Below are 57,671 nucleotides of genomic sequence, written 5' to 3'. Positions count from 1 at the left end.
GTACCGTCGGCTTAAAGGATTTTTGTTTGACTGAACCAGCCGATGATGGCGGTGGCATTAAGAAGAAAACTGCAAAATTGATTTTGCACATTCCTAATCAAGGAGACCAGACGTTAACGGACTTTGCTTATGGTCAGCACTATACCCCGGGTAATTTCAAACTCACGGGAACGAGTTTTCCTGCCGGAACGAGTTTTGAGGTTGATACACCGTTGACGTATAAAAAGTCCAAAGCTGATACGCAATTAACTCTACATGGTTCAACTTTACAAACAACAGATCCGGAAGCACCTGACCAGCAATTGAACTTAGGTGCTTCGGGTTCACTGACTTACAACAATCTATATGATGTGACTTTGAATGTTCCAAGAAATATTGATTATGGTCGGCATACACGTAATTCGGTTAAAACGACAGATCAGTATTGTCCAGTGGATACGAGTAATAAGCAGAACGCTTACCAGTTGACATATGAGCAACCTGCCAATTCCAACTTCCATTACACAGTGGATGTGCGTTGTAATTCCAATAATGCTTTGTTCAATTTGATTTATCAAGATGGTACTACTGATTCAGTGGCTAAGGTTATTAACAGTGACGTGCCCGTCTTTCAGACAGGTACCGGTCCTAGTGCGACGGCATCATTTGCCGAAGATTGGTGGCTTAAGACCGGAGCTAAGAAAGGAATTTATCTCCAACCAACGCAAGATAAACCTGCAGCGAAAAAATATCAATCAATGCTAACGTGGACGGTTAATAATGCTTTGAATAATTAAGTTTAGTAATGAAAAAAGTGATATGAACCCAAAATGTAAAACAGTTTTTAAATTAGGACTAATTTCCGATATTCGATCGGTGTTGGTCCTTTTTATTTGGTCTTGATGCTTTGGTGATTAGTAATGAATATATTTTTAATTCGGTCTCGATATGCATTTTCAGGTTTGATTGCTCTAGACTTTGGCTTCTTTGTTGAAGCAGCTTGACTTGTTGAGTTTAATCTTTCGTTAGTCGGTCTTTCTCTCCTGTTATTAAGAGATACACACTTGCTTGTTTTGAGAGCTTTAATACCGCGTCGATCAATTAAAGCCACTAAATATATAAATAGTAGATTGCTAAATTAATAACTTTTCAGATAGTTTTTTGAATTATAAATATCAATTTTGTCTTATTGAGATAGCAATGAAAAATGCTTCCAAAAATTATTATCCTAATTTTTGGGAGGCATATTAATATTATAGTAGAATCATCTTTTGAAACCGGCATTTTCTTCAATCTTTGGTTCTTAGTAAAATGACATTTAATGATAAAAGTAGTTTAGACTTGCTAAAACTAAACTGCTTTTTTAGTATGTTGAGCTTTTGTAAGCTTAACATCTAATTAAAATTAATTAAAAATTATTTTTTTCACAATGATTGGGATTAATGTTTAAAATTAAATTAATTAAGGTGGTATCCACAGCTAAAAAAAATAACTTTAAATGTAAAAATATCTTTTTGAAACAGCTATTATCCTTGATTTAACTTAATTTTTTGCCTAAAAAAATAAATAATGTAAAAAATATGGTTTAAAAGCATTCATAATGATGATATTATCATATAATGATTGTTTTATTAGTGTAATTAAAACTAAATTATAAATGAGATGCCTATTTTTGGGGATCATTATTTATTTTTGTTAAATTAGCAAAATAATTTTAATTATATTACATAATCAAGAATATTAGGGGATAATATGAAAAAAATTCGGTTGATTTTTAGTCTGATGTTGTTTTCTTTGACAGTTATTTGTGGTGAACAGGGGAATCTGGTTCAGGGGGCTGCTAATGCGGATAGCTTTCAGCAAGACTTGGCGCAACTAAATAGTGGTTTGCTAGCGACTGGTGGTACGCCGGCTCGGTTCAATTCTAGAATTACTAGTGCTACGAGTTCGTTATTAGAAACAGATAAAAATGTTTCCAAAACTGGTTTTGGCGATGCTGATAAACTCGAAGAGTTAGGCTATTCGAAAATTGATCCCTCCAAAATTAACTGGCCTAGTGATGGGATGTACGCTGATGCCACGAAAGATGTTCAACCAGGGGCGATTACTGGTGGTGATGGTACCGGAACCCAGAGTATTGATTCTGATGAAGATGGAAAAACCGTTTATGTACGTAATGTTTTGCAATTTTTACTAGCGGTTTACGGTACTAAAAACACGGGACCAGCCAATATTGTTGATGTTAATGAAGGTACTGGTAGCGATAAGTTTACTAGTTATAGTGATGTGAAGCGAATTATTATTGTTAATGACTTGGATTTTGTTTCGTCAGATGTGTTTAAGGATAATCCATTATTAAATAAGTATAATTTTGTTAATAGTTATTTAAGTGGGGTAACTGATGTTCTTGGAGATGGTTCCGGTGGAGGTACTGGCAATTTTACCGTTTTAGCAGATCGTCCTGGTGATTCATCCGATAATCATAATTTGACGATTGTTGGTAATCATGGTCCGGATCAGAGTACGCCGAAAATTAATGCAGGTAACTATAGTTTACGTTTTGCCCGAAATACTTCAACACAAACCGATAATGTAACATTAGACAATTTAAAGTTATATGGCTCCACTTATTATGGATTTGTACGATTAGGAATTGGAGCTGCAAGTGTTTCTAACGAGTTTTATCGCGACGTTACGTATTATGGTTCACAATTTTTGTGGACAGCTAGTGGAACATCTAATGTTTATATTTCGGGGCACACGACGGCTTATTCTTTATATTATTATAAAAGTCCAGTGGATCAACGAGTTTATACGTGTCAAGGTTGGGGTAGTCAACAAGTTATGCAGGTGTCGAATGTTACCTTTGAACCAGACGCGGTATTTAATGGCTCGACTTATGATGGTAATGTGTTGGAATTGACGAAAAATGCCACGCTATTGAGTGATGCTGATAAGAAACAAGGTGCAGAGGTTAATCTCTATCCGCGCGGCAGTGGGGAAGATGCCCCCAACGGTTCCTCCGGACTTTATTTAATGAATACAGGTGTTTTAACATTAAATCCCGGGACCCATTTAAACATTGATGTCAAAAATGATTCGATGAAAGATTCCATGGCACAGTTAAGCGGTGATACGAGTGCTTATGATACGACCGCTACTTATAGCGATCCGTATTCCACAACTACGACGTCCAATGCGCTTTATATGGGCGGTACTGGTTCAAAAATTATTTATAACACAGGCGGTTATCAACAAGGTTCGGATGACGAAGCTATTAATGTGGAAAGTGATGGGGCTGATACTAAACCATTAGTTCAATTTGCTGGTGGTGAAGCTGATTTAGATCGTGGGGACTTTAATATTACGGCAAATAATCTGGGCTCTGCCAGCAATTCAGGGTTATTTACGTTAGGAGCTTCGACGGTCAATGTGCGTAAAGGTGGAAACTTTAATATAAAGATTGCGGATACGCCTGAGCAACCAAGTTCTGGTAATGTGCAGTTATTGAATGTCACAGGGACTACTGACATCAGCTTGTATAAACCCCAAGGTGTTGATTTGAATTTGGGGAATAACACGGGGACTTCATCAAGTATGGTTTCGCCGAGTGCGGCGACGGATATCAAAGCTTACGATATCAAAATGGCTGCCAGTGGGACGAATTCTAAATCTCAATCAGTATCGTTTGGCTTTCAGGATTCTCCAACCAATGACCAAAAGCCCGTACCAATGCAACACCTCAGTATTCCGTTCGCCAATAGTTGGGGAACCACTGGTATTGATTTGACGAAATTTGTCCTAGCGACGACACCCGAAGACTTAACTGGCAGTCAGGCAGAGATTGGCCGATTATTAACTTATTTGAATCAAATGCAAACAACGTCTAATCCAGGTATTTCTAAAGAATTCCGCCATATTCATTTTTCAGAAATTGATGGGCCGGTGGAACACGTGAAGACTTCGGTCATCGATCCGCGTTCCCGCACAGTTAGTGGGTCATTGAATGCTTCTAACGATGATTTTCATCCGGATCCGCCAATGCTGAAAGTGGTAGTTAATGATGGAGCTAAAGATTACGATTTGGGAACTGTTCCAAATGAAGATGCGAGTGCTTCAGATCCTAATAAGCAGGATACACAAGGCTATATTGCCAGCAGTTTTACTCCTTCTGGTGGGAGTTATATTCCTAGTTTTAGTCCGTCAACGCCGGATATTTTAAATGATGACGATGATATTGCTTATAGTACAGATCCCATCACTAAAAAAACCACTTGGGATCTTGGTAATAAAGTTACAGCGGCGCCGTTATATTTAGCCAATGGTCAAGTTGTTACTTGGCCAACGGGGACAAGTGACTTCTCCTTTGATATTGACCAAGCAGTGAAGAATTATAACGATAAGAATAGTGGTCAAACTGGTTTTACACCTTTAACCTTAAAACCCAATGATACAGTTAAGGTTAGTGCTGTTGCTAATAACCAAGAATCCGCTGCTAAAAATGTAGATATTAATAGCTTGTATTTAGGCTTTAACCAAAAAGCTGCTGCCAAGTCCAATGTCTATCAGGGACCGAAAGTATTGTTGGGTGATAAAGTTTCCGTGCCGTTAGAATATCAAGATGATATTAGCGACAAGAATATTATTCATTTAAAAGGTTACGATGCAGGCGACACTGGTAGTCTGAACACCACCACAGCCACGCCACAAACTGCGGATGTTACACCAGCTTCGACGGCCTTAGCCCAACATACTTGGGACGTTGGGCAAGTGACGCAAACACCAGGTGATCACACTTTGTATATTCAGGGCAGTGATGACCAACAAGGCCTCAGTCCCTACGTCAAGCCCGATGCTGCTGGCAAGTTAGCCACATCAGATTTATTACAATATAACTATCATGTCGAAAATGTGCCCGGCTTTAACGGTTCTAAAGAATTGTATCAACAAAATGATTCTACCAAGTTACTAGATTCTACGACTAGCGCTGATCACAAAACCTATATGGCTAGTGGACACTATCTGGAAAAAGATTTGTATCAACCAAAGATTAGTACCGTCGGTTTAAAGGATTTTCGTTTAACTCAACCCGCCGATGATGGCAGTGGTATTCAGAAGGGAACAGCAAAAGTGATTTTGCATATCCCAAATCAAAAAGACCAGACGTTAACGAATTTTGCTTACGAAAAGACCTATACTCCCAAAGACTTTAATTTGTCCCAAACGAGTTTTCCTGCCGGAACGAGTTTTGAAGTGGATACGCCGGTGACTTATCAGAAGTCCAAAGCTGATACGCAATTAACTTTGCATGGTTCAACCTTACAAACAACGGATCCAGAAGCCCCCGCTACAGCTCCAACGCAGCAATTGAACTTAGGTGCTTCGGGTTCATTGACGTACAATAACCTATATGATGTGACTTTGACGGTTCCGACCAACATTGATTATGGTCGCCATACACGTAATTCGGTGAAAACGACAGACCAGTATCGTCCAGCCAATACGAGTAATAAGCAGACCGCTTACCAGTTGAAATATGAAGCACCTGCCAATGCCACCTTCCACTACACGGTGGGTGTGCGTTGTGATTCCAGTAATGCTTTGTTTAATTTGATTTATCAAGATGGTACTGCTGGTTCGGTGGCCAAAGTTATTAATAGTGGGGATGTGCCTGTCTTTCAAACAGGTACCAGCACGAGTTCACCAGCGAAGTTTGCCACGAATTGGTGGCCTTTGACTGGAGCAAAGAAAGGGATTTATCTCCAACCGACGCAAGATCAACCTGCGGCGAAAAAATACCAATCCACGCTTACTTGGACAGTTAATAATACTTTGAATTAATTTGAAATTTAGCTTAGTAAAGAAAATGCTGCGTAATGATTCATTCGCACATTTTCTTTTTCTTAGCGTTAATTTACTTTCTTGTGAAAGCTCGTTACAATTAAGGCAAGCAAATGGAGGTTTAAGTCAATGAAATATATTCACGCAGCCAAGTTTTTTTTGAAAAATACGACTGAAAATGGTGGTTATTTAGCGATTAATGCTGACGGCACCTTTGGTCAGTACTTGCCAGAAGACCAACGTCCAGAAGGCGAGATTCTTGATTACGACCAGCAGTGGATTGCGCCGGGATTAATTGATACGCATATTCATGGACTGGCGGGTCACGATGTGATGGACAATGATCCGGTCGGTTTAGAAGCCATGGCGCAAGCTTTGTTAAAGTGTGGGGTTACTTCGTGGTTACCTACAACAATTACCGGTTCTAAAGCGGAATTAACGGCTATTTGTCAAACCATCGCGCAAAATTATCAACAAATTTCGGGTGCTAAAATTGCGGGCATTAATTTTGAAGGCCCGTTCTTTACGCCGGAACATAAAGGTGCTCAAAACCCGAAATACTTTGGCGATCCGGATGTTGATACGTTTAACGATTGGCAAGATGCCGCTCAAGGTTTGTTGCGCCAAATTACCATCGCTCCGGAACGCCAAGGCGCGGTCGAATTCACGCGTACTGTGAGTCAAACGGGAGTAGTCGTGGCATTAGGGCACTCATCTGCCACTTTTGAGCAAGCCAAAGCTTGCGTGGAAGCGGGAGCCACAACATTTACTCATACGTATAACGGCATGAGTGGCTTGAATCATCGTCAACCGGGCATGGTTGGAGCAGCCATGAGTTTAAACAACGTTAATGCTGAATTAATTTGTGATGGTCACCATGTTCATCCTAATGCGGCTGCAATTTTAATTAAACAAAAATCGCCCGAACACGTAGTGTTGGTTACGGATTGTATGTCAGCCGGTTTAATGCCCGATGGGGATTACATGTTGGGAGAATTACCCGTTGTTGTGGCTGATGGTACGGCGCGGTTGAAAGATGAAACGCATAATTTGGCTGGTAGCATTTTGAAATTGAATGATGCAATTAAAAATTTGGTAGATTGGAACACGGTAACGCCGCAAGCGGCCATTCAAATGGCAGCTGCTACACCGGCCAAAAGTGTGCACATTGACCAAACTGCCGGGGCTATTTTGCCAGGACGCGCGGCTGACTTCATCGTGTTAACACCAAAGATGAAATTGCAAGCTACCTATTTAGATGGCCAACTAGCTTATCAAGCAGAGGTTTAATTCTTTATGTAACAATTGTTGGTGGCAGTTTTTCTGTTAGCTGAAATTCTTGGTTAAATCTGGTATTGTTTAAATTGAAAAAGAGCAGCGCCGGCGTTTGATATGATATTTGTGTTAAAATGCATATGGATATTTTGAAACATTAGTTTTACGCAACTTAATAATAAAAAAGACACCTAGTTTCCTTGGACAGTAACTAGATGCCTTTTTATTTCGCGTCAATTAATGTTTGTTGATCCACCATTTAAAAGCGGCAATAACAATAATTGGTGCTAGGATATTTTGAAACAATAGTTTCGCCCCCTACTGTTGCTGTGTCGGGGACGCAACCTACATATAATATCATGGGAAAATGCGCCCACATTGGTCAAGTTCAATCTCTTGAAATGGATAACTGTCTGTCAAACGACCAATGAGAGCACATTTTAAAAGTTATTTGCTTAGTAAATCTTTCCGTTCTGCTATAAGTTGTTCCAATTCTTGAATATCTTCAAGTGTTGCCCACTTTCTAACAAAGCTCCTAGCAGTTGATCGATTTCTTAAATATTTAGTATGATCGCGATTTTTTTCTTGCCATCGCTTATTGGCTTCGGTCTGTTTATTTTTGGCGTTTTCCATTATTAGTCTCCTTTGTATTATGAATGATTGACAGGATTGCTAAATCCTTAAGGGTACAAAAACTAAATTCGGTGATTATTAAATTAGCACTTAATTCATTAATTCCAGGAATACTACATAAAATCTCAAATTCAGGTAATGCTTGCGCTAATTGACTCATCTTCTGGATAATTTCAGCTTTTTTGTGCTTTGTTTGATCATCCAAACGAAACTTTCTACGTCAATAATCGTATTGATTATTTGGCAAAGATCGTGGACATTCAAATGAAACAAATTGCTATTCCTTTCTTTAGGATCTGGGTTTACAGTTTTTACACACCATAGCACCACTCCCTTTGTAGGAATAGTCACCGCCTTAGTATTGACTTTACTGAATATATTTTATCATAGACAAATTCAATAATTTGGCATCAGTGCAAGACAACTAACTCTGTGTTATTATTTAGGTATAAAAAGAGTCAGCGCAACGAACACTGACTCTTTGGTAAAGTTGCCAAGACGGCGACTATTAAATTTAATTATCTAAATAAAATAATCGTTAGCCCTGCATGGCTAAGGCGATTATTTTTTTGTGCTTTGTTTGACCATCCAAACGAAACTTGCCACGTCAATAATCGTATTGATTATTTGGCAAAGATCGTGGACGTTCAAATGAAACAACTTGCTATTCCTTTCTTTAGGATCTGGGTTTACAGTTTTTACACCATAAGCACCACTCCCTTTCGGAATAGCCACTGCCTTAGCTTAACTTTACAAGTTTTAGTTTAACATAATTAAAAGTGGCAAAATTCCGAGATTATTCGAAACTTTGCCACTTGTTAATTGCATTACTTTTTCACGGCTTTGAAACTCAGTAGATAAATAACGATGAACCAACCAATGGTCGCGATGGTGGTCCAAGTCGTTTCGGGAGTGAATAGTAAAATACCAAAAATAATTAACATAAAAATAATGGTTAAATAATCAGTAATTGGAGCACCCGGCATTAAAAAGTGCTGCTCGCTAGTTTGAAAGTTTTGAGAGTGGCGGTACTTGGCGTGGGTGCCCATCAAGAACATATAAATAACTAAAAAGCCGGCTGAAGCAATGGAAGTGATTAATTTAAACGCACCTTGAGGAAAAATATAATTAACAATCACGACCGCTGCTACTAATAAGGTCGAAAAAGAAATGGCCCGCATAGGTGTTTGATTCTTGTTGAGTTTAGCAAAATAACTAGTCGGTTTACATAAGGAATATAACATTCGTCCTGTAGTAAACAGGGAGCTGTTTAACGACGAAGCGGCGGCCGTTAAGACGACGAAATTGATAATGCCGGCCGCGGCCTTAATCCCAATCCCACCAAAGACTTGGACAAAAGGTGAGTGCCCCGCGCTATAGTCAGTCCAGGGCTGAATGATCATGATGGCTGCTAACGCGCCAATATAAAAAATCAAAATTCGCATAATGACAGAATTAATCGCATGCGGAATATTCGCCTGTGGATCCTTAGTTTCGGCGGCAGATACACCGACAAATTCGACACCCAAGAAAGAGAAAAATGCCATTTGAAAGGCGGAAATAATTTCTTTCAGATTGCCAGAAGTGGCACCAAAGCGCCACAAATTACTAAATTCGACGTAACCGTGATTGGTTTTGGTATGGAATAAGACCATGATCACAGCCACGGCAATAATCGCTAAGATGGCTACGATTTTAATTAACGCAAACCAAAACTCGGTTTCGCCGAAAGCTTTGACCGCCGTGATATTAATAAGATATAAAGCACCTAAAAAGATTAATTCCCAAATCCAAGCCGGCACATGGGGAAACCAGAACTGCATATAATTACCCACGGCAGTCAATTCGGACATGGCAATCACTAACCAGCCTAGCCAATAGGTCCAGCCCATGATAAAGCCCCAGCGATCACCGAGATATTCTTTAATAAAATCAATAAAAATGATTTTATGTGTATCGGATAAGAGCAATTCGCCGAGCGCGCGCATCATTAAAAAAACAAACGCGCCTGTTAAAAGATAAATTACCAAAATTAATGGTCCAGCTTTATGAATGGATTCGCCTGAACCTAAAAATAAACCGGTACCAATGGTTCCGCCTAAGGCAATCATACTGACATGCCGTGCTGATAGGCTGCGCGAGAGCGCCTTTTTTTCTGTCATGAGAAATCCTCCTATTAGGTCTATGACAATCGAATTGTTTAAGCCTATATCATAGCACAAACTAGATCATAAGTGAAAAGAGTATGAGAACTTTATTGACTTATTCATACAAAATTAATTTAAATGAGTACTGAACAATCAAACCAGCTAGGTTAATCTATCTAAGATAGTGATAATTGCAACTAGCGTGGCACAGTAATATAATAATTTTGATTATTAAAGAGGGTTATTATATGAAAATGACAATTCAGCAATTTCAAGATAAAATTGCGAACGCAGAATATCAAACTTTTCAGCAAACGATTAAATTAACGAAGCGTTTAGCCGCCAGTAAAGTAACGCTAGCGCTTCAGCAATTAACCCAGCAACTGGAAGAAGCAGTAAATGGTGGTTATTTAGCGCAAGGGGAGTTAACCATTGAAGGACTAGGCTTTCCGATGGTTTGTAATTTACAGCTCAGTCCTTTAAACTTGCCGTGGCAAGACGCTGCCAAAGTGAGTCATTTTTTTGATCGGGACGAACAAGTAGAATTAGCGTTTTACTTAGTAACGAGCTGTGAATTTATTAATGCTTCCCACTTACGGATTGATCAAGTGGCCACAGATGCTGCGGACTTACAGCAACAACAAGCTGCCATTGTGCAACTAATTATTGATCAATGTCGACAGGCGATTACTAATCAAACTCAAACAAAAGAGGCTGCAAAGAAATCATGATTACGACAAGTAATTTATTAATAATGTTGATTACTGGTTTATTAGCGGGAACTTTAGGCTCAATTTTAGGTATTGGTGGTGGCATGATTGTCACACCAATTTTGACGATCGCGATGGGCTTAGATATTAAGTACGCGATTGGGGCCAGTATTATCGTCGTCATTGCTACCAGTTCCGGAGCGACCATTTCGTTTTTAAAGGATGAAATGTTGAACTTACGGGTTGCCATGTTCTTAGAAATTGCAACGACAGTCGGTGCGGTAACTGGTGCGGCTTTAAATGGGATTATCCCCAAAGCAGTTTTATATGTCTTATTTAGCTTTTTGTTATTCCAATCTTGCTACAACATGATTAAAAAGCTCATGAATAAAAAGTCTGCTAAAAGTGACCAAGAGGTACAACCGGATTATTTATCGCAAAAATTACGACTAAATGGTAGCTACTATGATAAGGCTTTACAAAAGCCAGTGGACTATCAAGTCAAAAATGTTCCGGGTGGTTTCTTGATGATGTTAGCTGCCGGCATTGCCAGTGGCTTATTAGGCATCGGGAGTGGTGCTTTTAAAGTGATTGCGATGGATAACATTATGAAGATGCCACTCAAGCCGTCTAGTGCCACCAGTAATTTAATGATGGGTGTGACTGCGGCGGCCAGTGCAACAGTGTACTTCTTTAACGGAACGATTTTACCAAATATTGCGGTACCATTAGCCTTAGGAGTGGTCTTTGGCGCGATGATTGGTAGTCGCATTATGCAGCATTTACATCCGAAAGTAATCCGGATTATCTTTATTCCAATTTTATTGTACTTAGGTTTACAAATGTTCTTAAAAGGATTTGGGGTGAACATTTAAATGAAAAAAGATGAGATGCAGGATATTGAATTAATCATTGGTAAAATTTTGCGTGTTGGGGTAATTATTTCCGTCATTGTGATGGCTTTAGGGATTGTGATGATGTTAATTCAAGGTAATAGTGGTTATCCAGGGCAGAGTCATCCAACCACCTTTAGTGCGATTTATCAGGGCATCATTCAATTCAAACCTTTTGCCGTGATGATGTTAGGTGTCTTTTTATTGATTTTGACCCCCGTGTTACGTGTGGTCGTTTCCATTTATGCTTTCTTTAAGGAACATGATTATTTATATGTAGCTATTACTACTTTAGTTTTAGTAATTTTAGCTTTTGCGATGATTGGCGGTTATCTAGCTAATCGGTAGGTGAACTTAACTGAACTATAAAAATAACCTTAAGTTGTTTTGACTTAAGGTTATTTTTGTGAATTAATTTTCTTTTGGAAAACGAACTTTTTTAATAGTTTTAAGATACCAAATAAATACTAAAGCATAAACTACTATTGCTACTAAAGAAATCACTATCAATTTGGGATCCCAACTTTTGAAAGTTTTACCAAAAAGAATTGCTAAAAATTTTTCAATGGGATCAGAATCAATGGAACTAAACATTTGTCCTTTGGATAAGCCTTTAGGAAAGTTACCCATGGCAATCGAAGTGGAAGTAATAAACTTGGAAATTGCAGTTGCTCCCCAAAGGTAAAGTGGTACTAAAACCGTACCGATAATTGTCATTCTAATGACACGACCTTGAGTTACCAGTAATAATGCAGGAGTTAAGACCGTCAAAATGATACCACCTAATGGTAAAACTTTATTACCTGGCAAGACCATGGCAATAACTAGCATGATAGGAGCTAAAATATTAGCCACTGCCCAAATTTCAGCTCGTGAAGCTAAAATGGGCCAATCGATCGCCACAAATAATTTTCGACCACGTAGTTTAGAACTCATAAATTTTTGGATACCACCAGACAAAGGTTCAATTGCAGGTCCAAACCAATCGCCGACGTAACCAAATAATTCTAAAGCAACACCAGCAGTAAAGGCTAGGGAACAAATATGAGCGGCACTTTGGTGACCTAATAGACCAATAAAGATTCCTAAATAAGCACCAATAGCAAATTTGCTTCCCCAAAAGCCAATTTTTTCATTAAGTGTGTCAGCGTTAAAATCAAATTTATCTACAAAAGGAATTAATAAATCAATGAGTTTATTAATTACCATGGCTAAAGGCATAATTAATAACGATGGATGCGCCGTTGTAGTGATGTTAGTTTCGTCATATTTTAATAGATAGTTAATGGTCGGTTTAATGGCATCTGCGTTAAACAACATCAACATCACAATGATGACAACAAAGAGTGAAGTTATAAAAATGTTATTACCAGAGTAGTGATGAATTAATAAACCAAGAATTGACACGTTCCAAATGTTAAATAAATCGACGTTTAAAGTATTGGTACATTTTAAAAAGAGCATTACGAGATTAGTTAAGATCTCTAAAAAAGCAAAATATAGTGTATAAATAGATCCCCAGGTAATGACAGCTAGCGGGGCCCAACCTAAATCTGTAATTGTTAGATTGACGCCGGTTGATTTAACAAAAGCATTTAAGGCTGGACCAAATGAAGTAGTCAATAATGAAATGACGGCACTCATTCCAGTTAAAGCGGTGGCCATTCTTAGGCCGCCTTCAATTGCCTTAGAAAATTTAACACCAAAGCAGAGGGCAAGGATAGTAATGATAAAAAACATCATGGCTGATCCGCCTAAACCAATAAAAAAGTTAAAACCAGCACGAATTGTATTAATCATAATGTTACTCCAATTCTATGAAATTGTGAGTAACCGGTTACGTAAATTGAGATTAAACAAAATATACCGCTTTCGAAACCAAAATGCAAATTTAAATAACACTTGACAAATTTTGTTGTAAACGCTATTCTAGTTTCCGTAATCGGTTACGGAATAAATTGAGGCTTAAAAATGACAACTTTAAAAGATATTGCACGCTTGGCTGGTGTTTCTACAGCAACAGTTTCAAGAGTAATGAACGGGAAAGGGGAAGCTAGTCCCCAAACGGTGAAAAAAATTGAAAATTTAATCAAAGATTTAAATTATCGCCCTAATCGTACTGCTAAAGCTTTATCTAGTCGCCGTTCTAACTTAATTGCGTTATTAATTCCTAATTTAAAAAATCCTTTTTTTAGTGAATTAGTGCAGCAAATTGAAGTGGCAGCTAATAGTCGAGGCTATCAAATTTATTTGTGCAATAGTGAAGACGATCGAGATAAAGTTAAGTATTATTTAGAAACAATGCAAGATAACTACGTAGCAGGAGCTATTATCAACTCTTTATATGTACAGCGTAGTGATTTAGATCAGTTAGAACAAAGTGGCATTCCCACAATTACAATTGATCGGACAAATTTGGAACATCCTTATGCTTCAATTGGAATTGATCATGTTCAAGGTGAATATTTAGCAACTAAAGCAGTTTTAAATAATAATCCACAGGCGCAGTTGCTCTTTTTATCTGGTCCAGCTGGTGAACAAAGTTCCAAGGATCGCTACCAGGGCTATTTGCGGGCTATTAATGAAAGTCAGGGTCGCTCTCTAGCCGTATTGTATGGCGACTTTACTTTTCAAGGTGGTTATCAGCAAATTGATCAATTTTTGCAGCACAATTTTCATTGTACGGGAATTGTTTGTTCTAATGATGCTATGGCTGTCGGTGCACTACGGGCATGTCAAGATCATAACCTAGTGGTACCGCAAGATTTACAAATAGTAGGTTATGATAATACCGATTTAGGTAAGTATACGAATCCGCGATTAAGCTCCGTGCAACAGTTTCAACCAGATTATTTTAATTTAATGATTCAAGAATTATTGCAATCAGCTGAGTCACACCAATATCTTTTAACACCAAAATATATTTCAAGAGAATCAACTCCCAAGGAGATCAATAATGAATAAAAAAATTGCACCATCTTTAATGTGTACCAATTTAGGTAATGTAGCGCGTGATGTACAAGAATTGGATACTGCTGGTGTTGATTATTATCATATCGACATTATGGACGGTAGTTTTGTACCCAACTTTACTTTGGGTCCGGACTTTGTACAAGCAGTGCGGCAGCTAACAACTAAACCATTAGATATTCACACAATGGTCCAACAACCGGAGCGTTTTGTCACTTTATTTCAACAAGCTGGCGCTGATATGATGTCCATCCATGCTGAAGCAACTAATAACTTGCAGGGAACTTTGGTAGCTATCAAAAATGCTGGTATGAAAGCCGGAGTGGCGATTAATCCCGCGACCCCTTTGAATGTGTTAGATTATGTTTTGCCAGTAGTTGACTATGTAGTCTTAATGACTGTGAATCCCGGTTTTGCTGGTCAAAAATTTATTCCTGAAATGTATTCTAAGATTGAACAATTAAAATCGAAAATCCAAGCTGCCAAATTAAATGTTGCCATTGAAGTAGATGGCAATTTAGGCCAACAAACAATACCACGCTGCGTAGCTTCGGGAGCTGATTGGTTTGTTGGCGGAACCAGTTCTATTTACCATGCCGGAAGCTCTTTAACACAAAACGTAGACAAAACTCGTGAATGGTTACAGGAGGATTAAAGAATGCAATACGATGTTGCGGTTTTAGGTAGTATTAATGTTGATATTAAGGCAAGGATCGAAAAATACCCTGCTTATGGTGCGACAATGACTGCTAAAAGTGTAGAAACTTTACCTGGAGGTAAAGGAGCTAATCAAGCCATCGGGGTAGCACGTTTAGGTGGTAAATTAGCTTTTATGGGCGCTGTTGGTCAAGATGGTAGTGGTCAACAGATGATTCAAAATTTGAAAGATTTTGATATTGACCCCCAGTATATTAAACAAAGTGCTGATACAGGTACCGGTAGTTTTATTGTTTGGTTGGATGACCAAGGTGAAAATACCATGGTTGGGACTTTAGGAGCTAACGCAACATTAACTACAGCTGATATTGATAAGGCAATGGCAGAAATTGATGCTCCAGTACTTCTCTTACAGATGGAGACTAGTCCTGAGTCTATTATGTCAGCGCTAAAAAGTGCTAAAAAGAAAGGCATGTTTGTGATTTTGGATCCCGCTCCGGCAGATAACTTTTTTAAAGAAGCTTTACCTTATGCAGATTGTGTTACTCCAAATATTCAAGAAACAGAAAAAATTACTGGTATCAAAGTTGTTGACCAAGCAACTGCACTCCAAGCAGCTAAAATAATTGCTGCTCAAGGGGTAGAAAATGTCATTATTAAGATGGGTAGTCAGGGTAATTTGGTGTATCATGCAGGGCAAATTGATTTTATTGCTGCTCATCGAGTTAAAGCAGTTGATACTTTGGGTGCAGGGGATACTTTTGCCGCTGGGTTGGCAGTTCACTATGCGCAACATAAAGATTTATTAGCTGCAATTGAATATGGTAACAAGGCAGCAGCAATTAAAGTTAGTCGAACGGGCGGTCAAAAGTCTATGCCCACAGCGCATGAAATGTTATAAGGATTGAAAGGGCTAATATAAAAGCTACTTAGCAGCTTAGCGATAACTATTTTCAATCTAAACTTTTGATCTCTGTATTGCCTAAAAGAAAAAATGTTCGTATCAATGATAGATTTCTAAAAAATTCTTGGATTTTAGAGATCACGTCATAATACGAGCATTTTTGTTTTGGCTGCTTTGCCTAAAGATTACTTTAAATATTACATAAGTAGCTATAGATAATAGTATCAATTAAATGAGGAAATTTTTGTTCTAATTCAGATTTGCGCAAACTAATGAAGCGTTGTCGACCGTCGATGCGCACGTGAATTAAACCATTTTCACGGAGGACTTTTAAATGATGTGAGAGATTATTTTTTTTACCTAAATAGTCGAACTCACAGCAAGGGGTTTCACCATTTTGCTTTAATGATGCAATAATTTGTAAACGTAGGGGTTCGCATAAAGCATTGAGAATTTGTTCTACTTTGATGGTTTGAATAGCTGGATGAGTAATTAAAGTCATTTTGTTAACCTCCTTGTTAGCAAACTCATTATAACTAAAGCGCTATCATAGTTCAATGTTCAATCGTTTATGAATTATTGTACCTTTTTAAAAAGCAGTCAAAATTATCAAAATAATTTTGACAAATAATTAATTACGCAATAATTGATTATTTTATATTTGGTTTTATTTCTTGTATGTTGAAAATTTGTTCAGTTACGGGGTGGAAATTTTTTAAATTAATCATCTTTTGCTCTGCGATATGGTGGAAAGCAGAAATAAAAAAATGGTCGTATTAATACGACCATTTTCTCTTTATATGCGTCAAAAGTATAAGTCGGTAGTTTCTTATGACAATTTTAATTGCGTCCGATCTCGTAATCAGAATCTTTCATTGCGGCGACTTTGCCTAAAAGATAGCCATTGCCGACTTGGGAAAAGAAGTCGTGATTATTAGTTCCGGTAGAAATCCCATTCATTACAATTGGGTTTACATTTTCTGCATTACCGTCCGCAAACAAGGGGTTTTGGCCAAGGTTCATTAAAGCTTTGTTGGCATTATAGCGTAAGAAACAGTTAACTTCCTGGGTCCAGCCAATTTCATCATAGAGTTGAGCAGTATACTTTTCTTCATTATCGTACAGTTGATACAGTAAATCATACATCCAATCTTGGAACTTACTTTGCTCTGCTTCGGATAATTCTTGAAAGCCTAGCTGGAACTTGTAGCCGATATAAGTACCATGCACAGATTCATCGCGGATAATCAGTTTAATAATTTCGGCCACATTGGTTAACTTATTATTACCTAGATAATAAAGCGGTGTATAAAAGCCAGAGTAGAAGAGAAAAGTTTCTAAAAAGACGGATGCGACTTTCTTTTGCAGAGGATCACCATTTTGGTACAAATTATTAATGATGTAGGCCTTTTTTTGCAAAAATTCATTATGATTCGTCCAATCAAAAATTTCTTCAATTTCTTCGGCAGTATTTAACGTACTAAAGATTGATGAGTAACTTTTAGCATGAACTGATTCCATAAACTGAATATTGTTGAAAACAGCAATTTCTTCGGGAGTGCGCGCATCTTGTCGTAAAACGGCAGCTCCATCTTGTGACTGTAAGGTATCCAGTAAAGTTAAGCCGCCAAAAACATGACCGACGACAGTATGTTCTACAGCACTTAATTCACGCCAGTCATCACGATCATTGGATAGCGGAATGCGCGTATCCAACCAAAATTGTTCGGTTAATTTTTCCCAAGTGGCCTTATCAACTTGGTCTTCAATTTGGTTCCAATTAATTGCTTGATAATATGTTTTCGCCATAATAAATCCCTTCTTAGAATAATAGTTCCAGAGAATCTCAGCATAGTACTTAATTTGGCAGATTATCCGCAGCTGCTAAGCGTTTCTTGTCACAACTTGTTTAAATCGTGTTCCAAAGAGCAAAAGACTCTATCTAACTACATCCACTAAAAAAGTCAAATGCAGACTTTTTAGTGGTTTAGGTTAGCTTTTCGTCTTTTAAACGCTCTTTGTCACAACTTGTTAATTGTGTTCGCAAAACTAAAAGCCTATGTCTAACTACAATTAAACTTTCAAGTTCAAACCAAAACTTAAAAGTTTAATCTAGGTTAGCCTACGTCTTTTATCCAGTTTTGCTCACAACTTGGTTAAATTTTGTTCCCAGAAGCAGCAGTTTGCGTCTAGCTACGATAAAGTTCTCAAGTTTAAAAACCAAAACTTAAGTCCTTTATCTAGGCTATACTCAACTGTTAAACGCTTCTTGTCACAACTTGTTAGATTGAACAGCTTTCACATTCATTTACGCCAATTTCTGAGTTATCATCGGTAAAGGTACGCACGTAATAAAGTGATTTAATCCCTTTGTAATAGGCATAATTACGCAAAATAGTTAAATCTCTGGTGGTTTGTTTATTCTCCTCAGCGGGCGTTTTCCATTCGTACATACCTTCCGGAATGCTGGAACGAATAAACAAAGTGAGACTTAAGCCTTGATCGACATGCTCTTGCGCAGCGGCGTAGGTGTCGATGACTTTGCGCATATCGGTATCATAGGCAGAACGATAGTAAGGAATAGTATCGTTAGTCAGATGTGGTGCTGGGAAATATAATTTGCCGTTCTTTTTTTCTTGGCGTTCTTCCACTAACCAGGTAATTGGTTGCAAACTGGCACTAGTATCATCAATATAAGAAATTGAACCCGTAGGAGCCACGGCTAAGCGGTAGGCATTGTACAAACCAGTCGCTTGGACTTTATGTTGTAATAATTGCCAGTCTTTTTGAGTAGGAATAAAAATATCTTTAAATAAAGCTTGCACCTGGGGATCTTGCGGCGCAAAGGAGCGCTGCGTATATTTCGCAAAATAAGAACCGTCAGCGTACTTGGATTTGGCAAAATCGTGAAACATACTGTGTCGTTCACGGGCAATCTGATTGCTTTCGACCAAAGTCCAATAATTTAAGAGCATAAAATAAACGCTGGTAAATTCGAGGGCTTGTGGTGAGCCATACTCAATCTGGTGAGTTGCTAAGAAAGTATGCAACCCCATCGCCCCTAAGCCGATGGCGTGGTTCAGCTCGTTACCGTGTTTAATCGACGGTACGGCGTCAATTTGTGAATGATCGGAGACAAAAGTCAAAGCACGGGTCATGACGCGCACGGATTGACCAAAGTCTGGACTAGTCATTAATTGGGGAATATTCGTCGAACCAAGATTACAACTGACATCTTGTCCCAATTGCACGTAGTCTTGTTTGTCATTTAATAAAGATGGTGTTTGGACTTGTTGAATTTCGGAGCACAGGTTACTCATAATAATTTTGCCCGCCACTGGATTGTGGCGATTGGCGGTATCAATATTTAGAATGTAAGGATAGCCAGATTCTTGTTGTAATTTACTAATTTCTAGCTCTAAATCACGTGCCTGAATCTGATATTTTTTGATTTTGGGATTAGCCACTAACTTGTCATACTCTTGAGTAATGTCGACGTAAGAAAAGGGCTGGTGGTATTCGCGTTCCACACTGTAAGGACTGAATAAATACATTGGCGCGTCTTGGCGCACTAATTCATAAAATTTATCAGGGACAATAATGCCTAAGGAGAGGGTTTTGACACGGATTTTTTCGTCCGCATTTTCTTTTTTAGCAGACAAAAAGTCTAAAATATCGGGATGAAAAACGTTGAGATAAACAGCTCCTGCTCCTTGACGCTGCCCTAATTGATTACTGTAACTAAAACTATCTTCCAATAATTTCATCACGGGTAAAACACCGCTCGAAACACCTTCGACCCCTTTGATAGGGGCGCCAGCTTCTCGCAAATTAGACAAGGTAATACCCACACCGCCGCCAATGCGCGACAATTGTAATGCACTGTTGATGTTACGACCGATGGAATTCATGTCGTCAGTTATTTGGATTAAAAAGCACGAAACAAACTCGCCACGGCGCTTTTTACCCGCATTTAAAAACGAAGGCGTGGCGGGCTGATAACGTTGATGAATCATTTCATCAGCTAATTGGTGTGCGAGTTGCTCATCACCGTCTGCAAAATATAAAGCATTATTTAACACCCGGAGCTCATAATTTTCTAGATAGTAGGCACCATCGTTGGTTTTTAACGCATACTGATTGTAAAATTTGTAAGCAGCCATAAAGGATTTAAACTGAAAATGTTGTTGCAGTAAATATTGGTAAAGTTCTTTAATAAAAGCTGGCGAGTATTGCTTTAAAAAAGCTGCTTCTAAATAATCAGCTTGCACTAACTTTTGTAACTGGCTTAATATATCTGGTTCCATTTTCAGATTAGGTTGAACATTTTCTTGCCAGAAAGCCTGGAGTGCGGCTTGGTCACGATCTAAAGGGATCTGTCCGTTAACCGGAATATTTAATTCGTTATTTAGTTTAAAGTAATTAACTTTAGCGATATCAATGTTGTTTAGACTCAAGTTGCTCCACTACTTTCCTGAAATTTTTAACATCGGCCGCGGTGCCGTTAAATTCATAATCGAAAACAACGGGGACACCTAAGCCAGCAGCGATATCTTTGGCAGTATGAATGTAGAGTTCATTGAAGTTGCGATTACCACTGCCGACGACACCGACTAATTGTTGGGCATTATTTTGAAAACCTAAAAAGTCAATGACCGCATCCATCATATTGTCATCATAAGCGGGCACAGCTAACAAGTACGGACCGTTCATGACGTGATAAGGATTAGCATCATTAATCTCGTAAGCAGGTAGCTTAACTTTTTGAATAAAACGGCGGGTTTGACCAGTAATTGTATAGTAAGCAATTTGCATTATTGCACCAGTGCTTTCAATTCGCTCGGGCAAAAACCAATGATCGGGGGCTGACTATCCGTGACCACGACGGGGACGCTTTGAAATCCTTGCTGTTTGAGGTAAGTTAAGGCCTGAGGTTGTTGATTAATGTTATGTTCTTCAAATTGAATTTGGTGATCATTCAAAAAACGTTTGGTCATTTTACATTGTATACAGCCATCTTTGGTAAAAATCTTTACTGATTGATTCATGAAAAAACCTCCTTAATGATGAAAAAATCACGGTAGTGCGCACCGATCAATTTTCGATTAAAAGTTTCACAGTTGAGTTGTACTGGCATTAGTTAACCAGTTGTTGCTGCGGAACTTTTGATCGGAATAACTGAGCCCAATTATAAAACCCTACTAGTCAAAATACAATATATTGTGTTTGATTCGAAATCGAACCACATGATAGTGTGGTTGCCAGGCTTGGATTTTGGGTAAGAAAAAAATAAAAAACATTTGTTCGCTGCATAAGTCAAGTGATTTTTTTATTAAGTTTTTTTCAATTACGCTGATGACAGTTACGTAGGTCGGAAGGTTTTCACTAGACTTGGACAGTGCAGTCAGTGTGAAAGTGAGCTATAATAAATCTAATTAAATTTATCTGGAGTTTGGAGAAAGCAGGATGCAATTAAACTGGAATTTATTAGGGGTTGGCGCGTGGTTAATTGTTTTTTGTTTGGTAGCGGTGATTATCTTTGATATTCGACGCCGTCATTTAAAAATGATTGTCGTGCACCGCAAGCACCACTCATTAGGCAATGTCTGCTGGGATTTTTGTGAGTTTATTGGCGCTTTTGTGTTAGTGGGCTTTATGTTTTATATGACTTTTTTAGATAAAGTTGATGTGAAAGATGCACAGCGCGTTCAATTGAGCTATACGGTTAAACCTCTAGTGATGCAGACCAAGAATGGTCAAGGTTATTATGTAGAAGTTAAGTCAGCAGACAATAAAAAAACGGTTAAGTATTATAATTATTGGGTCCAAGGAGCTAAGTACAGTATTCCGGGCAATAATGCCTCAGTTTTAGATGGTAATCAATCAGCTAGTTTAAACGCGAAGAACTATCCGTGGCCAAATACGAAACGCTATGATCAAAAATATCAGCAAGCATATGTGATGATGATGGTAGCTCATTATAAGAATAACTGGCGCAACGGCTTAGGCGTTCATGCCGGTAATGTCGCGACGGATTATGCATTGATTCGTATTCCTGGAACCACTTTTGTTAAAACATTGGATTAAAAAAGTTCCTCAATGACTATTGAATGAGTCAAATTGAGGAACTTTTCTTATGGTTATTTATTTAGCTGCTTTTTTGGGCAGCTTTTTCAAATTTTGAGCATTAATCACAATTTTATGGTTCAGTTCAACGACGTTATCACTATCTTGTGGATCAAAGTCTTCAATATCTAATAAAACGGCATTGGTATAGATCTTTTCAACCGTGCCAACGAAGGGCTTTTCTAAATCTTCTTCGACTGAACCTTGTAATTTGTCGCCGACTTTAATATTGGCAATTTTCATGTGTAGTTCCTCCTAGACTAATTAAACGTGGAGTTGGTTTTGAGTTTAAACGGGGACCATTGATAGTGCACCATGCTTGGTGTTTTCCCATTTTGGTAAAATTCTTGGAAAGACTGTACGCCAAATGTTGAGCACTATCAAGCAACAGTAGCTTAAAAAGATAGAGCTACCAGAATTCCTGGTCGGTAGAATTCTTAAGTACTATCTTACCACAGATAGTTGCCAAAGAAGGATTATCCGGTCGTTAATTGGAAGTTGAAACGATAAAAATAAGGCTTACTTTGGGCCTGGGTTCTTTAATTGAACAATTGAAAAGGAGTAAATTAATGAAAAAGATTATTGTTATTACCGGTGCGAGCGGTGTAGGTAAGACGACCGTCAGTCATTATTTGACGCAAGCATACCAAATTCCGAGTGTTGTAACGCATACGACGCGTCCGCAACGCGTTAACGAGCAAAATGGTGTGGATTACTATTTTGAGACGCCCCAGAGTTTTCTCTTAAATGATTATCTAGAACAAGTTACATATGCTCACCATCAATATGGCTCTTCGCGCCAGGGCTTACAGCGGGCTTTTGCGAAAGCTGAGATAGTTAGTATCGTTTTAGACACTAAAGGTGCTTTAACGTATTTAAAAGCTTATCCCCAGCAAGTAGTCATTTGGTTTATAACTGCTGATCGGCAAGTTTTACAGCAACGGCTGTTGCAGCGTGGAGATCAAACGGCAGCGATTCACCAGCGGTTAACCAGTCAAGAATTTGCGCGTGACTTGCAACTGCCGAAGGCTTTAAAAGGTACAGCGCTGGTTTTGACTAATGATGCTTGGCCCCAATTAAAGCAGACCATTGATCAATTGATTACAAAGATGTCATAAAATTCGGGATTTGTAACGGTTTGTTTGTTTGTTTGTAACATGATTGCAATGTAAGAAGTGTACTATTTTGATTGTTAAGTTATTTCCAAATTAAATTCAAATCAATTCTCGTAAAAATAACTTGTTACTTATTCTCGGAGGCGAACAATTTTCATGATTTCTAAAAAACATTTTCTTAGTTTAATTGCTGCAGGTGTTATTGGTATTTCTACTTCTACATTTTTAAGTCATAATCAAGACGCACAAGCTGCTAATGTTGGTGATGGTGTGACTGTTACTAGCAACAATCAAGTCGGTTTGCGGAGCCAACCAAATAATGCTGGCACTTTAACTGGACAATATGTTTCGAACGGATCTTCTTGGGCTGTGACACAAATTAGTGCTGATGGTCAATGGTATAACTTAGGTCAAAATGATTGGATTCCAGCTAATGATGTTACAGACATGACAGAAGCCCGGAATGCGAAAGTTCAAAAAGTAATTAACATGGCACAAATTCAAGGCGGTAAGCCTTACGTTTGGGGCGCTAAAGGACCAAATTCCTTTGATTGCTCCGGTTTAATGTATTACGTCTTTAAACAAGCTTTAGGTGTCGATATTGGTGGTTACACAGTAGCGCAAGAAAGTGCTGGTCCGAAGGTTTCTGTAAATGATTTACAACCTGGTGACTTAGTTTTCTGGGGTTCACAAGGTAATTCTTATCATGTTGGTTTATACATTGGTAATAATCAATACATTCATGCTCCACAACCTGGTCAAGGTGTTCAAGTTTCCACAATTTCTGGTTACTTCTATCCATCATTTGGTGTGCGGGCAATTAACTAAAACCAATTCAATAAATAATTAAGTTAACCAGCGGCAATTGTAGCTGGTTTTTTTATTGTGTAAAAATATTTGGTCGTTAAGCGATATGAAGTGCAGTGTGTTTATTAGTTCTTAGCTTTTGTCGTAATATTGATCCAGCGCTCCAAAGGCAAGAAACTTGTGCCTAACTACGCCTAAGAACTAAAGCCTAAACCAACTTTAGTCTTAGTCTAGGTTAGTGCTCAGTTTCTGAACAGCCTTTGTCGCAGTGTTTTTATTAGCGCTCCCAGCAGCAGAAGTCTGCGTTTAGCTACGAATAAGTCTTCAAGTTTACAAAGCAAAACTTAAGTCCTTTATCTAGGCGATACTCAACTTCTAAGCGCTGCTGGTCGCAGTATTGATCTAGCGCTCCAAGTGTCAAAAGCCTGTGTCTAACTACGAATAAATAATCAAGTTAAAAACCGCAACTTAATTGTTTATTCTAGGTTAGTCCGCGGCTTTTAAGCGACACTTGTCGCAGTGTGTTTATTAGCGCTCCAAAAACCAAAAGTTTGCGTTTAACTACACCTAAAAACTCAAGTCAAAGACCGACTTAAGCTTTTAGGTTAGGTTAATCCTCAACTTTTAACCGGTTTTTGTCGCAGTATTGTATGATAGAAAAGAGAAGCAATCCATGACACAATTAAAAGTATATACAACAGTTTTACCGCCTGAAATTCAACGTTCCCAAATTTTGCAGTGGTTGGCGCAGCAGACCCAAATTTTTTTGTGGGAAAATCCGCCGCGCACGCAACAATTATTTACGGCTGGTAGCGTTTTGCAGGCTAAGAGTTCCCAACCAATTACTATGGGTGCAGCACAAAATTTATTACAAGAAGCTCACACGACGTTACAGTTAACACCTTCTAGTAGTTGGGAAGATGTTAAATTAGTTGGTAGTTTTTTGTTTGATCCGAAAGATCCCCGGAACTCAACTTGGGGCGCTTTACAAAACGGAATTGCCTTCATCCCAGCAGTCAGTTTTTTTCAAACAGCTCAACAATGGCAGTTAACAGTAATTGCCACGGATGAAACCAAGTTAAACGAAATTATTAACACTATTTTGCAGTTACCGAACTTGGCACCCCAGGCGGTACAATTAGTTAATTATCGAGAGCAGGCAGTGGATCAATGGTCAACTGCCGTAGCAACAGCAGTAGCACAAATTAAGCAAACACAATTACAAAAGGTAGTTTTAGCACGACAGGCTACGGCTCAATGTGCGGCTACCAACTGGGTAGCAGTTTGGCTTTATTTGAGTCAAAAGCAACCAGGATATCATATTTTATTAAGTGTGCCAGGAGCCAGTTTTATTAGTATTACGCCGGAGCGGTTAGCTAGTTTCCAAGCGCAGATGGTACAAACCGGTGCAGTGGCTGGTACGATTGCCAATGATGTTGATCAACAAAAGGCAACACAATTGGCCCACGAATTATTACATGATGCCAAAAACCGCCAAGAGCATGATATAGTAGTTCAAGGGATTAAACGAGTTTTACAGCAAGCGCAACTGACGGTGCAAGCACCAGCGACGCCAGAAATCTTAACTACTGCTAATTTGCAACATTTGTACACCCCGATTACAGGTCGCGGCCTAGTTCAACCGTGGTCGATTATTGCACAATTGCATCCAACGCCCGCCTTAGGCGGGATGCCCCAACAATTAGCGGTAGAATTAATCAGGCAGTTGGAACCCCATGCTCGTGGTTTATTTGGGGCCCCCATTGGTTATTTATCCGCTCAACAAACCGGCGAATTTGCGGTTGGTATTCGGAGCGCTTTAATCAAAGATCAGCAATTGGCTTTCTTTGCTGGAGCGGGGATTGTAGCCGATTCCCAGGCTGTTTCAGAGCAAAAAGAGACGGGGCTGAAATTACAATCACTATATCAAGCTTTACAAAAGTAAACGCGGATTAATTCGTAAAATTATCGAAGGAAGTAATCACAATGACCATTGGTGAAAATTATTTAACACAACAATTAACACCATTTTTAGAAACTTTTTTGTCCAACGGGATTACCGAAGTTGTTTTATCACCGGGTTCACGTTCGACGCCGGTGGCGATTTTATTAGGTAAACTCGCAGATTTAAAACGGTTAACGTTACACGTAGATGTTGATGAACGTTCGGCGGCTTTTCTGGCGTTGGGCATTGCTAAAACTAAAAAACAGGCGGTGTTATTAGTCTGTACTTCAGGCACGGCTGCGGCTAATTATTATCCAGCAATTTGTGAAGCCCAGGCCAGCAATATTCCCTTATTAATTCTGACGACCGATCGTCCTCCAGAATTGCAACAAGTTGGTGCGCCACAGACGTTGACCCAAGAACGCCTTTACGGTCAACAAGTCAAGGCCTTTTACCAACTACCAACGCCTCAAGCAACTTTACCTGCCCAGGCTCAAAAATATTTTAGTTATATTGCCCAAAAAGCTGTGCAATCAGCTTTACAAACACCCCAAGGGCCTGTACACCTTAACTTACCGTTGCGCAAGCCCTTGTTGCCCGCGACCGCACAAGAATTACCAACTGCCCAGCTGTCAGTAGCTCAACAATGGCAGGGCCAAGTAGCCAGTCCACAATTAATTCAGCAAGTTCAGGATTTGTTACGCAATAAAAAAGGCCTCATTCTTGCGGGCCCTCAGGTGGGGACGCAACAAGCTACTGCTAGTGTCCTGGAATTTGCGCAAACGATGAATTGGCCGATTATTGCGGATCCTTTGAGTTGCTTGCGAGGACAGGAAGCGGTCTTAACTACTGGCGATTGGTTGTTTCAACAAGCGAATTCTTGGCCTGCTGACCTGCAGCCAGAGGTAATTATTCGCTTGGGAGCAACACCAGTGTCTGCCGCCTTAAGTGACTGGCTGGCAAAAACGACCATTCCGGTAGTTTATTTAGATGCTAATCGCGCTCAATTAGACCATACGTTAAATACGACCATCGCAATCGCCTTAGCGCCACAGCAATTATTGCCTGCTTTACAATTACCATCCAGTCCAAGTGCTTGGTTGGCTCAATGGCAACAACTTGATCGCCGACTGCGTCAAGTTATAACGCAAGCCGTTACTTCGTCGACGACATTAACGGAACCGCAAATTGCTTGGACCTTAGGGCAGAATCTCCCAGCTGATTCCGCTTTATTTGTCAGCAATTCCATGCCAATTCGGGAAATTGATGATTATTTTGCTCCTACCAAGCCGCAGTTAGTGTTAGCTAATCGAGGTGCGAACGGAATTGATGGAATCAATTCGACCGCGTTAGGGATGGCTAGTCAGCGGGCAAAAAATTCATACTTATACATTGGTGATTTGGCCTTTTTCCATGACCTAACCGGCTTAATGATGGCGCGCCAAGAAAAACTACAACTAACAATCATTGTGCAAAATAATCAGGGGGGCGGCATTTTTTCCTTTTTGCCACAAGCGCAAGAGCCCACACAATTTGAAAAAGTTTTTGGCACTCCTTTAAATTATCAAATTGCCGATGTAGCGCAGTTATTTGGTGGTCAATATTATCGCGCACACAAGCAAAGCGAATTGGCACAATTGCTGGCACAAGAGCAGACGGGTTTGACCATTATTGAAGTTACGACTAAGCGTCCGTTATTGACACAAATTGATGGTCAAATTAAAGCGGCCGTGGCTACTTTTTGGGAGCAAGACTTTCATGAAAATTAAAATAGCACAGCAAACTTTTTATGTTACTAAAACGGGGCAAGCAACGCCTCATTGGGTATTTTTGCACGGTTTTATGGGAAGTGGTGCCGATTTTGCGCGTATTGGAGCACAATTGCCGGGGACGAGTTGGTATATTGATTTATTAGGTCATGGGCAAACTTCCAAAGTTTACACTGCCTCCACTTATGCCATGGAACAACAAGTGCAAGTTTTAGAGCAGTTATTGCAGCAATTACTGGGTTACCAACCAATTAATCTTGTAGGTTATTCAATGGGTGGCCGCTTGGCGTTGGGGTATGCTTTTGCTTATCCTAAACGGTTGTTAAATTTGATTTTAGAAAGTAGTACCGCAGGACTAAAAACTGTTGATCAACAAACAGATCGGCGGGCGCATGATGCCCTGCTAGCGCATCAACTACAAACGCGACCGTTAGTCGAATTTGTTAATCAGTGGGAGCAACTACCATTGTTTGCTTCCCAACGGCAGTTGCCAGCCCAATTACAAGCTCAGATTCGGCAACAGCGTTTAACTCAAGATCCCAAAGCTTTAGCAGCCAGTTTATTAGGGATGGGAACGGGGTCAATGCCGAATTTTTGGCCCCAATTGGTTCAATTATCCTTACCAGTAACGTTGATTACTGGAGCGCAAGATGCAAAGTTTCGGAAAATAACGCAACAAATAGCGCAACAACTACCACGAGTTCAACGTTACGTAGTGGCACAGGCCGGCCATAATGTGCATTTAGAGCAGCCTAAGATTTACCGAATGATTTTACGGAGTTTAGCCGATGCAACTTAAACAGTTAAAATTATTACCATTAACTTTAACATTAAAGAAACCGTTTGTTTCCGCACATGAAACCATGCAAAAACGCCCCGTCACCTTAGTGGCATTAGCTGATGAACAAGGCAATTGGGGTTATGGGGAAATTGAGGCTTTTCAAACCCCGTTTTATACCGCACAAACCCAAGCTATGGCCGTAAGTGTTTTACAGCAATTTTTATGGCCGTTGATTAAAGACCAAGAATTTAGTGATCCTAAGCAAATGTGGCATAAGTTACAAGCTGTCAAAGCTAATAACTTTGCGAAAGCCGCTCTAGATATGGCAATGTGGGACTTATTTGCACAAAGACGGCACCAAAGTTTGGCCGCAGTCTTGGCGGATATTAGTGGCTTACCATATAAAAAACAAGTACCGGTAGGCATTAGTGTCGGCTTGCAGGATTTAGCGGCAACGCGCACTGCTGTGAATAAGGCACTCCAAGCTGGTTATACCCGAATTAAAATCAAGGTCAATGGTAATCAAGATTTACAGCGTATTCAACAATTACGCCAAAGCATGCCCGATTTTAATTTAACGTTGGACGCTAATGGCAGTTTGCGGTGGACAAAAAACTTAGCGCATGAAATCGATCAATTAAAATTAACCTTTATTGAAGATCCGTTTGCACCCAGTGAATTCCAACAAAGTGCTGACCTACAACAACAAATGCAAACACCGCTGTGTTTTGATGAACCGATTGAGGATGTTCGCAGTGCTTTGACCTCCGTGGCACTGCAACAATGTCAAATCATTAGCGTGAAATTAGCAGTGATGGGGGGCATTACCCCAGTTTTGCAGTTAATTCCAGCGCAAACGCAACGAAAATTTCCAATGTGGTGTGGCGGTATGTTAGAAGGTGGGATTGGTCGGGCCGCTAATTTAGCACTCGCTAGCTTAGCCAATTTTAATTTTCCGGGTGATTTATCGGCCAACAGTCGCTATTATGAGCATGATTATACGACGAGTTTATTGTTTAATCAGGGCCAGTTACAGGTGCCACAGCAAATTGGTTTGGGAGTACAATTATTACCGGAATATCAACAGTTATTACAGCAACAACCAACTTTATAAATAGGAGTAAGTTATGAAACGAACGCAAACCATTGATTTAAAGTGGCTATTATTGGGGACGCTAATCACGAGTATCGCCATGAGTTTTATTTGGCCTTTGAACACTATTTATATGCATGAAACTTTACATCAAAGTTTGGTTACAGCTGCGGTGGTCTTATGTATTAACCAAGTTGCCACGATGGCAGGTAATGTGTTAGGAGGCCATTTATTTGATCATTGGGATCCATACTATACGATTTTGTTAGGTGTCAGTCTCAATATTGTGGCTTTAGGATGTTTGGTTCTTTGGCATGGTTGGCCCAGTTACGCAATTTTAATTACACTGTCTGGTTTTGCGAATGGAATTTCCGCCACTTGTGAAAATTCCTTGGCGACGCATGTCACCAAGCGGGCGTCTAGTTACGTATTTAATGCCACTTATTTCATGTTAAATCTTGGCATTGTGATTGGTACGGCCATTGTGGGCTATATCTTACCATTGGGTATTGCGACAGTTTTTTTGACCGCAGTTTTGATTCAGATTATCTTTTTAATAGTGGTTTTTTGTTTTTATCGGATTCAAATTACTCCTGCTACACAAACTGCTGGTACTAAAGTCGTACAACAATGTCAGCAAGGCTACTTCGGTAAAATTGTGGGCGCGTTAATTACGGTTTTGTGTGCATGGCTAGTCTATACACAATGGCAAAGTAATCTATCCACTTTTATGGTTGGTCAAGGTTATCAAGTCAAAGATTATAGTTTACTCTGGACTTTTAACGCAATTGTGATTGTGATCTGCCAACCATTTATTACGCATTTTGACAAGTTTTTGATGCAGCATTTAAGGGCGCGATTAAATGTTGGCTTAGTGCTTTTTATTGGTTCATTTGTTTTCTTATTGAGTAATCGCCAGTATGTGGGCTATTTTATTGCGATGGGGATTTTAACTTTAGGCGAAATTCTGTTATATCCCGGTATCTCAAGTTGGGTAGCTGCCAAAACGCCTACGGCCATGAGTGGCTATTTTCAAGGGCGCGTGCAAATGTTTACAGCCGCCGGTAAAGCATTGGGTCCCATTTTTGGTGCGGTCATTATTGGCCAGTTAAGTTACCACTGGCTGTTTGCTTTATGTATTGTTGTTTTAATCATCGCTTGCTGTTGCTTCAATCTGCTGTCGCCAAAACATTGATGGTTGTTATTCCATCAAAATAAGCCATGAACTAATTGAGTTCATGGCTTATTTGCTGTGGTAGCAGCTTTTATGCTTGTTGTTGTGCAGCTAATTGTTGATAGTGAGTAATTTCTTCTTCAGTACAAAAAACAGAATGTCCAGGAGTGATCTCGCGTAATTTACGTTGGTGATCCGGATTACTATCTTCAATGGAAGCATCATAAGCAATTCGGGTGCGCTGCCGCTCTAATTCGGGATCTGGCGTAGGCACCGCGGACAGTAAGCTCTTAGTATAAGGGTGCAATGGGTGATTATAAACTTCTTCAGCATCACCCATTTCCATTAACTTGCCTTGATGCATTACGGCAATGCGGTCACTAATATATTTAACCATTGATAAATCGTGGGCAATGAAGAGGTAAGTTAAATTACTGCGATTTTGAATGTCTTTCATTAGGTTAACTACCTGTGCTTGAATGGAAACATCCAACGCAGAAATTGGTTCGTCAGCAATAATAAACTGAGGATCAACAGCCAAAGCGCGCGCAATGCCGATCCGCTGGCGTTGCCCACCCGAGAATTCATGCGGGTAACGAGTTGCATGATCAGGATTTAAACCTACGATTTTGAGCAAATCGTTAACACGTTGATCACGTTCTTGGTCATTTTTAACGAGGTGGTGAATGTCTAAACCTTCAGCAATAATATCTTTAACCTTCATCCGCGGGTCTAAGGAAGCATATGGATCTTGGAAAATCATTTGCATTTCCCGCCGAAAATTTAACATTTCAGCACTATGATTTTTGATTTGACTTACATCTTGACCGTCAAACAAAATTTTGCCGGCAGTTGGATTGTACAAGCGGATAATACTGCGACCGGTAGTACTTTTACCCGAACCAGATTCACCGACTAAGCCGAAGGTTTCACCTTCATAAATGTCAAAACTAATATCGTCAACCGCCCGGACTTCATTAGGTTTACCAGGACTAAAATACTGTTTTAAATGTTGAACTTGAACGATCTTTTTCTTGTCACTCATTAATTGGTTCCTCCCTCAATGGGATCAGTTATTTGACCATTGTGGAGTAAATGATCATATTCCTGTGCGCGTTTGACAATAGCAGCAGGGGGCTCAACTTTCGGTGCATCGGGGTGCAATAACCACGTAGCCGCATAATGTGTATCGCTGACTTTAAAGAATGGTGGTTGAGCTTCCACATCAATTTTCATAGCATACGGATTCCGGGGGGCAAAAGCGTCGCCTTTGGGTGGATCCAATAAGTCCGGTGGCGTGCCCGGAATAGATGATAATTTAGTGCCTTTAGTATCTAACGTAGGCATTGAACTTAATAGCCCCCAAGTATAAGGGTGTTTTGGTTGATAAAAGATTTCATCAACTGTGCCATATTCAATAATTTTGCCAGCATACATCACAGCCACGCGATCGGCAATACCGGCCACCACACCTAAGTCATGCGTAATAAAAATAATTGAAGTTTCAAGTTTTTCTTGTAGTTCGCGCATTAAATCAATAATCTGGGCTTGCACGGTAACATCTAAGGCCGTGGTCGGTTCGTCAGCAATTAAGATTTCGGGATAATTGACAATGGCAATAGCAATCACAATTCTTTGCCGTTGGCCACCAGAAAATTGGTGGGGATAATCTTTCATCCGTTCTTTCGCATTCGGAATACCGACTAATTCAAGAACTTCTTGGGCACGTTTGAGCGCCTTTTCTTTGGAAATTTTGCCGTGAATTCGCAGTGGTTCTGCTACTTGTTTACCAATCGGCATTGTTGGATCTAACGAAGTCATCGGATCTTGGAAAATCATTGAAATGTCATTTCCGCGATGATGATCCATTTGTTTTTCTGATTCTTTGAGTAAATCGTTACCTTTATATAAAATTTCCCCATTGGTAATTTGGGCGTTAGAAGCTAACAAACCCATGATACTTCTGGTAGTAACGGACTTACCGGAACCGGATTCACCAACGATGGCGAGCGTTTCACCCTTGCGTAAAGTAAAGCTGACATCTCGAATAGCCTTCACAGTACCGGCAAAAGTTTTAAAATCAATTTGTAAATGTTTAACTTCTAGAATATTATTCGCCATTATGTCAACCTCCTTATTCTGATTTTGGATCAAACGCGTCGCGTAAGCCATCAGCAAATAAATTAAAGGCAATCATTAAAATACAAAGGACTAAAGCCGGGTACCACATTTGATATGGTAAGAACCGGAAAGCTTTTTGACCATCAGATAATAAGGTACCTAATGAAGCGTTTGGAGCGGGAATCCCAATTCCGATGAAACTGAGGAAGGCTTCAAAGAAGATGGCATTGGGAATGGAAAACATCGTTTGAATAATGATTGTTGAGGATAAATTAGGAATCAAATGCTTCATCGCAATTTTAAAGGGTGATTCACCCAAAGTTAACGAAGCCAAAATATATTCTTCTTCTTTTAACTGTAAAGTTTGCGCTCGAATGAGTCGCGCCATCGTGACCCAACTACTAAAGGCAATCGCGATGATAATCGAAGAAAGTCCCGGTTTTAAGACTAATAACAGCAAGATAACAATGATTAAGTTAGGCACGGAAGAAATAATTTCGATAATGCGTTGCAGAACTAAGTCCACCGTCCCACCTTTCCAACCGGAAATAATCCCGTAAGGTAGACCAATTAATAAGTCGACCAAGGTGGCAACTACCGCAATAATTAGTGATAAACGCGTTCCATAAAGGATTCGTGAGAATAAATCACGTCCAAGATAATCAGTCCCTAGAATGTAAGTCCGATTCTTCGGCACATTATTGGTTTCATAAGGATTAGTTTTAATGCCAGCAGCATTCTTAATTTCTCCACGAAAACCTGGAATATTGGTATTGGCAATACGGGGAGGTAAATTGGCGTAATCGGGATTTTGCGCGTTCGGGTCTCTGGGTGAAAGAATCGGGGCACAAAAAGCTACGACCGCAATTAAGACTAAAACAATAAACGAAACGACCGCGACTTTATCCTTTCTTAAACGCCGCACGGCATCTTGGAAAAAAGTTAATGAAGGTGCGCTAATTTTTTCCTGATTTTGAGTTTGGTCACTACTGAGTTTTTCAAAACTATCAGCTGTGATTTTGAGATCAGCCATTAGTTAGCCCCCTTACTATTAGTTAAGCGAATACGTGGATCGATAATACTATATAAAATATCAGTAATTAATAACATTACCATGAACATGATGGAGTAAAAAATTGTTAAGCCCATGATCGTGGGATAATCGTTGGTCATGATTGACTTGACGAATTGTTCCCCAATACCAGGAATGGAGAAGATGTTTTCAACCACCAAAGAACCAGTTAAGATATTAGCAGTTAACGGTCCTAAAATTGTGATAACTGGAATTAAGGAGTTCCGTAGAGTATGTTTAACTACGGTTTGCCAGCGGGTATTTCCCTTAGCTTTGGATAATTCAATATAATCACTATTTAAGACATCGACCATTTCTGTCCGCATAAAGCGCGCGGTTTGGGCCAACGGCGAAACGGCTAACGCTAGAGACGGTAAGATACTAGACTGCCAACCGTTCCACAACGCGATGGGCAATAGATGCCATTTAAAGGCAATGAAGAACTGTAACAAAACACCTAAGACGAAACTTGGAATCGAAATGCCCACAATGGAAACAAAAGTAGCTAAACTATCAATCCAGTTATTTTTGTTAATCGCAGCAATGGCTCCCAATAAAATACCAAGGAGTGAACCAATAATCATGGCTTGTGCCCCAATCAACATGGAAGGCTTTAAGCGGGTCATGATTAAAGAGAGTACGGGTTGATTATTAAATTGGAACGAGGTTCCAAAATCACCGTGTAATAAGTTAACAATATAAATTACATATTGTTGCCAAATTGGTTTATTTAAACCGTATTGTTCGTTCATGATTTTTAATTGTGCTGCCGAGAGTTTATCCTGATTCGAAAAGGGCGTCCCAGGCATCAATTTCATCATGAAGAAGGTCACACTAGCAACAATAAATAGTGTTAAAAGCATGTAACCAAGACGCTTGAGTATATATTTGGTCAATGTCACCAACTCCTTTGATATAAAACAAAAACAGAGTTCCAGCGTTACCTGTAACTCCGTTTTCATGAATTAATAATTGCTATTTTTTATGAACACGAAGTGAAGCTGTATCGTAGCTACCTGATGGACCATAATTCAAGTTTTGTACATTTGAGCGGGTCATATGGGCTTCACCAGTTTGATATAGTGGGATAATTCCTTGTTCTTTATTCAGAATATCCTGAGCTTGCTTCATGTCATTCCACCGTGCAGTGGCATTATTGGCATCGTCAGTTAAGCTCTTATTAACTAAGTTATCGTACTGACTATTACTCCAATTGCCATCGTTGTTACTTGCGCCAGTGTTAAAGAGGGTTAAGAAGTTCGATGGATCAGGATAATCGGCATTCCAAGCAGTTACGACTAAATCAAAGTCACCATTCGTAGAACGGGTTAAACGGCTCTTAAACGGCACGTTATTCAGGGTAACTTTAACACCAGGTAGTTTTTCAAAAGCATTCTGTAAGAATTCACCTTGTTTTTTGGCAGAATCAGTATCATCACCTAATAAAGTTAAGTTGAACTTCTTACCAGTATTGCCAGTTTCGGCTAAACCTTGCTTCCAGAGCTGTTTAGCTTTGGTAGGATTGTATTCAGCAATTTTGGCACTTTGTTTGGTTTCACTGACAAAGTCTTGGGATTTATTAGCGGGATCATAAGACATATCCGAAGGAGTAGTGGATAATAGTGGCACACTACCGTCGCCTAAAATCTTGTTAGTTAATTGCTGACGGTCAATCGACATTGCTAAAGCTTGCCGAATTTTTTGGTTCTTAAAGACGGGATCTTTCTTTTGGTTCATCTGCATGTAGAAAGTAGCATTCATTTTCTTAACATTAAAGCCCTTAGAATTCTTCATTTGCTTAGCAGTATCGCCAGTTAAGGTCACATCGTCAAGTTTATTCGATTGGTATAAGTTTAAAGCGGTGGAAGGATCTTTAACTACTTGGTATTGCAGCTTTTTAACCTTAACACGTTTAGCATCCCAATAGTTCGGATTCTTAACTTCATTCCAAGTATTGTCTGGACCATTCCATTTCTTCAAAGTATAAGGTCCGTTAAAGACTAGCGTTTTAGAACTAGTACCGTATTTCTTACCCCATTTATTAACAACCTTTTTATCCTGTGGGAAGAAAGTTGGTGAAGTCATTAATTCATTAAAATAAGGAATTGGTTTTTCTAAATTAACTTGCAAGGTATGCTTGTCTAAAGCTTTAATGCCCAAGGAATTAACCGGCTTTTTGCCATCAGTAATAGCTTTGGCGTTGGCAATACCTTCATAGATATAAGCATATTGCGACTTAGTCTTAGGGTTAACTGTTCTTTGCCAAGCATAGACAAAATCGTTGGCAGTTACAGGATCACCATTGGACCATTTAACATTTTTACGTAATGGGAAAGTATAGGTTAGACCATTGTTAGTTGGCTTAACTACCTTAGTAGCAATCGCTGGTTTCACATCTTTACCATGGTAGCGATATAAACCATCCATTGTATCAGTTAGTGCTTGGGCACCAATGACGTCAGTATTCATGGAAGAATCCATGGTGGCGATCACATCTTTACGCATAATTCGTACAGTATCAGAAGGTGCAGCTGATTTGGAAGAGCCACAACCAGCTAAAACACCGATACTAACGAGTGCTGTTGTGCTAGCAACTAACACTTGTTTTAACTTCATAAAAACCTCTCCTCATTCATAAGCATTTAGTTAAGTTTACAATGTTTAAGATTAAAAGTAAACGGGTAATCTTAAAAATTGCTCATGGGCCAACTAATCTAGCTTCAATCAAAAAAATGCTTATTAATAAGTCGAATAAACTTACTAATAAACATTTAAATGTCATGAGAAAATAGTTCAGTAGTTATTTAATCTTTAAAGTTAACACATCACATTTACCAGCCGGGTCGTATTGCACATCCTTTAAACGTGAGCTCGTCAAGTGAGCTTCACCTTTTTGGTACAACGGTAAGACAGCCTGTTGTTCATTTAAAATATCTTGAGCTTGGACCATATCTTGCCAACGTTTGGTAGAATTGTTGGAATCAGTGGTTAAACTCTTATTGACGAGATTGTCATAGCTACTATTGTTCCAGTGACCATCATTGTTGCTGGCATCGCTAGTGAACAGTGTTAAGAAATTAATTGGATCGGGATAATCAGCACTCCAACCAGTTACAACTAAATCAAAATCACCTGCATCGGTTTTGCTTAAGCGACTTTTGAAGGGAACGTTATTCAAATTAATTTTGACGCCCGGCAATTTTTCTAATTGGTTTTGTAAGAACTCGCCTTGCTTTTTGGAACCATCAGTATCATCACCTAACAAGGTCCAAGTGAATTTTTTATTAGTTTGACCACTTTCAGCTAAACCTTGACGCCACAATTTTTTGGCTAAAGTCGGATTGTACGTGGTATATTTTTGCCCCGATTTATTAGTAGCTTGCACAAAATCTTGCTGTTTATTGTTGGGGTTATAGGCCATTTGCTTGGGAGTGACTGACGAAACCGGAAAACTACCATCACCTAAAATTTGTTTAGTGAGCTGGGGGCGATCCAGACTCAAAGATAAGGCTTGGCGAATTTTGGCATTTTTAAACAGCGGGTCTTTTCTTTGATTAGTTTGGATGTAGAAAGTCGCGTTTAATTTCACAATATTATAGGCTTTATCTTTACGCATTTGCTTGGCTGTGTCGCCACCTAAAACCACATCGTCTAATTTCTTGGATTGGTAAAGATTTAACGCGGTTGAGGGATCTTTGACCACTTGGTATTGTAATTTTTTAACTTTAACAGCGGAAGCATTCCAATATTGATTATTTTTAACTTCAGTCCAAGTAGTATCGGGACTACTCCAATTGATTAATTTATATGGCCCGTTAAACACTAACGTTTTGGAACTGGTGCCATATTTTTTGCCCCATTTGGCATTGTTTTTTTGATTTTGAGGTAAAAAAGCATGAGTCGTCATTAATTGACTAAAATAAGGAACCGGTTGATTCAGTTGAACTTGTAATGTATGACGATTTAAAGCTTTCACGCCCATGGTGGTTACGGCTTTTTTGCCCGCGGAAATGTCCTTGGCGTTGACAATATTCTCAAAAGCATAAGCATATTGGGATTTGGTTTTGGGATTGACCGTTCTTTGCCAGGCATAGACAAAATCTTGGGCAGTTACGGGTTGACCATTGGACCATTTGGCATTTTTCCTTAAAGGAAAAGTATAGGTTAAACCGTTATTGGTCGGGGTCACAATTTTCGTGGCCATGGCGGGTTCTAATTGCTTGCCATGATAGCGATATAATCCTTCCATCGTATTACCTTGGTTTTGGGAACCAATCACATCGGTATTTAAAGAGGGATCCATCGTGGCAATGACATCTTTAGCCATAAACTTAACTGTACTATTGGAACTAGTTTGGGACTGATTCTGAGAATGACAACCAGCTAATAAACTACCGGCTAATAAACAAGTGCTACTTACTAAAAGCATTTTATTAAACTTCATCAACATCACTTCCTTACTAAAAGATTATTCAAAGTGTACCGACTAATAATCTAAAAGTAAATAGTGATATTAAAAATAAATTATATAAAATGATGATAGATTAATGAATTTTGAAAAAGCACTGTTTACATAGCAAATTACTATTAAAAAAATTAAAGATTTTGAAGTGGAAGCGGGCAATAAGAATTAATTTGCCAATAGTCGAGGGAGTGCAGCAGAGCAATTTGATTATTTGAGTAATGTGCGATTTTAGTTCGAAGCGTAAAAATTAACTCAGAGGAGCCGGCTTTTGGGCACTAGGTAATCTGAATTTTTGGAGAAGCTTTTTTGCTGCGGGCGCGACTTTGAGTTGGTAGTAGGTCCCAGTTGTGGTGAAGTATTTATCGATAATGGTGAGCTGTGTTTGGATATAATTATCCATTTTGCCGTTAGTGTAGGGAATCAGCACAGCAATAGTTTGGTACTGCGCCGTCAAAAATTGTTCAATCAATTGTAACAATTGCCCAATATCGGCCGGATTTTGAGCGCTATAACGAATGGTATTGCGATTCATAGTCAAGGCGTTGGTCTTCGTTGTGACTAGATCTAGCTTGTTATATGCGTAGATCATGGGCTTTTGGTTGATGCCAATGGCTTGTAAGGTTTGCTCTGTAATTTGGACCATTTGTTCATGGTGAACATCAGCGGCATCAATGACCTGTACCAATAAGTCGGCATCTTGAGCTTGGGCTAAGGTTGATTTAAAAGCTTCAATTAAGTTATGGGGCAGTTTACTGACAAAGCCGACGGTGTCGGATAATAAAAAATTAGTTTGGCGCGGTAATTTAATTTCCCGCACGGCTGTATCTAACGTGGCAAATAATTGGTCTTTGACTAAAACCTGTTTAATCGTTTGTTGTTGAACATAATCTAAGATGGCATTTAAAGTGGTTGATTTACCAGCATTGGTATAACCTACCAGTGCCACTTTAGGCAGGCGCGATTGTTGTTGGCGCTGGCTTTGAACTTGTAGTGCGGTGTGCAGATGTTGTAGTTCATGTTTTAGTTGGGCGATTTGCTGTTGAATGGTACGGCGGTTTAGTTCTAATTGGCTTTCACCGGTGCCACGGTTAGCTAAACCACCACCACGTTGTTGATCTAATGGGTTGCCAGACGGGTGAATGCGCGGCAATTGGTATTGCAGCTGGGCAATTTTTACCTGGAGTTGGGCTTGGCGGCTATGAGCTCGTTGATTAAAAATTTGGAGAATTAGTTCCGTTCGGTCTAAAAAATTTAACTGCGTCAATTTTTCCAGATTGCGTAACTGAGCTGGGGTGAGTTCATCATTAACAATGATTAACTGAATAGCTTTGCGGTGAGCTAATTGAATAAGTTCTTGAATTTTTCCTTGACCAAAGTAAGTTTGATGATTAATTTGGGCCATATTTTGGGTCAGTTGAGCTTGCGGTTTTAAGTTGGCCGCCAAAGTTAATTGCTTTAATTCGGCCATCGAACTGGAAAAATCACTTTGAAATTGGCTGACACCGATCAGAATAACGGGTATTAGTTGCTGCATAATAGACCTCCTGTAATTTAAGAAAGTGGGCTGATGATTTCAAATACTAATCTTAATATTATCTATTTTAGCTAAGATAGCTCATGGTGTATATTGAAGTTCTACTAGTTATAACTAAAAAAAGACTGACGTTAGTCAGTCTTTTTTTAATAGTAAAAATTATTCCAAAGCCTTTTTTTGTTGATGGCGGGCAATCATTGGTAAAATGGCACCGATTACTAGCATGACCAAGGGCTCAATAATATTTAAAGCTAAAACCTGATAGAACGTGGCAGTACCCGGTTTTTCATCAACGGGCCAAATGCCAAGTGTCGCAAAACCAAAGGTGATGGCAAAACACCAGATCCCTACCGCAACAGCTAATTTATTATTTTTAATAAAGACAAAATCGGAAGGGTACTTTTTATCGTGCAGGCGCACTAGTATAAATGAAGAAAAGAGAAAACATGTAGTATACGGAGAAACAATACCGTTCAGATTTAAGAGTTGATTAAAAATAGAATTCATATTCGGCAAGGTAGCGCTGGCGACCATAATAAAAGTACAGATACCAGTCGTTAACCAATAGCCGTTGATCGGTAAGCCCCGACTATCTAATTTAGTTAAGCTCTTTGGTAAATATTTTTTCGCCGTATCGGATAAGAACATGCGCGTGCCCGCATCTAATAACACAGCCAATTGGGCCATCATATAAATGGCTTGGGTAATTGCAAAGGCGTATAAGAAGAACTTACCTAAGCCAAATTCAGCGCCCATTTTTTGAAAAGCATAATAAGAACCGTTCATTTTTAGATCATTCGGTAAGTGATGGGCATTGAAGAAAATTCCTAGTGAAAATGAACCCAGCACGGTTAAGAAGCCGGTCATAATCGCTAACATCCACATGGCTTTAGGAAAGTCTTTTTTGCCGTTTTTCATTTCGGTTACATAAGGAGCCGCAAATTCACTCCCGTTCATGGCAAAAATAATTAACGCAAATGATCCTAAGTATTTCATATCGACATGCGGTAAAAAGGACTTCCAAGTAAATGGTTGGGTATGTGGTGCACCACCGTGTCCTAAATAGACAAAGGTCATGATGACATATAAAACCGTCATAATAAACATCGCGCCCCCACCAATAATACTGAAGAACTGCAGGGAATTTTTAAAGCGGTGTTCCAAGAAAATAAAGATGGTAAAGATAACGGCAGTTAATAAAGCAAACATGGCATTACTCATTTTGTTAGATAGTGAGTTGTTACCAAAAATCAACCAGCCAAATGAAACAACCATTGAGTTAGCAACATCTACGATATAAGGCAAACCTGAGACCCAATAAGTCCAGGCACAGATATAACCCCAGAGATCGCCACTAGTATGACGAACCCAAGAAGTCATGCCGCCACCATCATGGCTAAAGACGGATCCCAGATGTCCCACAATCATCTCGTAAGGGACGACAAAAACAAATAACATTAAAATCCAAGTAGTCACCACGGCTAAGCCTTGGTTTTGAAAGTTATAAATAATATCATCAAAGCCGATGACTGTCACAAAATCCATTAAAGCGACTACGGGCCAGCTAATAAATTTTTTACGATCAGGGTCTAAATCTTCAAACATGATCGTCCTCCTCCAATTAATCAAAAACGTAAATAGTATACGCCAAAAAAGGTTTGACGCAAATATATAATTTATTGTACAATGCTATTTACCATATAATATAACATAATAAAAAATATTGCTGTGGAGGATATTATGACACCAGTTGTAGAATTAAAAAATATTCAAAAAGTTTATGGTCAGAAAAATACAGTCGCCACTCCAGTTTTAAAAGATATTAATTTGCAAGTAGATGCGGGTGAATTTGTGGGGATTATGGGTGCTTCTGGTTCGGGTAAGACGACGTTATTAAATACGATGTCGACGTTAGATCGACCAACCAGTGGCACGGTGACAATTAATGGTCAGGACATTACGCAGTTAAAGGGAAATCAATTAGCTGATTTTCGAGCGCGGCAAATTGGCTTTATTTTCCAAGACTTTAATTTATTAGATAATTTAACGGCTTTTGAAAATATTGCCTTGCCTTTATCCTTACAAAAAGTTAAACCGCGACTGATTCAACAAAAAGTACAGCTAGTTGCGCAAAAGTTAGGCCTGAAACAGTATTTAAAACATTATCCTAATCAATTATCGGGTGGGCAAAAACAACGCGTTTCGGCGGCTCGGGCCTTAATTAATGATCCAGCCTTGATTTTAGGTGATGAACCCACTGGTGCTTTAGATTCCAAAAGTGCGCGAGCTTTACTAGATACACTGACTAAAATCAATCAAACGGATCAAACTTCTATTTTAATGGTGACACATGATCCATTTTCAGCCAGTTTTTGCCATCGCATTTTATTTATTCGCGATGGCCAAATTGGTTTGGAATTAAAGCGGCAGCAAGCCACACGGACGGAATTTTATCAGCAAATATTAAATAATTTGGGTACTTTTGTGGAATAAGATTGAAAATAAAAATTTTCAATAGGAATTGAGCTGCTCTCAAGGTTATTTAACGACACACAATCTTTAAGTACAAAGCAGCCTAAGTGTTAGTCCGTTTCTTTTACGCGGCACTTATCGCAGTATTTGATCTAGCGCTCCAAAGGCAAGAAACTTGTGCCTAACTACGCCTAAGAACTAAAGCCTAAACCAACTTTAGTCTTAGTCTAGGTTAGTGCTCAGTTTCTGAACAGCCTTTGTCGCAGTAGGGAGGAATTATGCTTCATAAATTAGCTTTAAGTGGAATTAAACATCGATTGAAAGATTACGCGGTATTATTTTCGGGGTTATTAATCTCGGCCGCCATTTTTTATATGTTTCAAGCACTGGCTTTGAATCAAAAGTTTTTAAAAACTAATTCCCCAATTGCCGTGACGCCAATTGTCTTTCAATTAGGAACTGTCTTATTAGTAGTGATTACACTCGTCTATGTTTTATATGCTAATAACTTTTTGATGAGTATGCGCCAAAAAGATTACGGAATGTTTTTGATGCTCGGAGCCAGACCGAAGACTATTCGTCAACTAGTCATTCTGGAAACGATGTTGATTGGCTTGTTTAGTTTGCTTAGTGGTATGCTGGTTGGTTTAGGCTTGACAAAATTAGTTGCTCAAGCCTTGGCACACCAACTTCACACCTCATTAACTGGATTTCACATTTTCTATGGTCCAGCTTTATTATCAACGATCATTGTGTTGGGCTTAATCTTTTTATTAGCGGCTTGCCAAAACAGTTGGAAGATTAGTCATACACCAATTTTACAACTGGTAAAGCCAGCAAGTCCGCGAATTAATCCACGGTTGAATGCTATTTCAGTGGGACAGGTAATTAGGCTAATCTTGGGACTAGTTTGTTTAGGTATTGGTTATTGGATGATGGGGTTAGTTAGTCAACTGGCTATTCTAGCGTTGGCGGTATCTTTAATTGCGGTTAGTTTCGGAACTTATCTGATTATCAATACTTTGTTTCGAATTTTATTAAACCATTTGCGAAAAAGCCGGTGGGCTTTGCAAGGCTTGCACGAATTTACGTTAGGACAATTGAATTTTCGAATTGCTGATTATACAAAAATTTTAACGATTGTGTCATTGCTCTTTTCGTTGGCGTTGGGAGCTTTGAGTGTGGGAATGAGCTTTCAACAAAATGTGCGGACTGTCACTGATCATGCCGAGTATTACGATGTTACGGTCAATAATCCGACACATCATGAACAGCAATTATTGCACCAATTAAAACAGCCCCAACAAACGCGTTATCAATATAAAATTCAGGCGGGACAGGTCTATTTGGTCCGACAACAATTACAACGACAACCGTTTAAATATTTATTAACGAATAACCAAAAAGTGACCACGCTGACCCCATCGGCTAAGCAAATGCAACGTCCAGAATCAGAAGTGGGGAATCATTTACAACACTTATTAATCCCACAGGGCTTAGAAAAATCTTTACGTTGGGTAGATCAAAGTGACTTTGATCAAATTAATCAGCCTACTAATCAATTAATTTTGGTGAAGACTAGTGATTTTTATCAAAATACCAAAGTCATTGGGAAATTAGTCGCTGCGCAACAAAGCCGGTTTCCAATGTTAAAGGATCAAGGAGCGATGCCGAAATTTTTGACTTACCAAATGATTAACGAAATGTACAGTGGCTTAGAGTTTATGGGCTTTTTCTTAGGCTTTGCCTTTTTAGCAATGCTAGCCAGTTGCTTGATGTTTAAAGTCTTATCAGGAGCTAATCAAGATCGCCAACGGTATGTCATGTTACAAAAAATTGGTACTCGAAAAAAGTTATTAACAACTTCGATTCAACAAGAATTGGCCGTCCTTTTTGGTATTCCGGCTGGCTTAGGCATTATTAACTTGTTATTTGGGTTGCGCTTATTCAAATCGCTGTTACGTAATCCCTACCAACACTTGTGGTGGCCAATGATTATTTTTATTTTGTTATATGCGTTGTATTATTTAGTGACAGTTGGTTTATATAAAGTCATTGTATTGAAGAAAAATAGTTCGGATTAGTTTTTACAGAATAGAAACAGTATTTGATTTCAAATGAATCAGTAGACGCAATTTAGTGGTTGGAGCACAATTATAGTAAATAATGTTGCCCAAGGTGGGAAATGTTAATATTATTGTTCCAACCTTTTTTGTACCAGAAAAAATAATTTCTTTTGGAGAACCACTTTATGAAAGTTCAACGTAAAATCTTGGCGAGCAGCCTCTATTTAAATTATGTTATTCACGGGATGGGTGCCATTATGATTGCCCAAAATGCCACTAGTCTGATGCATTATTGGCAGACTGACTTGGCAGGCATTGCTACCGTGATTGCCAATATTGGAATTGGTCGCTTACTGACGCAATTATTAGCAGGTCAACTATCTGATCATTTGGGCAGAAAAAAAATCATTCTATTAGGAATGGTTTGTTATGCGGGCTTTTTTGGCGGCTTATTAAGCAGTTCAACGCTGTTAACGGCTCAGTTAAGTGCTCTTTTGGCAGGTGTCGCTAATGCGTGTTTAGATGCCGGAACGTATCCTAGTTTAACGGAATTATTTCCACAACATGCCAGTAGTGCCAACGTGTTATTAAAAGCAAGTATGTCTTTGGGGCAGTTTATGCTACCGCTATTGGTGAGTTGGTTGGCTTTGCGTCAGCAATGGTTTGGTTGGAACATTCTTTTATGTTTAAGCTTAATGTTTTGTAATGGAGTCGTTTTATGGGCCATCAATTGGCGCCAATCAGTGCCTCAAATATCACCATCGACAACTAAAAAGACTGCTTTGTTGCCGGTTAAAGCAACGACTTTTGATATTGGCTTATTAATTAGTTATGGCTTTTTGGCCCAAGCAACGTTTTATTTAGTAAGCCAGTGGTTAACGCGCTTAGGGCAAACAGTGGTTCACTTAACAACGTCACAGGCTCAAGCATTAATTAGTTACTACAGTCTAGGATCGGTGGTGTGCGTTTTGCTGACCGTCTGGTTGACCCAACACGGCGCGAAAACCCTTAGCTTGATGCTCGTTTATACATTATTATCAGTTATTGCTTTAAGTCTGCTCTGCTTTTTTAATAATCAGGAGGTCTGCATTTTAATGTCTGGTTTAATCGGCTTTAGTGCTGCTGGTGGCGTCATGCAGTTAGGATTGACATTATTATTAGAAGTTTGGCCGCAACAAAAAGGTTGGGCCACGGGACTTTATAACTCGGCGGGCGCTGTGGCAGCAGTGGTGATTCCGTTAGTTACGGGACGCATGACGCAAAATATTCAGCAAATTTTCTTCTTAGATTTAATACTGGCCACCTTAGGTTTTGCAGTAGTTTTGACGTTAGCTTGGCGGTTTCGGCGGCGGGATTATAAAATTAAGAAAAATTAATTATAAGAAAGACTATTTTTAATTTGTCCTTAGAAGAGTATAATTGAAAAAATAGTTTCTAGACAGAAGCTATTAGGAAACAAGTTTGAAAGAGGCGATAACATGTCAATGATTGAATTTCATAATGTCCAAAAGTATTACGGACAGTTTCATGCATTGTACGATATTAATTTGGAAATTGATCAGGGAGAGACGGTAGTTTTAATCGGTCCATCTGGCTCAGGAAAAAGTACGCTAGCGCGAACGGTGAATGGACTGGAGTCGATTCAAGAGGGACAATTAATTGTCAATAATCATGATCTTTCATCAGACCAGACTGATTTAAATATTTTACGTCGCGATGTTGGCATGGTTTTTCAACATTTCAATTTATACGCGAACAAAACAGTTTTAGAAAATATTATGTTGGCTCCGAGAATTGTCAGCCATATTCCAGAAGCCGATAACAAAAAACAAGCTATGAAATTATTGGAAATGGTTGGTTTAGAAACAAAGGCCCAAAATATGCCGAGTCAAATCTCAGGTGGTCAAAAACAGCGGGTGGCGATTGCCCGCTCTCTAGCTATGCGTCCGAAACTCTTATTATTTGATGAACCAACTTCGGCGCTAGATCCAGAAATGATTGATGATGTTTTACAAGTTATTAAAAAGATTACGTCTGATAGTGATATGACTTCTCTAATCGTGACCCATGAAATGGGTTTTGCGAAAGAGGTGGCTAACCGCGTTATTTTTATGGACGCCGGGCGCATTGTGGAAGATGATGATACGGAGTCATTCTTTAAGCAGCCGAAAACGCAACGGGCACAACAATTCTTGAGTAAGATTATTACACATTAGGAGGAACCGCGATGAAAAAGAAATTTTGGTTGTTCTCCTTATTATTAGGTATTGTATTCTTAAGTGGTTGTGGTCAAAAACTGTCCAGTCAATCGGTTTTACAAAATGATCGTCAGTCGAATACCATTACTTGGGGTGTCAAAGGTGATGTGAAATTATTTGGCTTGATTGATGTACGTGACGGGCAGCAAAAAGGGTTTGACGTTGATATGGCCAAGCACATTACGAAGCATATTTTAGGCACTCATGGTCATGCCAAATTTGTCACGGTTACCTCGCAGTCCCGGGTACCATTGCTAAAAAATGGTAACGTTGACGCGGTCATTGCAACCATGTCGATTACACCAGAACGTGAAAAAACCATTGATTTCTCACATTCTTATTTTGATGCTGGTCAATCGTTGTTAGTTCCCAAAAATTCTACTATTAAAAATGCGCGTGATTTAAATCATAAAACCGTGATTGGCGTAGTCGGTTCTAATTCAGTTGATAATATCAAAAAAGTTTCACCGAAAGCTCGCGTCGTGGAGTTGCAAGATTATGCCCAAGCAATGAATGCTTTAAAGTCGCACCAAGGTGATGCGCTAACGACCGATAATGGGATCTTGTACGGGTTAGCTGTCGAAAATCCTGGCTTTGAAGTGCGGGGCGGAACGTTTACTAAAGAACCGTACGGGGTGGCAGTTAACAAGGGCCAAAAGTCCTTTACGAAGGCCGTGGACCGTGCAGTGACAGAAATGCAACGTGATGGTGAGTATAATCGTTTAATTAAAAAATGGTTTGGTAATGTGCCGGGGTTTAATTATAAGGAGCTGTATCGATAATGATTAATATTTTTACACATTACGGCCACCAACTATTAAGCGGCTTTGGTTGGACCGTTTTATCAAGTATCTTGGCCTTGTTTTTTAGCCTAATCATTGGTACGTTGTTTGCCATTATGGAAGTGGTGCCCAATAAAATTGCCCGGGTAATTGGCAAGGCTTATGTGGAAATTTTTCGTAATATTCCGTTATTAGTAATTACCATGTTCTTTTATTTAGTTATTCCGATGTACGTTGTAAAAATCAACGGTTTTACCGCAGGGACCATTGGCTTGACGTTATATACTTCCGCTTTTATTGCCGAAACCATTCGCTCGGGTATTCAGTCAGTTTCGACAGGCCAGATGGAAGGGGCCCTATCAGTAGGGATGACTTATTGGCAAGCAATGCGTTATATTATTTTGCCGCAAGCTGTCAAAATTGTGATTCCTCCTTTAGGTAATCAATTTATTAACTTAGTTAAGAATTCGTCTGTTTTGGCGTTTGTGGCGGGCTTTGATTTAATGTATCAAGCTAATTCGATTGCTTCCACGACTTTTGATACCATCAATAGTTATTTGGTTGTGGGGGTTTTGTATTTAATAATTACGTTGCCATTGAGTTATTACATGCAACATTTAGAAAAGAAACTGGCTTAGGAGGTGATCATCAATGCAAAATTGGATTCAAGCTTTTTCATGGTTGAACCTGCGTTTCTTGTTAATGGGACTTTGGGTGACAATTTATATTTCTGTGATCTCGGTGGTATTAAGCTTTATCTTTGGTTCCATTTTAGGGATTATTCGCTATTCTAAAATCAAATATGTCTCGGCTATTTTTGGTTTTGTGATTGATATTATTCGCAATATTCCGCTTTTGTTGATTATTTTCTTCACTTATTTTGGTTTGCCTAATTTTGGGTTAAAGCCCGATACCATCGTTGCAGCAATTATTGCGATGACGGTTTTCGAATCAACGATGATTGCCGAAATTGTTCGTTCGGGTTTGAATGCGGTTGATACGGGACAAATGGAAGGCGCGCGCTCAGTGGGGATGAGCTTTTTGCAAGCCTTGTGGCATATTATTTTGCCGCAAGCGTATAAAAAAATGATTCCGGCACTGATTAGTCAATTTGTTTCTTTGATTAAAGATACATCGTTAGCCACAATTATCGTGGTTCCTGAAATGATGCAACATGCGCAAGTAATTTATGGACAAAATGCCAACTATATTTTGCCAATGTTTGCAGCATTAGCTGTGTTATATTTTATCGTTTGTTTCAGCTTATCATTATTAGGTAATCATATTGATAAGCGCATGGCTGGTTAACAGCAAAGACTTTGACCAGTGCCTATCTAAAAGCTAAGGATTAACAATTAATTTCGATTTTTGACTTGGTGGCTGATTCGTAGTTAGATGATACTTGGAGACTAGATCAAATAAGTTTAATGTCCGTAAATCAAAAAAGGCTTGGAACTTAAGCAATTAGGATCTAACAATATTCAAAAAATGTTTGAATATTGAGATCGTAAGCTTTAGTTCTAAGCCTTTTATAATGTGTATCTTTACTTAAAGGTAATGTCCCGCAATATCTGTGTCCTCAAACTCAGGCGTAAATGTTTTTTGATAGGCCTGCTCATAAGCAGCGACCTTTTGTTGGTAATCAATTTGTCGCATCTGTTCAGACGCATCACTGATAGATAGATCAGGATCCGCATGAATCGGCTTGAGGATCATTAATTGATACTTAACAGCATGTGGATCCTTGGCAGTTGGTGCGTCAAAAATTGCAATAAAACAGGAAAGAATAGGAACATGATTTTTAGCCGCATAATAATAAGCACCGCGTTGGAAAGTGCGCGGCTTACGATAGTTAAACCACATTTCACTTTCGGGAAAAATCAATAAGGGTAATTTTTGTTGCAAACTGTGAGCGACCAACTGTTGAAAATCTTTTTTCATATAATTGAAGCTTTGGCTGATAGGAATGGTATCGGTATAGTTCATCAGATATCCTAACAGTCCGGGCATCTTCAAGTTGGTAGGCTCAATCACAATGGCCATTCGCTTAAAATGCAATCCTTGGCGGACCAATAAACTGTCGATGGGGTTAAAATGATTGCAAGTAATGACCGCAGGCAATTGTAAGCCGGTTAAATTATGTTGGTTTGTTACTTGAAGATTGCTTTTTAAAGTCGCTGCCGCTAAGTTCATGATATGGCGGGCCGTAGAATTATTCAGCCGATATTTCCAAGTTGGTAACAGTTGTTCAAATTCGTGAATGGTTGCCTGTTCGTCAGCTAAGCTCATGACGGGATCATTAACTTCCACTTTAGCAGTTAAAGCGTGCTGTTGAACGTTATGCTTGATGTTGTCGATGACCGGTTTTCGATCACCAATATCAATAAAATGATCAATCATCATAAGGCGATCTTCACTCCTTGCTGGGCACGAGCATGAAAAGTATTAGAAGTTTTAGCAATCTGCACAGCTAAGTTCATTAATTCGTCAGCATTTTTTTCATCTTTTTGAATGGCTTGAGCATCCACACTATGCAGTTGTTGTTGTAATTGATCATAATACGGTGTTGTTTGGGCGTATTTCCAAAAATATTCTTGTCTGGGGGCATCTTGGTAGTACCAAGGTTTGTTGAATAAGTTCCAGTGGATTAAAGCAGCTGGTGTCTCCTCAGGAAAAGTTACCATTACGTTCCAGGTGGAATCTAGGTACATAATTTTATTCTTAGCGATAGCATTGAGATAATCTTGATCGGGAGCTAAGCTACGAAAATGGTATTGATTTAATAAGTTAAAGAAATGATCAGCAAAATGATTATCGCGTAAGGCCTGTAAATCCATTAGTAAAACGCCCGAATTGATATATTTATCACCGGCAACGCCAATAGCCTCTTGAGCGTAATTAAAGGTTTCTGGATTTTCCACGATGAAGCGATCAACGGCCGCGCCGATCCAGTTGTCGCCTAATGGCAGATCAAATAAATCCGCAATATCATGATTGATAGCAGTATCGGCATCCAAGTAAATAGCTTTGTCAAATTGTGGAAATAATTCTGCAATAAATAAGCGGAAGTAGATGGTATAGGTGAAATAATCGGCACGTAACTTGTTATTCGTATCCGTAATTTGTTTTTTGATTTGTTCAGTGATGGAAACAAATTCTAACTGAATATTTGATTGGACTAAGGTACGGAGTTTTTGTTGGTTAGTCAGTGATAAGTCATCACACAAAACGATAATATGATAATTTCTTTCAGGATTGCTGTTTTGAATTAAGGAATTTATAGCTACAGCTAGATAAGGTGCGTATCTGTCATCGACAGAAAAGAAAACGGGAATTTCTTGATTAAGATTTGTCATTGTTTGACGAAGTCCTTTCGTTGTTGGTAATTAATGTATTGACAATTACTCTGATGACTGCGAGTAATCATGGTGTGGCGAATTTGTTGATACAATTGGAATTGCTTTTGCTTGGGCAAAAGTTGCGAAGCAACCGTAAAAGGTCCATCAGTATAAACAATTATTTGTGGCCGCTTGAAGTAGTTAGCTGATTGATAGGTCACGGTTAAGCTAAAACTGGGTTTGTTACAAGCGGCAGGATAATGAAAGCTCGTGGCGGTAAAGGGCCTAATTTCAGTAAAGTACGGCCAAACATGGGCTTCCGGATAAATAAAGATGAGGTGGTGCTTGTTTAAATGATGTTTAATAGCTTGATTAAATTGATTAAATTGCTTTTTACCATCAGGGATGATTAACGCGCCGGCAAATGTCAGTAATTTACCGATAATTGGCAATCCGAGATTGGCTTGGGAGCAGATAATATAAGGCCGTTTGGGGAAAGCCGCTAAAAAAGGCAAGAAAACATCCCCTAAAGGCTGAGTATGATTACAATAGACAACACCACCTTTCTTGGAGTTTTGGCGTAGTTTATGTAAATTTTGAAATCTTAAATGTAACCAACCATAACAGTATATAATGCTAATAACAACTACTAAATAATAAAATAATTGTGAAAAACAGCGGTAAAATAAATTATGATGAATCCAACGATGGTTAGCTGGTAATTTGGCCGCTTGGTTTTTAGAAGTAACAACATCGTCTTGATAAGACTCATAGTAAATGGTTTTCTGAGTCATAGTCCATCCTTCCTAGTAAAATAATGGCTTTACTTATGCTAGCTGGTTCGGTTAATATTACATAGAACTCTTTAATTTAGCAATCATAGGAGTAAAATTATGTCATTTTTCAATAGTAACAAATTAAGAGATAGTTATCATAATTTGATGACTTTAATACATAAAATTAAACCGCACTATTGGCAATTACTCCTTGGCATTGTGTTAGGGGCGGTTTCGATTGTGATCCAATTAATTGTGCCCATGATTGCTAAACAATTAGTGGCAATGGTACAAAAATCTCTAGCACACGTGGATGTAGGTTTAGTGGTCTTAGGCGGTGGGCTGTTTTTATTGAGTACTTTGATTGGGGCTTTTTCAGGCAGCTTTTTGGGCTTTTTTGGCGAAGAGGTGGTCTTGAAATTACGCTTAAAATTGTGGGATAAGTTGTTAACGGTACCGGTAGGTTATTTTGATCAAAGACAATCCGGCGAAATTGCGTCACGAGTCATTAATGACTCCAACCAAGTTAAAGAGTTGTTAGCTAATTCTTTACCCAAAATGTTAACTTCTTTGTTGCAGTTAGTCGGGGCTTTGTTATTTATGCTAGCGATGGATTGGCAATTAACGCTGATTTTGTTTATTGCGGTCCCGTTATTGATTTTGATTTTATTACCAGTGTTTCACCGTTCCACCAAAATTGCGGGGCAACGGCAAAGCTTGTTAGCACAATTTAGTGGTAAAGTTAGCGAAATGATTAGTGGCATTACCTTAGTTAAGGCTGATAACGCCGAAATTCAAGAATATCAGAGCGGTCAAAATCAATTACAGCAATTGTATCAGGTTGGACGTAAAGAAGCCATTTATGATTCTATTGTCGGTCCTGTCACGGGCATTATTATGTTAGCCACGGTCTTTAGCATTTTACTTTATGGTGAAGTGCGGATCAAAAATGGTACTTTGGATTTGGGAACGTTGTTGGCCTTTATGATGTATCTAATTCAATTAATGGTCCCCTTTACGACATTAGGGCAATTCTTAACGGATTTAGCCAAAGTGGATGGTTCCACCGATAAAATTCGGGAATTGTTAGATGAAGGAGCAGAAAATTCACACAGTGGGCAAAAAATTGATTATCAACGGCAAAAAATAACTTTTGATAATGTGCAATTCGCTTATCCGGATGGCCGGCAAGCTTTAGACCAAGTAGCGTTCACGATTAAACCGCAGACGACAGTGGCATTTGTGGGACCTTCAGGTAGCGGCAAGTCTACAATTTTTAACTTGTTAGAAGGTTTTTACCAGCCCACCCACGGTCAAGTCAGAATTGGTGAAGTCGATTTAAACCATGTTAACTTGACTTCTTGGCGTCAGCAATTGGGTTTGGTTGATCAAAATTCAGTAGCCATTACTGGCACAATTCGGGATAATCTCACTTATGGATTATCAAAACATTATACTGATGAACAGTTATGGCAAGTATTGGCGTTAGCCAATGCGCGCGAATTCGTCCAACAAATGCCCCAAAAATTGGCCACGCCAGTGGGAGAGCAAGGAACGAATTTATCCGGTGGCCAACGTCAACGTTTAGCGATTGCGCGGGTGTTTTTGCGCAATCCCAAACTGCTATTACTTGATGAGGCGACTGCCAGTTTAGACTTAGAATCTGAAAAATTAATTCAACAATCACTGCAGCAATTAATGATCGGGCGCACGACACTCATTATTGCTCATCGACTCAATACCATTATTCATGCTGATCAAATCTATTTTATTAAAAATGGTCAAGTTCAAAGTTCTGGGACGCATGAGGAGCTATTACAAAATTATCCACCTTACCAAGCTTATTTTCAGGAACAATTTGGCACGTTGAACAAGCACTAGTTAATTAAAGCAAGATATTCTAAGTAAATATCTTGGTCATTCGCAGTTAAATCTAATTGGAAAACCTTGTCAGTTTCCCAGGGTTTGACACTAACTACATGAATAACTGGTAACAATTTCCAATTGGTAGAAAAATGTTGAAAGATCGTGGCTTCGTTCACGCCATGTTGTTCATTGTATTTAGTGGCGGCGAAGCGTTTGGTGCGCGCAAATTTGTTGATGGCTGATTGATCCGGCATAATTAATTTATGTTTGCGACAATAAGTGCGACATTTGGCAAAGAGACCGGTCTGACGAATTTTTTGCATATTAAGTAGTAACATCCCAGAATTGAGATAATCAAACTTCTGCCATTGGTAATGGAAAAACCACCGACCGTAATAATCTAAAACGCCCACTAATTCGGTATCACGCAAATCTTGATCATAAAAATCATCAAAAGCATGGTGACAAATAACATCAGCGTCTAAATAAAGCAAACGATCGGGAATTTCTGGAACTAAGTCAAGATATAGTCGCAACATACTGTAAGGTGTAAACATGGTATTCAAGTTGGCCAACGGTGAATAACGGTTAAATAGGTCGGTTAAATCGATTTTGGTTAGCGTATGCTGCGGATTTTTGTCATGTAAAACTTTCGTCAAAAAGTTTACATGTGCAGTACTCAAGGCTTGAAACTGATGCTTTTTGTTGTAGAGCGAAGCAGTAATAATATAAAAATGACACGGTGTTGGTTCATGTTTAGCAATTGATAACATGGATAATAAAATACCATGAAACATGTTATCATCACCACAATATAAAATATTAATCTTTAGGACCTCCAAATACTTGACATCAAAAATGCTTAGTGGTTATTGACGGTTAAACCGTCAGTGATAAAAGTGATTAAATGATTGACCTCAATGGTTTGAGACCACTTTTTTTGGGGAAACAAAACATAATGTTCGACAAAATAACCCAACATGGTTGTGATAATAAAGCGAAAAATTTCAGAATTTTGCCAAGTGACAATAGTTTGCCGCTGCTTTAAATAATTAATTTCGGCATTAAAATCTTGAATAGCTTCTTTAGGAAAAGAACGTAGCAGCTCTTGGCTTAAAGTGGGGTTCGTGCTGAGTTCGTTGAGATAAATTTTAGTTAACTCGGGATTTTTTTTGTAAAAATCAATGCGATTATGAACAATTAAAGTAATGAGTTCTTGAAGATTGGCCGTGTGTTTCTGCAAAACGGTTTGAGAAAATTCGCGAATGACGTCGGGAAAAATTTGCTGCGCCATCGGCTTTAAAATCGCGGTTAAAATTCCACGCTTATTCGTGAAATATTTGAACAGCGAAGCTTCGGATACTTGTGCTTGTTGAGCAATTTGGCGAGTGCTCGTTTTGTTAAAGCCTTGTTGTGCAAATAATTCAATCGCACTTTTAAATAATTTATACTTCGTATTGGTAAACAACTGGGCTTCAGGAAAGAGCGTGTATAAAGCCCGATCTTCCATAGGGCTACCTCCTGATAATATAATTTTTGAGTAATTACTCAAAAATCAATGAGTAAACACTCACTAACTAATCCTATTTTACTATAATTTATTTTGAACAGGAGTCAAGTGAAAATTTAAGCAGATAAAAAGAGTTAAATTTCTAAAGTAGAAACTTAGAAATCTAACTCTCAGGTAAGATTGAATAGATAATAAATTTGGGACAACTAGATAATTAAACTTCGTCTGCGGTAAAGAGATTTTGGTTATAGCTGGTTACGGTATTTTGACCATCTTCACGCACTAAAGTCGTTAAACTAGCATTAGCCGGTCCACGATCAACATCAAAAGAGCCATCACTATAGCGTTGAGCTAAAGAACGAATGGTGGTGCCATGACTGATTAGTAAGACTTTGGCGCCATCAAATGCGAGGTGATCTAAATCATTAAATCCCGCCTCTAATCGTTGCCAGTACTCCGTGGAATCTTCAGCGTCATGAAATGGATCCGCAACTTTCATCCAGTCTTTGGTTTGGTCCAACCCCACTTTTTGGGCAGCGTCGTTATAACTGGTATAGCCATGAGGCGTTAAAATCATATGCCAAGCTTCGTCAGAGTTCATTCCCTCAAAGTAACCATAAAATTCTTCCCGGAAGCGGGATGATTTTTGAGGAACTAGTTGTTCATGATTAACATTTTCAGAAATAATGATGCGACAAGTATCAATGGCTCGTCGCGCATCAGAAGAAATGGCAAGATCAAACGGAACATCTTTTAGTTGTTGAGCTGCTTTTTCGGCAACAGCAGTACCTTCAGTTGTTAGTGGGCTATCAGACCAACCTTGCATTTTATTGTAGTTGTTAAACCAGGTGCGGCCGTGACGGATTAAATAAACTGTGTATTTCATTTCACTACCTCCTGTCAATTATTGTACTCGTTTTATGAGAAAATGGCGGAGTTGTTTTAATGATGACATTATTTAATTTAATGAATAAAATAATTACTTAGCTTGAATTTTATACTACGAAATTCAGCTAACTATTGAAAAATTTCGCCTAACAACAACTAAGGACTCAAGTTAAAGTTCAACTTCAGTCCTTAGTCTAGGTTAGTTTTCGGTTAAAAACGTTTTTTGTCGCGATGTTGATTTAGCGCTCCAAGTAGCAGAAGTCTGCGTCTAGCTACAATAAAGGACTCAAGTTTAAAAATCAAAACTTAAGTCCTTTATCTAAGCTATACTCAACTTCTAAACGCTACTTGTCACAGTGATTGATTTAGCGCTCCAAAGGGCAAAAACTTGTGCCTAACTACGCCCAAGTCCTAAAGCTAAAATACACTTTAGTCTTGGTCTAGGTTAGTGCTCAGTTTTTAATCGCCCTTTGTCACAGTAATTGATTTAGCGCTCCAAGTAGCAGAAGTCTGCGTCTAGCTACAATAAAGGACTCAAGTTTAAAAATCAAAACTTAAGTCCTTTATCTAAGGCTATACTCAACTTTTAAACGCTGCTTGTCGCAGTGATTATTTAATCGTTGAAATTACCGGATTCCACATCTTTAATAAACTGTTTCAAATGATCAAAGTACACTGGTGCGTTGTCGATCATATGATGATGACCACCGTTAGGCGTGGTTACTAAGCGAGCATGTGGAATTTTTTCCTGCATAATTTTTGCAGATGATAACGGCATAGTTTCGTGTTCACCAAAAGTCAGCAAGGTTGGAACTTGAATTTCGTGCAAATGTTCGCGAAAATGCCATTGACTTAATTTACCAGTCACAACAAATTCATTGTCGCCTTGGAAAACGTTGTAAACATCAGTTGCCATGGTTGATACTAAATGTCGGATGGCTTCAGGTTGTTTGCGATCAACGTATTCGGCGTTCAAAACGTCAACATAACTTTGGTAGGTAGGGTCATCCAGTTTGTTTGCTTGTTCAATTTGCTCCATGTAGGCTACTTTATCAGGGCCGAGGCAATCTAAACGGCATTGGTTGACATGTTTAACATAGTCATCAATTTCGTCCACCATACTAGAAATAATAGCGCCTTTTAAATGTTGACCATATTTGGCAGCATATAATTGAACTAACAAGCCACCCCAAGATTGGCCGATTAAATAAAAATTATCAAGACCTAATTTTTGACGGACTTCTTCAACTTCACCCAAATAATAATCATACGTTAAATATTTTTCGGCAATTTGGGGATCACTGTAATCTGGTTGGTCAGAATAAAATGAACCTAATTGGTCGTACATCGTAACTTCGACACCTAAATCGGCCAATTCATCACCGAAGTTTTCCCAATATTCATGGGTACCACCGGGACCACCGTGTAAGCATAATAATTTAATATCACCGTGACCTACGGTGCGTGTCCATAAATGGTAACCATTATCTAAGGTTAGAATATGTGTTCCTTGTTTCATGCAACTCACTCTTTTCTGAAGTAATTACTTCTATCATAGCAAATTTTGCCTAGTTTAGACATACTATTAATTTTTTGAAAGTAAGCAAGGAACCCATTCTTTGAAGACCTGATGAAATCAAACCACTTGGTCTCAGATTAATTGGATTAACCTTGGATTAAGTGATGGTTCCGCTCAAAATTAAA

50 protein-coding genes (1 of these 50 running past the window's edge) are annotated in these 57,671 nt (G+C 38.9%); 25 read left to right on the top strand and 25 right to left on the bottom strand.

Translation table 11 applies throughout. From position 1 onward, the window contains the following. The 3 genes from AC3B5B_RS03215 to nagA all read left to right on the top strand — a co-directional run. Window positions 1-776 carry the 3' portion of a pectate lyase-like adhesive domain-containing protein gene (locus AC3B5B_RS03215; protein WP_489769278.1) on the top strand. The gene continues 3,358 nt to the left of window position 1, outside the view, so 776 of the gene's 4,134 nt are visible here — the last part of the coding sequence; the start codon falls outside the window, past its left edge; its stop codon occupies window positions 774-776. Between the two features lie 955 nt (window positions 777-1,731). Further along, entirely contained in the window at window positions 1,732-5,820 is a 4,089-nt protein-coding gene (locus tag AC3B5B_RS03210) for a hypothetical protein (protein ID WP_489769277.1), read from the top strand. 129 nt (window positions 5,821-5,949) lie between these two features. Further along, on the top strand, window positions 5,950-7,110 hold the full coding sequence (gene nagA / locus AC3B5B_RS03205; protein ID WP_489769276.1) for an N-acetylglucosamine-6-phosphate deacetylase: 1,161 nt from the start codon (window positions 5,950-5,952) through the stop codon (window positions 7,108-7,110). A gap of 432 nt (window positions 7,111-7,542) precedes the next feature. On the opposite strand, the gene AC3B5B_RS03200 is transcribed toward nagA, so the two are convergent. The 3 genes from AC3B5B_RS03200 to AC3B5B_RS03190 all read right to left on the bottom strand — a co-directional run bounded on the left by AC3B5B_RS03200 (window position 7,543) and on the right by AC3B5B_RS03190 (window position 9,890). Then, window positions 7,543-7,728, bottom strand: coding sequence for a hypothetical protein (locus AC3B5B_RS03200; protein ID WP_489769275.1), 186 nt, complete (start codon window positions 7,726-7,728; stop codon window positions 7,543-7,545). After that, the gene (locus AC3B5B_RS03195) at window positions 7,709-7,933 is read right to left on the bottom strand and encodes a hypothetical protein (RefSeq protein WP_489769861.1); all 225 of its coding nucleotides are present in this window, start codon (window positions 7,931-7,933) and stop codon (window positions 7,709-7,711) included. Before AC3B5B_RS03195 ends, AC3B5B_RS03200 begins: the two co-directional genes overlap by 20 nt. Window positions 7,934-8,555: 622 nt before the next feature. After that, on the bottom strand, window positions 8,556-9,890 hold the full coding sequence (locus tag AC3B5B_RS03190) for an amino acid permease (RefSeq protein ID WP_489757012.1): 1,335 nt from the start codon (window positions 9,888-9,890) through the stop codon (window positions 8,556-8,558). A 233-nt stretch (window positions 9,891-10,123) separates the two neighbouring features. On the opposite strand from AC3B5B_RS03190, the gene AC3B5B_RS03185 reads away from it, so the two are divergent. From AC3B5B_RS03185 to AC3B5B_RS03175, 3 genes are read left to right on the top strand one after another with little or no spacing between them, the layout of a single operon-like run. Further along, entirely contained in the window at window positions 10,124-10,606 is a 483-nt protein-coding gene (locus tag AC3B5B_RS03185; protein ID WP_489769274.1) for a hypothetical protein, read from the top strand. After that, window positions 10,603-11,460, top strand: a complete 858-nt coding sequence (locus AC3B5B_RS03180; protein ID WP_489757014.1) for a sulfite exporter TauE/SafE family protein — start codon at window positions 10,603-10,605, stop codon at window positions 11,458-11,460. The genes AC3B5B_RS03185 and AC3B5B_RS03180 overlap by 4 nt, the downstream gene beginning before the upstream one ends. After that, a complete protein-coding gene (locus AC3B5B_RS03175; RefSeq protein WP_489757015.1) occupies window positions 11,461-11,826 on the top strand; it encodes a DUF1634 domain-containing protein in 366 nt (121 codons plus the stop codon). Between the two features lie 63 nt (window positions 11,827-11,889). On the opposite strand, the gene AC3B5B_RS03170 is transcribed toward AC3B5B_RS03175, so the two are convergent. Then, window positions 11,890-13,278, bottom strand: a complete 1,389-nt coding sequence (locus tag AC3B5B_RS03170; RefSeq protein WP_489769273.1) for a PTS transporter subunit IIC — start codon at window positions 13,276-13,278, stop codon at window positions 11,890-11,892. 171 nt (window positions 13,279-13,449) lie between these two features. Here AC3B5B_RS03170 and AC3B5B_RS03165 point away from each other — a divergent pair, with 171 nt between their 5' ends. Genes AC3B5B_RS03165 through AC3B5B_RS03155 form a run of 3 tightly spaced genes read left to right on the top strand, consistent with a single transcriptional unit; the run spans window position 13,450 to window position 16,006 of the window. Next, window positions 13,450-14,442 (top strand): LacI family DNA-binding transcriptional regulator, encoded by a 993-nt coding sequence (locus tag AC3B5B_RS03165; protein WP_489769272.1) that lies wholly within the window; start codon window positions 13,450-13,452, stop codon window positions 14,440-14,442. After that, window positions 14,435-15,103 (top strand): ribulose-phosphate 3-epimerase, encoded by a 669-nt coding sequence (rpe, locus tag AC3B5B_RS03160; RefSeq protein ID WP_489769271.1) that lies wholly within the window; start codon window positions 14,435-14,437, stop codon window positions 15,101-15,103. The genes AC3B5B_RS03165 and rpe overlap by 8 nt, the downstream gene beginning before the upstream one ends. A 3-nt stretch (window positions 15,104-15,106) precedes the next feature. Then, on the top strand, window positions 15,107-16,006 hold the full coding sequence (locus AC3B5B_RS03155) for a ribokinase (protein WP_489769270.1): 900 nt from the start codon (window positions 15,107-15,109) through the stop codon (window positions 16,004-16,006). Between the two features lie 193 nt (window positions 16,007-16,199). On the opposite strand, the gene AC3B5B_RS03150 is transcribed toward AC3B5B_RS03155, so the two are convergent. The 5 genes from AC3B5B_RS03150 to nrdH all read right to left on the bottom strand — a co-directional run bounded on the left by AC3B5B_RS03150 (window position 16,200) and on the right by nrdH (window position 21,057). Further along, window positions 16,200-16,511, bottom strand: a complete 312-nt coding sequence (locus AC3B5B_RS03150; protein ID WP_489757016.1) for an ArsR/SmtB family transcription factor — start codon at window positions 16,509-16,511, stop codon at window positions 16,200-16,202. Between the two features lie 338 nt (window positions 16,512-16,849). Further along, window positions 16,850-17,818 carry a class 1b ribonucleoside-diphosphate reductase subunit beta gene (gene nrdF / locus AC3B5B_RS03145; RefSeq protein WP_489757017.1) on the bottom strand — a complete coding sequence of 323 codons (969 nt, stop codon included), beginning with the start codon at window positions 17,816-17,818 and terminating at the stop codon, window positions 16,850-16,852. A 473-nt stretch (window positions 17,819-18,291) separates the two neighbouring features. Then, on the bottom strand, window positions 18,292-20,451 hold the full coding sequence (nrdE, locus tag AC3B5B_RS03140) for a class 1b ribonucleoside-diphosphate reductase subunit alpha (protein ID WP_489769844.1): 2,160 nt from the start codon (window positions 20,449-20,451) through the stop codon (window positions 18,292-18,294). Further along, a complete protein-coding gene (gene nrdI, locus AC3B5B_RS03135) occupies window positions 20,447-20,824 on the bottom strand; it encodes a class Ib ribonucleoside-diphosphate reductase assembly flavoprotein NrdI (RefSeq protein WP_489769269.1) in 378 nt (125 codons plus the stop codon). Before nrdI ends, nrdE begins: the two co-directional genes overlap by 5 nt. After that, window positions 20,824-21,057 carry a glutaredoxin-like protein NrdH gene (gene nrdH / locus AC3B5B_RS03130; RefSeq protein ID WP_489757020.1) on the bottom strand — a complete coding sequence of 78 codons (234 nt, stop codon included), beginning with the start codon at window positions 21,055-21,057 and terminating at the stop codon, window positions 20,824-20,826. The genes nrdI and nrdH overlap by 1 nt, the downstream gene beginning before the upstream one ends. Before the next feature lie 418 nt (window positions 21,058-21,475). Here nrdH and AC3B5B_RS03125 point away from each other — a divergent pair, with 418 nt between their 5' ends. Then, complete coding sequence (locus AC3B5B_RS03125) at window positions 21,476-22,096, top strand: LVIS_2131 family protein (protein ID WP_489769268.1); 621 nt, start codon at window positions 21,476-21,478, stop codon at window positions 22,094-22,096. A 57-nt stretch (window positions 22,097-22,153) separates the two neighbouring features. Here AC3B5B_RS03125 and AC3B5B_RS03120 read toward each other — a convergent pair whose 3' ends face one another. Continuing rightward, window positions 22,154-22,378 (bottom strand): DUF2187 domain-containing protein, encoded by a 225-nt coding sequence (locus AC3B5B_RS03120; RefSeq protein ID WP_489757022.1) that lies wholly within the window; start codon window positions 22,376-22,378, stop codon window positions 22,154-22,156. Window positions 22,379-22,704: 326 nt separating this feature from the next. Between AC3B5B_RS03120 and AC3B5B_RS03115 the strand changes: the two genes are divergently transcribed. The 7 genes from AC3B5B_RS03115 to AC3B5B_RS03085 all read left to right on the top strand — a co-directional run bounded on the left by AC3B5B_RS03115 (window position 22,705) and on the right by AC3B5B_RS03085 (window position 30,840). Then, the gene (locus tag AC3B5B_RS03115) at window positions 22,705-23,253 is read left to right on the top strand and encodes an AAA family ATPase (RefSeq protein WP_489757023.1); all 549 of its coding nucleotides are present in this window, start codon (window positions 22,705-22,707) and stop codon (window positions 23,251-23,253) included. Between the two features lie 153 nt (window positions 23,254-23,406). Next, a complete protein-coding gene (locus AC3B5B_RS03110) occupies window positions 23,407-24,078 on the top strand; it encodes a C40 family peptidase (RefSeq protein WP_489769267.1) in 672 nt (223 codons plus the stop codon). A 652-nt stretch (window positions 24,079-24,730) separates the two neighbouring features. Next, window positions 24,731-26,002, top strand: a complete 1,272-nt coding sequence (locus AC3B5B_RS03105) for an isochorismate synthase (protein WP_489769266.1) — start codon at window positions 24,731-24,733, stop codon at window positions 26,000-26,002. A gap of 41 nt (window positions 26,003-26,043) precedes the next feature. After that, window positions 26,044-27,771 (top strand): 2-succinyl-5-enolpyruvyl-6-hydroxy-3-cyclohexene-1-carboxylic-acid synthase, encoded by a 1,728-nt coding sequence (gene menD, locus AC3B5B_RS03100; protein ID WP_489769265.1) that lies wholly within the window; start codon window positions 26,044-26,046, stop codon window positions 27,769-27,771. After that, a complete protein-coding gene (gene menH / locus AC3B5B_RS03095; protein WP_489769264.1) occupies window positions 27,761-28,570 on the top strand; it encodes a 2-succinyl-6-hydroxy-2,4-cyclohexadiene-1-carboxylate synthase in 810 nt (269 codons plus the stop codon). The genes menD and menH overlap by 11 nt, the downstream gene beginning before the upstream one ends. After that, window positions 28,560-29,666, top strand: a complete 1,107-nt coding sequence (menC, locus tag AC3B5B_RS03090) for an o-succinylbenzoate synthase (RefSeq protein WP_489769263.1) — start codon at window positions 28,560-28,562, stop codon at window positions 29,664-29,666. Before menH ends, menC begins: the two co-directional genes overlap by 11 nt. A gap of 13 nt (window positions 29,667-29,679) precedes the next feature. After that, a complete protein-coding gene (locus AC3B5B_RS03085; protein WP_489757029.1) occupies window positions 29,680-30,840 on the top strand; it encodes an MFS transporter in 1,161 nt (386 codons plus the stop codon). A 70-nt stretch (window positions 30,841-30,910) separates the two neighbouring features. Here AC3B5B_RS03085 and AC3B5B_RS03080 read toward each other — a convergent pair whose 3' ends face one another. The 8 genes from AC3B5B_RS03080 to AC3B5B_RS03045 all read right to left on the bottom strand — a co-directional run bounded on the left by AC3B5B_RS03080 (window position 30,911) and on the right by AC3B5B_RS03045 (window position 41,616). Next, on the bottom strand, window positions 30,911-31,864 hold the full coding sequence (locus AC3B5B_RS03080) for an ABC transporter ATP-binding protein (protein ID WP_489757030.1): 954 nt from the start codon (window positions 31,862-31,864) through the stop codon (window positions 30,911-30,913). Then, on the bottom strand, window positions 31,864-32,940 hold the full coding sequence (locus AC3B5B_RS03075; RefSeq protein ID WP_489757031.1) for an ABC transporter ATP-binding protein: 1,077 nt from the start codon (window positions 32,938-32,940) through the stop codon (window positions 31,864-31,866). Before AC3B5B_RS03075 ends, AC3B5B_RS03080 begins: the two co-directional genes overlap by 1 nt. A 13-nt stretch (window positions 32,941-32,953) precedes the next feature. Then, window positions 32,954-33,973 carry an ABC transporter permease gene (locus tag AC3B5B_RS03070; RefSeq protein ID WP_489757032.1) on the bottom strand — a complete coding sequence of 340 codons (1,020 nt, stop codon included), beginning with the start codon at window positions 33,971-33,973 and terminating at the stop codon, window positions 32,954-32,956. After that, window positions 33,973-34,908: an oligopeptide ABC transporter permease gene (gene opp3b, locus AC3B5B_RS03065; RefSeq protein ID WP_489769262.1), complete on the bottom strand. Its 936-nt coding sequence runs from the start codon at window positions 34,906-34,908 to the stop codon at window positions 33,973-33,975. Before opp3b ends, AC3B5B_RS03070 begins: the two co-directional genes overlap by 1 nt. Before the next feature lie 79 nt (window positions 34,909-34,987). Further along, window positions 34,988-36,628, bottom strand: coding sequence for a peptide ABC transporter substrate-binding protein (locus AC3B5B_RS03060; protein ID WP_489769261.1), 1,641 nt, complete (start codon window positions 36,626-36,628; stop codon window positions 34,988-34,990). 184 nt (window positions 36,629-36,812) lie between these two features. Beyond that, a complete protein-coding gene (locus AC3B5B_RS03055) occupies window positions 36,813-38,456 on the bottom strand; it encodes a peptide ABC transporter substrate-binding protein (RefSeq protein WP_489769260.1) in 1,644 nt (547 codons plus the stop codon). 268 nt (window positions 38,457-38,724) lie between these two features. Further along, window positions 38,725-40,011: a GTPase HflX gene (gene hflX, locus AC3B5B_RS03050; protein ID WP_489769259.1), complete on the bottom strand. Its 1,287-nt coding sequence runs from the start codon at window positions 40,009-40,011 to the stop codon at window positions 38,725-38,727. 159 nt (window positions 40,012-40,170) lie between these two features. Continuing rightward, on the bottom strand, window positions 40,171-41,616 hold the full coding sequence (locus AC3B5B_RS03045; RefSeq protein ID WP_489757037.1) for an APC family permease: 1,446 nt from the start codon (window positions 41,614-41,616) through the stop codon (window positions 40,171-40,173). A gap of 135 nt (window positions 41,617-41,751) precedes the next feature. Here AC3B5B_RS03045 and AC3B5B_RS03040 point away from each other — a divergent pair, with 135 nt between their 5' ends. The 7 genes from AC3B5B_RS03040 (at window position 41,752) to AC3B5B_RS03010 (ending at window position 48,897) form a co-directional block, all read left to right on the top strand. Continuing rightward, complete coding sequence (locus tag AC3B5B_RS03040; protein WP_489757038.1) at window positions 41,752-42,504, top strand: ABC transporter ATP-binding protein; 753 nt, start codon at window positions 41,752-41,754, stop codon at window positions 42,502-42,504. 257 nt (window positions 42,505-42,761) lie between these two features. Beyond that, entirely contained in the window at window positions 42,762-44,567 is a 1,806-nt protein-coding gene (locus tag AC3B5B_RS03035; protein ID WP_489769258.1) for an FtsX-like permease family protein, read from the top strand. A 167-nt stretch (window positions 44,568-44,734) separates the two neighbouring features. After that, window positions 44,735-45,925: an MFS transporter gene (locus AC3B5B_RS03030; RefSeq protein ID WP_489769257.1), complete on the top strand. Its 1,191-nt coding sequence runs from the start codon at window positions 44,735-44,737 to the stop codon at window positions 45,923-45,925. 102 nt (window positions 45,926-46,027) lie between these two features. Beyond that, on the top strand, window positions 46,028-46,765 hold the full coding sequence (locus AC3B5B_RS03025; RefSeq protein ID WP_489757041.1) for an amino acid ABC transporter ATP-binding protein: 738 nt from the start codon (window positions 46,028-46,030) through the stop codon (window positions 46,763-46,765). Between the two features lie 11 nt (window positions 46,766-46,776). Then, window positions 46,777-47,589 (top strand): transporter substrate-binding domain-containing protein, encoded by an 813-nt coding sequence (locus AC3B5B_RS03020; RefSeq protein WP_489769256.1) that lies wholly within the window; start codon window positions 46,777-46,779, stop codon window positions 47,587-47,589. Further along, window positions 47,589-48,227 carry an amino acid ABC transporter permease gene (locus tag AC3B5B_RS03015; protein WP_489757043.1) on the top strand — a complete coding sequence of 213 codons (639 nt, stop codon included), beginning with the start codon at window positions 47,589-47,591 and terminating at the stop codon, window positions 48,225-48,227. Before AC3B5B_RS03020 ends, AC3B5B_RS03015 begins: the two co-directional genes overlap by 1 nt. Window positions 48,228-48,240: 13 nt before the next feature. Continuing rightward, the gene (locus AC3B5B_RS03010) at window positions 48,241-48,897 is read left to right on the top strand and encodes an amino acid ABC transporter permease (RefSeq protein ID WP_489757044.1); all 657 of its coding nucleotides are present in this window, start codon (window positions 48,241-48,243) and stop codon (window positions 48,895-48,897) included. Between the two features lie 240 nt (window positions 48,898-49,137). Here AC3B5B_RS03010 and AC3B5B_RS03005 read toward each other — a convergent pair whose 3' ends face one another. The 3 genes from AC3B5B_RS03005 to AC3B5B_RS02995 are packed head-to-tail and all read right to left on the bottom strand — an operon-like array spanning window position 49,138 to window position 51,721. Continuing rightward, window positions 49,138-49,992, bottom strand: a complete 855-nt coding sequence (locus AC3B5B_RS03005) for a lysophospholipid acyltransferase family protein (RefSeq protein WP_489769255.1) — start codon at window positions 49,990-49,992, stop codon at window positions 49,138-49,140. After that, on the bottom strand, window positions 49,989-50,945 hold the full coding sequence (locus tag AC3B5B_RS03000; RefSeq protein WP_489769254.1) for a glycosyltransferase family 8 protein: 957 nt from the start codon (window positions 50,943-50,945) through the stop codon (window positions 49,989-49,991). The genes AC3B5B_RS03005 and AC3B5B_RS03000 overlap by 4 nt, the downstream gene beginning before the upstream one ends. Continuing rightward, window positions 50,942-51,721 carry a 1-acyl-sn-glycerol-3-phosphate acyltransferase gene (locus AC3B5B_RS02995; RefSeq protein WP_489769253.1) on the bottom strand — a complete coding sequence of 260 codons (780 nt, stop codon included), beginning with the start codon at window positions 51,719-51,721 and terminating at the stop codon, window positions 50,942-50,944. Before AC3B5B_RS02995 ends, AC3B5B_RS03000 begins: the two co-directional genes overlap by 4 nt. A 99-nt stretch (window positions 51,722-51,820) precedes the next feature. Between AC3B5B_RS02995 and AC3B5B_RS02990 the strand changes: the two genes are divergently transcribed. After that, window positions 51,821-53,584: an ABC transporter ATP-binding protein gene (locus tag AC3B5B_RS02990; protein WP_489757048.1), complete on the top strand. Its 1,764-nt coding sequence runs from the start codon at window positions 51,821-51,823 to the stop codon at window positions 53,582-53,584. On the opposite strand, the gene AC3B5B_RS02985 is transcribed toward AC3B5B_RS02990, so the two are convergent. The 4 genes from AC3B5B_RS02985 to AC3B5B_RS02970 all read right to left on the bottom strand — a co-directional run bounded on the left by AC3B5B_RS02985 (window position 53,581) and on the right by AC3B5B_RS02970 (window position 57,486). After that, window positions 53,581-54,411, bottom strand: a complete 831-nt coding sequence (locus AC3B5B_RS02985; RefSeq protein ID WP_489769252.1) for a glycosyltransferase family 8 protein — start codon at window positions 54,409-54,411, stop codon at window positions 53,581-53,583. The two genes, AC3B5B_RS02990 and AC3B5B_RS02985, sit on opposite strands and share 4 nt — an antisense overlap. A 20-nt stretch (window positions 54,412-54,431) precedes the next feature. Beyond that, a complete protein-coding gene (locus tag AC3B5B_RS02980) occupies window positions 54,432-55,079 on the bottom strand; it encodes a TetR/AcrR family transcriptional regulator (protein WP_489769251.1) in 648 nt (215 codons plus the stop codon). 214 nt (window positions 55,080-55,293) lie between these two features. Continuing rightward, window positions 55,294-55,965: a histidine phosphatase family protein gene (locus AC3B5B_RS02975; RefSeq protein WP_489757051.1), complete on the bottom strand. Its 672-nt coding sequence runs from the start codon at window positions 55,963-55,965 to the stop codon at window positions 55,294-55,296. A gap of 615 nt (window positions 55,966-56,580) precedes the next feature. Then, window positions 56,581-57,486 (bottom strand): proline-specific peptidase family protein, encoded by a 906-nt coding sequence (locus AC3B5B_RS02970; RefSeq protein ID WP_489769250.1) that lies wholly within the window; start codon window positions 57,484-57,486, stop codon window positions 56,581-56,583. Window positions 57,487-57,671: the final 185 nt, after the last annotated feature.

The organism is Bombilactobacillus sp. ESL1187 (assembly GCF_058107155.1).
This window is presented reverse-complemented; position numbering and strand designations above follow the sequence as displayed.

Excerpts from the sequence above, each read along its gene's own strand:
- AC3B5B_RS03165 (WP_489769272.1), top strand. The coding sequence starts at position 13,450 with ATGACAACTTTAAAAGATATTGCACGCTTGGCTGGTGTTTCTACAGCA.
- AC3B5B_RS03045 (WP_489757037.1), bottom strand. The coding sequence starts at position 41,616 with ATGTTTGAAGATTTAGACCCTGATCGTAAAAAATTTATTAGCTGGCCC.
- AC3B5B_RS03110 (WP_489769267.1), top strand. The coding sequence starts at position 23,407 with ATGATTTCTAAAAAACATTTTCTTAGTTTAATTGCTGCAGGTGTTATT.
- menH (WP_489769264.1), top strand. The coding sequence starts at position 27,761 with ATGAAAATTAAAATAGCACAGCAAACTTTTTATGTTACTAAAACGGGG.
- AC3B5B_RS03060 (WP_489769261.1), bottom strand. The coding sequence starts at position 36,628 with ATGAAGTTAAAACAAGTGTTAGTTGCTAGCACAACAGCACTCGTTAGT.
- AC3B5B_RS03010 (WP_489757044.1), top strand. The coding sequence starts at position 48,241 with ATGCAAAATTGGATTCAAGCTTTTTCATGGTTGAACCTGCGTTTCTTG.
- AC3B5B_RS03000 (WP_489769254.1), bottom strand. The coding sequence starts at position 50,945 with ATGACAAATCTTAATCAAGAAATTCCCGTTTTCTTTTCTGTCGATGAC.
- menD (WP_489769265.1), top strand. The coding sequence starts at position 26,044 with ATGACCATTGGTGAAAATTATTTAACACAACAATTAACACCATTTTTA.
- AC3B5B_RS03210 (WP_489769277.1), top strand. The coding sequence starts at position 1,732 with ATGAAAAAAATTCGGTTGATTTTTAGTCTGATGTTGTTTTCTTTGACA.
- nrdH (WP_489757020.1), bottom strand. The coding sequence starts at position 21,057 with ATGAATCAATCAGTAAAGATTTTTACCAAAGATGGCTGTATACAATGT.
- AC3B5B_RS03180 (WP_489757014.1), top strand. The coding sequence starts at position 10,603 with ATGATTACGACAAGTAATTTATTAATAATGTTGATTACTGGTTTATTA.
- nrdI (WP_489769269.1), bottom strand. The coding sequence starts at position 20,824 with ATGCAAATTGCTTACTATACAATTACTGGTCAAACCCGCCGTTTTATT.
- AC3B5B_RS03040 (WP_489757038.1), top strand. The coding sequence starts at position 41,752 with ATGACACCAGTTGTAGAATTAAAAAATATTCAAAAAGTTTATGGTCAG.
- AC3B5B_RS03025 (WP_489757041.1), top strand. The coding sequence starts at position 46,028 with ATGTCAATGATTGAATTTCATAATGTCCAAAAGTATTACGGACAGTTT.
- AC3B5B_RS03080 (WP_489757030.1), bottom strand. The coding sequence starts at position 31,864 with ATGAGTGACAAGAAAAAGATCGTTCAAGTTCAACATTTAAAACAGTAT.
- AC3B5B_RS03055 (WP_489769260.1), bottom strand. The coding sequence starts at position 38,456 with ATGAAGTTTAATAAAATGCTTTTAGTAAGTAGCACTTGTTTATTAGCC.
- AC3B5B_RS03105 (WP_489769266.1), top strand. The coding sequence starts at position 24,731 with ATGACACAATTAAAAGTATATACAACAGTTTTACCGCCTGAAATTCAA.
- AC3B5B_RS03150 (WP_489757016.1), bottom strand. The coding sequence starts at position 16,511 with ATGACTTTAATTACTCATCCAGCTATTCAAACCATCAAAGTAGAACAA.
- AC3B5B_RS03185 (WP_489769274.1), top strand. The coding sequence starts at position 10,124 with ATGAAAATGACAATTCAGCAATTTCAAGATAAAATTGCGAACGCAGAA.
- AC3B5B_RS03035 (WP_489769258.1), top strand. The coding sequence starts at position 42,762 with ATGCTTCATAAATTAGCTTTAAGTGGAATTAAACATCGATTGAAAGAT.
- AC3B5B_RS03085 (WP_489757029.1), top strand. The coding sequence starts at position 29,680 with ATGAAACGAACGCAAACCATTGATTTAAAGTGGCTATTATTGGGGACG.
- nrdF (WP_489757017.1), bottom strand. The coding sequence starts at position 17,818 with ATGGCGAAAACATATTATCAAGCAATTAATTGGAACCAAATTGAAGAC.
- AC3B5B_RS03075 (WP_489757031.1), bottom strand. The coding sequence starts at position 32,940 with ATGGCGAATAATATTCTAGAAGTTAAACATTTACAAATTGATTTTAAA.
- AC3B5B_RS03190 (WP_489757012.1), bottom strand. The coding sequence starts at position 9,890 with ATGACAGAAAAAAAGGCGCTCTCGCGCAGCCTATCAGCACGGCATGTC.
- AC3B5B_RS03155 (WP_489769270.1), top strand. The coding sequence starts at position 15,107 with ATGCAATACGATGTTGCGGTTTTAGGTAGTATTAATGTTGATATTAAG.
- AC3B5B_RS03115 (WP_489757023.1), top strand. The coding sequence starts at position 22,705 with ATGAAAAAGATTATTGTTATTACCGGTGCGAGCGGTGTAGGTAAGACG.
- rpe (WP_489769271.1), top strand. The coding sequence starts at position 14,435 with ATGAATAAAAAAATTGCACCATCTTTAATGTGTACCAATTTAGGTAAT.
- AC3B5B_RS03005 (WP_489769255.1), bottom strand. The coding sequence starts at position 49,992 with ATGATGATTGATCATTTTATTGATATTGGTGATCGAAAACCGGTCATC.
- AC3B5B_RS03070 (WP_489757032.1), bottom strand. The coding sequence starts at position 33,973 with ATGGCTGATCTCAAAATCACAGCTGATAGTTTTGAAAAACTCAGTAGT.
- AC3B5B_RS02970 (WP_489769250.1), bottom strand. The coding sequence starts at position 57,486 with ATGAAACAAGGAACACATATTCTAACCTTAGATAATGGTTACCATTTA.
- AC3B5B_RS03170 (WP_489769273.1), bottom strand. The coding sequence starts at position 13,278 with ATGATTAATACAATTCGTGCTGGTTTTAACTTTTTTATTGGTTTAGGC.
- AC3B5B_RS03200 (WP_489769275.1), bottom strand. The coding sequence starts at position 7,728 with ATGGAAAACGCCAAAAATAAACAGACCGAAGCCAATAAGCGATGGCAA.
- AC3B5B_RS02990 (WP_489757048.1), top strand. The coding sequence starts at position 51,821 with ATGTCATTTTTCAATAGTAACAAATTAAGAGATAGTTATCATAATTTG.
- AC3B5B_RS03020 (WP_489769256.1), top strand. The coding sequence starts at position 46,777 with ATGAAAAAGAAATTTTGGTTGTTCTCCTTATTATTAGGTATTGTATTC.
- AC3B5B_RS03030 (WP_489769257.1), top strand. The coding sequence starts at position 44,735 with ATGAAAGTTCAACGTAAAATCTTGGCGAGCAGCCTCTATTTAAATTAT.
- AC3B5B_RS02975 (WP_489757051.1), bottom strand. The coding sequence starts at position 55,965 with ATGAAATACACAGTTTATTTAATCCGTCACGGCCGCACCTGGTTTAAC.
- AC3B5B_RS03120 (WP_489757022.1), bottom strand. The coding sequence starts at position 22,378 with ATGAAAATTGCCAATATTAAAGTCGGCGACAAATTACAAGGTTCAGTC.
- menC (WP_489769263.1), top strand. The coding sequence starts at position 28,560 with ATGCAACTTAAACAGTTAAAATTATTACCATTAACTTTAACATTAAAG.
- nagA (WP_489769276.1), top strand. The coding sequence starts at position 5,950 with ATGAAATATATTCACGCAGCCAAGTTTTTTTTGAAAAATACGACTGAA.
- AC3B5B_RS02980 (WP_489769251.1), bottom strand. The coding sequence starts at position 55,079 with ATGGAAGATCGGGCTTTATACACGCTCTTTCCTGAAGCCCAGTTGTTT.
- AC3B5B_RS03125 (WP_489769268.1), top strand. The coding sequence starts at position 21,476 with ATGCAATTAAACTGGAATTTATTAGGGGTTGGCGCGTGGTTAATTGTT.
- AC3B5B_RS02995 (WP_489769253.1), bottom strand. The coding sequence starts at position 51,721 with ATGACTCAGAAAACCATTTACTATGAGTCTTATCAAGACGATGTTGTT.
- AC3B5B_RS03175 (WP_489757015.1), top strand. The coding sequence starts at position 11,461 with ATGAAAAAAGATGAGATGCAGGATATTGAATTAATCATTGGTAAAATT.
- hflX (WP_489769259.1), bottom strand. The coding sequence starts at position 40,011 with ATGCAGCAACTAATACCCGTTATTCTGATCGGTGTCAGCCAATTTCAA.
- AC3B5B_RS03015 (WP_489757043.1), top strand. The coding sequence starts at position 47,589 with ATGATTAATATTTTTACACATTACGGCCACCAACTATTAAGCGGCTTT.